55 protein-coding genes (2 of these 55 only partly in view) are annotated in these 57,671 nt (G+C 62.7%); 29 read left to right on the top strand and 26 right to left on the bottom strand.

Annotated features, from left to right (window positions below; all coding sequences use genetic code 11):
- Positions 1-275, bottom strand: partial view of a hypothetical protein gene (locus tag AOT96_RS11275; RefSeq protein WP_030535862.1) — the 5' portion only. It extends 316 nt beyond the left edge of the window; the window shows 275 of its 591 coding nt (coding positions 1-275); it begins with the start codon at positions 273-275; its stop codon lies beyond the left edge, outside the window.
- A gap of 158 nt (positions 276-433) precedes the next feature.
- On the opposite strand from AOT96_RS11275, the gene AOT96_RS11270 reads away from it, so the two are divergent.
- Complete coding sequence (locus AOT96_RS11270) at positions 434-1,201, top strand: SDR family NAD(P)-dependent oxidoreductase (RefSeq protein WP_003944195.1); 768 nt, start codon at positions 434-436, stop codon at positions 1,199-1,201.
- A 55-nt stretch (positions 1,202-1,256) separates the two neighbouring features.
- Here the strand turns inward: AOT96_RS11270 and AOT96_RS11265 are convergent, their stop codons facing one another.
- Together AOT96_RS11265 and AOT96_RS11260 are read right to left on the bottom strand one after the other, a co-directional pair.
- Positions 1,257-3,584: a putative bifunctional diguanylate cyclase/phosphodiesterase gene (locus AOT96_RS11265; RefSeq protein WP_065351753.1), complete on the bottom strand. Its 2,328-nt coding sequence runs from the start codon at positions 3,582-3,584 to the stop codon at positions 1,257-1,259.
- Between the two features lie 138 nt (positions 3,585-3,722).
- Positions 3,723-5,279 carry a TM0106 family RecB-like putative nuclease gene (locus AOT96_RS11260; protein WP_065352824.1) on the bottom strand — a complete coding sequence of 519 codons (1,557 nt, stop codon included), beginning with the start codon at positions 5,277-5,279 and terminating at the stop codon, positions 3,723-3,725.
- A gap of 124 nt (positions 5,280-5,403) precedes the next feature.
- Here AOT96_RS11260 and AOT96_RS11255 point away from each other — a divergent pair, with 124 nt between their 5' ends.
- The 8 genes from AOT96_RS11255 to cysC all read left to right on the top strand — a co-directional run bounded on the left by AOT96_RS11255 (position 5,404) and on the right by cysC (position 12,501).
- Positions 5,404-6,057 carry a DUF6474 family protein gene (locus AOT96_RS11255; protein ID WP_003944178.1) on the top strand — a complete coding sequence of 218 codons (654 nt, stop codon included), beginning with the start codon at positions 5,404-5,406 and terminating at the stop codon, positions 6,055-6,057.
- 14 nt (positions 6,058-6,071) lie between these two features.
- Positions 6,072-6,587 carry a hypothetical protein gene (locus tag AOT96_RS11250; protein ID WP_047272730.1) on the top strand — a complete coding sequence of 172 codons (516 nt, stop codon included), beginning with the start codon at positions 6,072-6,074 and terminating at the stop codon, positions 6,585-6,587.
- 52 nt (positions 6,588-6,639) lie between these two features.
- On the top strand, positions 6,640-7,314 hold the full coding sequence (locus AOT96_RS11245) for a YcnI family copper-binding membrane protein (protein WP_003944147.1): 675 nt from the start codon (positions 6,640-6,642) through the stop codon (positions 7,312-7,314).
- A complete protein-coding gene (locus AOT96_RS11240) occupies positions 7,314-7,832 on the top strand; it encodes a copper resistance CopC family protein (protein ID WP_065351752.1) in 519 nt (172 codons plus the stop codon). Before AOT96_RS11245 ends, AOT96_RS11240 begins: the two co-directional genes overlap by 1 nt.
- A gap of 4 nt (positions 7,833-7,836) precedes the next feature.
- The gene (locus AOT96_RS11235; protein WP_003944164.1) at positions 7,837-8,778 is read left to right on the top strand and encodes a copper resistance D family protein; all 942 of its coding nucleotides are present in this window, start codon (positions 7,837-7,839) and stop codon (positions 8,776-8,778) included.
- A gap of 122 nt (positions 8,779-8,900) precedes the next feature.
- The gene (stf0, locus tag AOT96_RS11230; RefSeq protein WP_065351751.1) at positions 8,901-9,710 is read left to right on the top strand and encodes a trehalose 2-sulfotransferase; all 810 of its coding nucleotides are present in this window, start codon (positions 8,901-8,903) and stop codon (positions 9,708-9,710) included.
- Entirely contained in the window at positions 9,707-10,621 is a 915-nt protein-coding gene (cysD, locus tag AOT96_RS11225; protein ID WP_047272728.1) for a sulfate adenylyltransferase subunit CysD, read from the top strand. Before stf0 ends, cysD begins: the two co-directional genes overlap by 4 nt.
- Entirely contained in the window at positions 10,621-12,501 is a 1,881-nt protein-coding gene (gene cysC, locus AOT96_RS11220) for an adenylyl-sulfate kinase (protein WP_065351750.1), read from the top strand. Before cysD ends, cysC begins: the two co-directional genes overlap by 1 nt.
- Here cysC and AOT96_RS11215 read toward each other — a convergent pair.
- Genes AOT96_RS11215 through AOT96_RS11200 form a run of 4 tightly spaced genes read right to left on the bottom strand, consistent with a single transcriptional unit; the run spans position 12,498 to position 19,477 of the window.
- Complete coding sequence (locus AOT96_RS11215; protein ID WP_065351749.1) at positions 12,498-13,868, bottom strand: sulfatase family protein; 1,371 nt, start codon at positions 13,866-13,868, stop codon at positions 12,498-12,500. The two genes, cysC and AOT96_RS11215, sit on opposite strands and share 4 nt — an antisense overlap.
- Before the next feature lie 56 nt (positions 13,869-13,924).
- Positions 13,925-17,122, bottom strand: a complete 3,198-nt coding sequence (locus tag AOT96_RS11210) for a carboxyl transferase domain-containing protein (RefSeq protein WP_065351748.1) — start codon at positions 17,120-17,122, stop codon at positions 13,925-13,927.
- Positions 17,119-18,816, bottom strand: coding sequence for an AMP-binding protein (locus AOT96_RS11205; RefSeq protein ID WP_065351747.1), 1,698 nt, complete (start codon positions 18,814-18,816; stop codon positions 17,119-17,121). Before AOT96_RS11205 ends, AOT96_RS11210 begins: the two co-directional genes overlap by 4 nt.
- A 25-nt stretch (positions 18,817-18,841) precedes the next feature.
- Positions 18,842-19,477, bottom strand: coding sequence for a TetR/AcrR family transcriptional regulator (locus AOT96_RS11200; protein ID WP_065351746.1), 636 nt, complete (start codon positions 19,475-19,477; stop codon positions 18,842-18,844).
- Between the two features lie 150 nt (positions 19,478-19,627).
- Between AOT96_RS11200 and AOT96_RS11195 the strand changes: the two genes are divergently transcribed.
- Both AOT96_RS11195 and AOT96_RS11190 read left to right on the top strand, forming a co-directional pair.
- A complete protein-coding gene (locus AOT96_RS11195; protein WP_030535870.1) occupies positions 19,628-21,004 on the top strand; it encodes a M20/M25/M40 family metallo-hydrolase in 1,377 nt (458 codons plus the stop codon).
- On the top strand, positions 21,001-22,563 hold the full coding sequence (locus tag AOT96_RS11190; RefSeq protein WP_058038092.1) for a YfcC family protein: 1,563 nt from the start codon (positions 21,001-21,003) through the stop codon (positions 22,561-22,563). Before AOT96_RS11195 ends, AOT96_RS11190 begins: the two co-directional genes overlap by 4 nt.
- 1 nt (position 22,564) lies before the next feature.
- Here the strand turns inward: AOT96_RS11190 and AOT96_RS11185 are convergent, their stop codons facing one another.
- Positions 22,565-23,152: a DinB family protein gene (locus tag AOT96_RS11185; RefSeq protein WP_003944177.1), complete on the bottom strand. Its 588-nt coding sequence runs from the start codon at positions 23,150-23,152 to the stop codon at positions 22,565-22,567.
- An 18-nt stretch (positions 23,153-23,170) separates the two neighbouring features.
- On the opposite strand from AOT96_RS11185, the gene AOT96_RS11180 reads away from it, so the two are divergent.
- From AOT96_RS11180 to AOT96_RS11165, 4 genes are all read left to right on the top strand, one after another.
- Positions 23,171-24,418 carry a hypothetical protein gene (locus AOT96_RS11180; protein WP_058227365.1) on the top strand — a complete coding sequence of 416 codons (1,248 nt, stop codon included), beginning with the start codon at positions 23,171-23,173 and terminating at the stop codon, positions 24,416-24,418.
- A 68-nt stretch (positions 24,419-24,486) separates the two neighbouring features.
- On the top strand, positions 24,487-26,133 hold the full coding sequence (locus AOT96_RS11175; RefSeq protein WP_003943582.1) for an MFS transporter: 1,647 nt from the start codon (positions 24,487-24,489) through the stop codon (positions 26,131-26,133).
- A 3-nt stretch (positions 26,134-26,136) separates the two neighbouring features.
- The gene (locus tag AOT96_RS11170) at positions 26,137-26,589 is read left to right on the top strand and encodes a DUF6325 family protein (protein ID WP_064442936.1); all 453 of its coding nucleotides are present in this window, start codon (positions 26,137-26,139) and stop codon (positions 26,587-26,589) included.
- Positions 26,586-26,870, top strand: coding sequence for an SHOCT domain-containing protein (locus AOT96_RS11165; protein WP_007735909.1), 285 nt, complete (start codon positions 26,586-26,588; stop codon positions 26,868-26,870). Before AOT96_RS11170 ends, AOT96_RS11165 begins: the two co-directional genes overlap by 4 nt.
- 1 nt (position 26,871) lies before the next feature.
- Here AOT96_RS11165 and AOT96_RS11160 read toward each other — a convergent pair whose 3' ends face one another.
- The 5 genes from AOT96_RS11160 to AOT96_RS11140 form a co-directional block, all read right to left on the bottom strand.
- Positions 26,872-27,555 (bottom strand): SagB family peptide dehydrogenase, encoded by a 684-nt coding sequence (locus tag AOT96_RS11160; RefSeq protein ID WP_065351745.1) that lies wholly within the window; start codon positions 27,553-27,555, stop codon positions 26,872-26,874.
- Positions 27,552-28,532 carry an ABC transporter substrate-binding protein gene (locus AOT96_RS11155; RefSeq protein WP_064442933.1) on the bottom strand — a complete coding sequence of 327 codons (981 nt, stop codon included), beginning with the start codon at positions 28,530-28,532 and terminating at the stop codon, positions 27,552-27,554. The genes AOT96_RS11160 and AOT96_RS11155 overlap by 4 nt, the downstream gene beginning before the upstream one ends.
- Positions 28,529-29,323 carry an ABC transporter ATP-binding protein gene (locus AOT96_RS11150; RefSeq protein ID WP_042453274.1) on the bottom strand — a complete coding sequence of 265 codons (795 nt, stop codon included), beginning with the start codon at positions 29,321-29,323 and terminating at the stop codon, positions 28,529-28,531. Before AOT96_RS11150 ends, AOT96_RS11155 begins: the two co-directional genes overlap by 4 nt.
- The gene (locus tag AOT96_RS11145) at positions 29,320-30,387 is read right to left on the bottom strand and encodes a FecCD family ABC transporter permease (RefSeq protein ID WP_064442931.1); all 1,068 of its coding nucleotides are present in this window, start codon (positions 30,385-30,387) and stop codon (positions 29,320-29,322) included. The genes AOT96_RS11150 and AOT96_RS11145 overlap by 4 nt, the downstream gene beginning before the upstream one ends.
- Before the next feature lie 84 nt (positions 30,388-30,471).
- The gene (locus AOT96_RS11140) at positions 30,472-31,731 is read right to left on the bottom strand and encodes an MFS transporter (protein ID WP_065351744.1); all 1,260 of its coding nucleotides are present in this window, start codon (positions 31,729-31,731) and stop codon (positions 30,472-30,474) included.
- A 92-nt stretch (positions 31,732-31,823) separates the two neighbouring features.
- On the opposite strand from AOT96_RS11140, the gene AOT96_RS11135 reads away from it, so the two are divergent.
- From AOT96_RS11135 to AOT96_RS11115, 5 genes are all read left to right on the top strand, one after another.
- Positions 31,824-32,012: a streptamidine-related RiPP repeat protein gene (locus tag AOT96_RS11135; protein WP_003943543.1), complete on the top strand. Its 189-nt coding sequence runs from the start codon at positions 31,824-31,826 to the stop codon at positions 32,010-32,012.
- A gap of 94 nt (positions 32,013-32,106) precedes the next feature.
- Entirely contained in the window at positions 32,107-32,919 is an 813-nt protein-coding gene (locus tag AOT96_RS11130; RefSeq protein ID WP_065351743.1) for a hypothetical protein, read from the top strand.
- Positions 32,916-34,346, top strand: a complete 1,431-nt coding sequence (locus AOT96_RS11125; protein WP_065351742.1) for a CocE/NonD family hydrolase — start codon at positions 32,916-32,918, stop codon at positions 34,344-34,346. The genes AOT96_RS11130 and AOT96_RS11125 overlap by 4 nt, the downstream gene beginning before the upstream one ends.
- On the top strand, positions 34,339-35,679 hold the full coding sequence (locus tag AOT96_RS11120; protein ID WP_042453284.1) for a YcaO-like family protein: 1,341 nt from the start codon (positions 34,339-34,341) through the stop codon (positions 35,677-35,679). Before AOT96_RS11125 ends, AOT96_RS11120 begins: the two co-directional genes overlap by 8 nt.
- Complete coding sequence (locus AOT96_RS11115; RefSeq protein WP_065351741.1) at positions 35,676-36,968, top strand: YcaO-like family protein; 1,293 nt, start codon at positions 35,676-35,678, stop codon at positions 36,966-36,968. Before AOT96_RS11120 ends, AOT96_RS11115 begins: the two co-directional genes overlap by 4 nt.
- Here AOT96_RS11115 and AOT96_RS11110 read toward each other — a convergent pair.
- Complete coding sequence (locus AOT96_RS11110) at positions 36,915-37,886, bottom strand: sugar nucleotide-binding protein (protein ID WP_037126088.1); 972 nt, start codon at positions 37,884-37,886, stop codon at positions 36,915-36,917. The two genes, AOT96_RS11115 and AOT96_RS11110, sit on opposite strands and share 54 nt — an antisense overlap.
- A gap of 51 nt (positions 37,887-37,937) precedes the next feature.
- On the opposite strand from AOT96_RS11110, the gene AOT96_RS11105 reads away from it, so the two are divergent.
- Positions 37,938-38,564: a TetR/AcrR family transcriptional regulator gene (locus AOT96_RS11105; protein WP_065351740.1), complete on the top strand. Its 627-nt coding sequence runs from the start codon at positions 37,938-37,940 to the stop codon at positions 38,562-38,564.
- 6 nt (positions 38,565-38,570) lie between these two features.
- Here the strand turns inward: AOT96_RS11105 and AOT96_RS11100 are convergent, their stop codons facing one another.
- From AOT96_RS11100 to AOT96_RS11090, 3 genes are all read right to left on the bottom strand, one after another.
- The gene (locus tag AOT96_RS11100) at positions 38,571-39,011 is read right to left on the bottom strand and encodes a PAS domain S-box protein (protein ID WP_003943598.1); all 441 of its coding nucleotides are present in this window, start codon (positions 39,009-39,011) and stop codon (positions 38,571-38,573) included.
- A gap of 111 nt (positions 39,012-39,122) precedes the next feature.
- Positions 39,123-39,863: an ABC transporter ATP-binding protein gene (locus AOT96_RS11095; protein ID WP_003943539.1), complete on the bottom strand. Its 741-nt coding sequence runs from the start codon at positions 39,861-39,863 to the stop codon at positions 39,123-39,125.
- Entirely contained in the window at positions 39,860-40,906 is a 1,047-nt protein-coding gene (locus AOT96_RS11090) for an ABC transporter permease (RefSeq protein ID WP_039973533.1), read from the bottom strand. Before AOT96_RS11090 ends, AOT96_RS11095 begins: the two co-directional genes overlap by 4 nt.
- 114 nt (positions 40,907-41,020) lie before the next feature.
- Between AOT96_RS11090 and AOT96_RS11085 the strand changes: the two genes are divergently transcribed.
- The 4 genes from AOT96_RS11085 to AOT96_RS11070 all read left to right on the top strand — a co-directional run bounded on the left by AOT96_RS11085 (position 41,021) and on the right by AOT96_RS11070 (position 45,128).
- Entirely contained in the window at positions 41,021-42,223 is a 1,203-nt protein-coding gene (locus AOT96_RS11085) for a sensor histidine kinase (RefSeq protein WP_064073630.1), read from the top strand.
- Positions 42,220-42,837 (top strand): response regulator, encoded by a 618-nt coding sequence (locus AOT96_RS11080; RefSeq protein WP_003943536.1) that lies wholly within the window; start codon positions 42,220-42,222, stop codon positions 42,835-42,837. The genes AOT96_RS11085 and AOT96_RS11080 overlap by 4 nt, the downstream gene beginning before the upstream one ends.
- Positions 42,838-42,929: 92 nt before the next feature.
- The gene (locus AOT96_RS11075) at positions 42,930-44,168 is read left to right on the top strand and encodes an HNH endonuclease signature motif containing protein (protein ID WP_065351739.1); all 1,239 of its coding nucleotides are present in this window, start codon (positions 42,930-42,932) and stop codon (positions 44,166-44,168) included.
- A 144-nt stretch (positions 44,169-44,312) separates the two neighbouring features.
- Positions 44,313-45,128: a siderophore-interacting protein gene (locus AOT96_RS11070; protein WP_064073632.1), complete on the top strand. Its 816-nt coding sequence runs from the start codon at positions 44,313-44,315 to the stop codon at positions 45,126-45,128.
- A gap of 9 nt (positions 45,129-45,137) precedes the next feature.
- Here the strand turns inward: AOT96_RS11070 and AOT96_RS11065 are convergent, their stop codons facing one another.
- Together AOT96_RS11065 and AOT96_RS11060 are read right to left on the bottom strand one after the other, a co-directional pair.
- Entirely contained in the window at positions 45,138-45,317 is a 180-nt protein-coding gene (locus AOT96_RS11065) for a hypothetical protein (protein ID WP_019746296.1), read from the bottom strand.
- Positions 45,284-45,544 (bottom strand): hypothetical protein, encoded by a 261-nt coding sequence (locus tag AOT96_RS11060; protein ID WP_065351738.1) that lies wholly within the window; start codon positions 45,542-45,544, stop codon positions 45,284-45,286. The genes AOT96_RS11065 and AOT96_RS11060 overlap by 34 nt, the downstream gene beginning before the upstream one ends.
- A gap of 161 nt (positions 45,545-45,705) precedes the next feature.
- Here AOT96_RS11060 and AOT96_RS11055 point away from each other — a divergent pair, with 161 nt between their 5' ends.
- On the top strand, positions 45,706-46,686 hold the full coding sequence (locus AOT96_RS11055; RefSeq protein WP_065351737.1) for a proline dehydrogenase family protein: 981 nt from the start codon (positions 45,706-45,708) through the stop codon (positions 46,684-46,686).
- Here the strand turns inward: AOT96_RS11055 and AOT96_RS11050 are convergent.
- From AOT96_RS11050 to AOT96_RS11035, 4 genes are all read right to left on the bottom strand, one after another.
- Positions 46,643-47,152, bottom strand: a complete 510-nt coding sequence (locus tag AOT96_RS11050) for a VOC family protein (protein WP_065351736.1) — start codon at positions 47,150-47,152, stop codon at positions 46,643-46,645. The genes AOT96_RS11055 and AOT96_RS11050 overlap by 44 nt on opposite strands.
- Positions 47,153-47,203: 51 nt before the next feature.
- The gene (gene lpdA / locus AOT96_RS11045) at positions 47,204-48,604 is read right to left on the bottom strand and encodes a dihydrolipoyl dehydrogenase (RefSeq protein WP_065351735.1); all 1,401 of its coding nucleotides are present in this window, start codon (positions 48,602-48,604) and stop codon (positions 47,204-47,206) included.
- 32 nt (positions 48,605-48,636) lie between these two features.
- Positions 48,637-49,914: a dihydrolipoamide acetyltransferase family protein gene (locus AOT96_RS11040; protein WP_065351734.1), complete on the bottom strand. Its 1,278-nt coding sequence runs from the start codon at positions 49,912-49,914 to the stop codon at positions 48,637-48,639.
- A gap of 62 nt (positions 49,915-49,976) precedes the next feature.
- Entirely contained in the window at positions 49,977-52,157 is a 2,181-nt protein-coding gene (locus AOT96_RS11035; protein ID WP_007735872.1) for an alpha-ketoacid dehydrogenase subunit alpha/beta, read from the bottom strand.
- Between the two features lie 441 nt (positions 52,158-52,598).
- On the opposite strand from AOT96_RS11035, the gene AOT96_RS11030 reads away from it, so the two are divergent.
- Genes AOT96_RS11030 through AOT96_RS11020 form a run of 3 tightly spaced genes read left to right on the top strand, consistent with a single transcriptional unit; the run spans position 52,599 to position 55,487 of the window.
- Positions 52,599-53,312, top strand: a complete 714-nt coding sequence (locus tag AOT96_RS11030) for a GntR family transcriptional regulator (protein ID WP_003943535.1) — start codon at positions 52,599-52,601, stop codon at positions 53,310-53,312.
- A gap of 15 nt (positions 53,313-53,327) precedes the next feature.
- Positions 53,328-54,065: an SDR family NAD(P)-dependent oxidoreductase gene (locus AOT96_RS11025; protein ID WP_003943612.1), complete on the top strand. Its 738-nt coding sequence runs from the start codon at positions 53,328-53,330 to the stop codon at positions 54,063-54,065.
- 60 nt (positions 54,066-54,125) lie between these two features.
- The gene (locus AOT96_RS11020; protein WP_007735867.1) at positions 54,126-55,487 is read left to right on the top strand and encodes an MFS transporter; all 1,362 of its coding nucleotides are present in this window, start codon (positions 54,126-54,128) and stop codon (positions 55,485-55,487) included.
- A 55-nt stretch (positions 55,488-55,542) separates the two neighbouring features.
- On the opposite strand, the gene AOT96_RS11015 is transcribed toward AOT96_RS11020, so the two are convergent.
- From AOT96_RS11015 to AOT96_RS11005, 3 genes are all read right to left on the bottom strand, one after another.
- Positions 55,543-55,986 (bottom strand): SRPBCC family protein, encoded by a 444-nt coding sequence (locus tag AOT96_RS11015; protein ID WP_003943564.1) that lies wholly within the window; start codon positions 55,984-55,986, stop codon positions 55,543-55,545.
- Between the two features lie 3 nt (positions 55,987-55,989).
- Positions 55,990-57,543, bottom strand: a complete 1,554-nt coding sequence (locus AOT96_RS11010) for a succinic semialdehyde dehydrogenase (RefSeq protein ID WP_003943578.1) — start codon at positions 57,541-57,543, stop codon at positions 55,990-55,992.
- Between the two features lie 78 nt (positions 57,544-57,621).
- Positions 57,622-57,671, bottom strand: partial view of an MFS transporter gene (locus tag AOT96_RS11005; protein ID WP_030536659.1) — the end only. 1,267 nt of this gene lie beyond the right edge of the window; only the last 50 of its 1,317 coding nucleotides appear in the window; its start codon lies beyond the right edge, outside the window — the gene reads right to left on this strand; the stop codon is at positions 57,622-57,624.

Genomic DNA, 57,671 nt, shown 5'->3' with positions numbered 1-57,671 from the left:
TGCTCGATCGGCTTACCGCCGACCAGATGGCACTCGACGCTCAGAATCTCCATCGGACCGATATTGAGCGTGAACAAGCGATGGCGCTCCGCGGATCGGTTGGTCGACGGCAGGCAACTGATCGTCCACTGTTCGATCTCGACGGCGGCCGGAGCGTCGAACGCGTAGGAGAGAACCTCGGCAATCAGTTCGGCAAGATCTTCGAAGAGAGGGTCGCGCTGCAACCGCTCGAAATTCTCGACAGAAGCGGCGGGACGCACAGGCGCCTTGCTCACGCAGGTCCCCTCTCGTCCGGTGCTTTGCTCTCAGACCTCGCGTCCAAGGTACCCAGCCCTACGCGGGTCTCGCGCGTTCGCCCTCACATACACCCTCGCGTTATGGTTCTCGACACGTACCACCGCCTTACCGATCGCTAACTCGAGGAGCACACGAAGTGGAAATCAAGGGAACCGCAGCACTGGTCACCGGAGCGGCATCAGGCCTCGGCGCCGCAACAGCCAAGCGCCTCGCCGACGCCGGCGCTACCGTCTTCGGCCTGGATCTGCCCGCGTCGATCGAGCGCGCAGGCGACAACGTCCCCGCCGGCGTCACCCTCATCCCCACCGACGTGACCAGCGGCGAAGAGGTCGAAGCAGCGATCAACCAGATCGTCGAGTCGGGCTCCCCGCTGCGCATCGTCGTCAACTGTGCCGGTGTCGGTTGGGCCGGACGCATCCTGTCCAAGAAGGGTCCGCACGACCTCGAGCTGTTCCGCACGGTCATCACCGTCAACCTGCTCGGCACCTTCAACGTCATGCGCCTGGCCGCCGACGCCATCGCCAAGACCGAGGCCGTCGACGAGTCGGGCCAGCGCGGCGTTGTCATCAACACCGCTTCCGTTGCTGCCTTCGAAGGCCAGATCGGCCAGATCGCGTACTCCGCCTCCAAGGGCGGCGTGCACGGCATGACGGTTCCGGCTGCCCGTGACCTTGCGCAGTTCGGCATCCGCGTCAACACGATCGCTCCCGGCATCATCGACACCCCGATGCTCGCAGGCGTCACCGACGAGTACCGCAAGGGCCTCGAGGCCGGCGTTCCGTTCCCGTCGCGCCTGGGCCAGCCGTCCGAGTACGCGCAGCTCGCGCAGATGATCGTCGAGCACGACTACCTCAACGGCGAGACCATCCGCATGGACGGCGCACTGCGCATGGCGCCGCGCTAACCTCCCTGCTGTGCGCCTTTATTAACCGCCCGCGGTTAATAAAGGCGCACAGTTGTCAGAACGAATGAAAATACCCACCGTTGGAGTGGGCAGTTGCGCTGAGGTACTCGGCCACTTCCTTCGCCGGCATCGGTCGGCTGATGTAGTAACCCTGAACCAATTCGCAACCGGCGGTAAGCAAGAGCCTCAGCTGGTCGGCCGTCTCCACGCCTTCCGCCAATGACTGCATACCGAGCGCCTTCGCCACCTCGACCACCGAAGTGACAACTGCCGAATCACCCTCGCTCAGTTCGGTGATGAACGACCGGTCGATCTTGAGGATGTCCAACGGCAGTTTCTTCAAACTCTCGAAAGACGAATAGCCGGTTCCGAAGTCGTCCAAGGCAATCGCAATTCCGGTGGCACGCAGGCGATCCAACTCGGCGACGGCAAGCTCCTCCACTGCTCCCGTCTCTGTGATTTCCAGCTGAAGCCGTTTGCCGGACAGACCGCTTGCCTCCAGCGCATCGTTCACGGCCGATCCGAAGCCGGACGACATCAGTTGCACCGGAGAGACGTTCACCGTCACGTAAGTGTCGTCGGGCCACGTCGCGGCTTCGGCGCACGCCATGTTCAGTACCTGAAGCCCCAGAGGGACTATCAGGCCGGTCTCCTCCGCGACATCGATGAAAATGTGCGGTACAAGCACGCCCCGCACCGGGTGATTCCAGCGAAGCAGTGCCTCGAAACCCTCGACGCGGCCGGTGTCCGCACGAACCTGCGGTTGGTAGTACAGCTCGAACTGCCGAGACTCGATCGCAAGCCCAAGTTCTTGCAGGGCCGATGCTCGCTCCCTGGCCCGCGCCCGCAGCACCGGTGAGTATCTTCCTACCCGGTTCTTGCCGGCGGATTTTGCCGCATACAGCGCCAGGTCGGCGGACATGACAAGCGTGTCCGCGTCTTCGGAATCTGCGGGTGCGCCGGCATAGCCGATCGATGCACGAACCTCGATGCGATTCCCCCGCACGTAAAACGGCTCACGCAATGCATCCAGATAGCGAGCGAACACCTCTCCGCCGTCCCCTGTTCCCCGCAAGACGACGCCGAATTCGTCACCACCGATTCGCGCACACATGGCGCCGTCGACCACCCGATTGAGCCGTGCAGCAACGGAAATCAACAATTTGTCACCGACAGGGTGCCCTAACGTGTCGTTCACCGACTTGAAATTGTCCAGGTCGAGGATTCCGACAAGGACTTCCTCGCCGGTTCGGACGGTGCCGAGCGCGTCGGACAGCTCCGAGCCGAACGTCCGGCGATTCGGGAGCCCGGTCAGTCCGTCGGTTGCAGCAAGCCACAGAATTCGCCGCTCGTAGTTGTACTTCTCGGTGATGTCCGAGCCCACGCCTCGCCAACCCACGAACTCCGTGGCCTCGGATAGCCTGGGATGACCCGAAAGAGACCACCATCGGTCGACGCCGTCGACACGAACGGGAATGACGACCTCTCGAAACGGCATGAGGCGGTCGAGGTGATCTCCGATGACCTGGACCGCGGCTCGGCCACTCTTCGTCGAACCCACGTCGAGCCGATCCAACAATCCGCGCAGCGACAGGGTTCGCAAGTCGGAGACGGGAACTCCCGAGATCTGCGACAGCCGAGCGGAGGTGTGCGACAACGTCCCGGTGGTGTCGACTTCCCACAGCCAGTCGCGTGACCCACCCTCGAAATCGTCGAGAAGCAAACTGACCGTCTGGCGCTCGGCAGCAGCCTCGAACTCGGCAAGACAACGACTTCGGAACGACGCCCAGAGGTACACGACGCCGATAATCAGTGTCACCGAGTACACGACCAACTGGAACGAGAGGACAGCGTATTCCGTGGTTCTCTTGGGCAGGATAACGACGAGCAATCCGATGCTGTGCACCAGAATCCACGCTACCGCTATCGACCGAACCGTCGACAATGCTACGGCGCCGGCGCCCATGACTCCGGCGAATGTCGCTAGAAGCACAAGCTTTCGCGAGTTGTCCGTCACGGGAAGCATCGCGGCGGCGAGAACGACAAGCAGAAGCCCGAGCAGGATCACCTCGAGCATGAGCGCCCAGTAGTCGTACTTCGTCGTATGTTTGGGCGTGTACCGGCCCTTCAGGACGACTCGCGGTATCCAGACGCGCACCGAATTGAGGACGACCAAGAAGGCCGCAGAACCCCAGATCACCCGAAACTCGTTGTGACCGGGGGGTACGACATACACAAGCAAAGCGCACACGCTGAGTACATTGACCATGTTGGCCAGTGGCGCGACCGTCGTCACCTGCAGTATCTGGCGTGCGAAGAGGTCGCGCCGCTCGACGTCAGACAGTTCGGCGTCGCTCGCACTCGAAGTCAGCCTGCTCAGCATGCAACACCCTCCATCGTGGAGCCGACCAGATGAAGGTAGCGCGGATGCGGGTTCCGGACACACGATGACGAGAAACTACGAGTTGAAACATACTGTTAAATAGGATGTTTCAGACAATCGCGACAGAACGGATCAGCGCTACAACTCGGAAGCCAGCGGAATTTCCTTCTCCGCGCGGTCCGTCATCCACTCACGGAGGACCTTGGTGGCAATGACGTCGTCCTCGTTGTACTGCAGGATGCGTGTCCGCTGCGTCTCGTCCGGCTCACCGTCGTAGCCGACCGCCTCGCGGTACCACGCCATCGACGCTTCACCCCCGGCCTCGGCGTCACGCCAGTTGAAGCCGGCGACGGGCGCAATCTTCTTGAGCCCCTTTCCGTTCGGGCAGATGAACTGATCACTCACTGCTTGATAGATGTCGACCCACTGCGGACTGTCGATGAACTCGCGAATCTCGTCCTTACTCGGAATCCCGGGTTCACCGGCAAACCTGCGCGCCGAGTCCAACAACCACTTGTCCTCGGCCGAACGCGAATAACAGTATGCGGCAAAGGTTTTACCCGAAGCAGCGGCCGCGGCACGCTCCGCCATCAGCCAGCCCCAGAACTCTGCGAACGACCGCGCCTCGTCACGCGTCGGCAGCGGATCCCACGTCGCAAATCCTCGATACATCGAGAAGCCGCCGACATTGAGCAACGTCCCCCACAGGTACGCGCCGTGCTCCTGATAGCTCTCCATGTCGACGTCGATCTCGATGTCCGCCCGAGTCACCGAGATCTTCTCGAACCGCCGCACCAACGGAGCATCTGCCAACCACGCCTTGGCGATCACGACTGCGTCGTCGAAATTTCCGTGCGGCCAATCCTCGAGCGGCTCACCGTCCCAGGCGGCCAGCTGATCGATCGTGTTGCAGCCGACGTCGCGCAGAAGCTCGGCCCGCGATCCGACAGCCACCAGGCTGACGTCGCGGTTGCGAACCAACTCCTGCTTGCATTCGGTCCACCACGGGCACGACTTGCACTCGCTCACCTGTGACGGAGACGTCAGCACCTCACCGCGGGCCACAGCGATACGGTCGGCGAAACGCTCGTCGTAATCGTCGAGAATCGCGCTGAGGTCGTGGACGAGGATGCAGTCTCCGTTGTATCCGATCGCGCCTGCCGTCAGCGACGGGCTCGCCAGCCCACGACGCTCGAGCATCCGATAGACCTGCGCGACGCGCATCTGATCGCGGACCTGACTGCGGACCTTGCGTTTGGGATCGGCCGCGGGCTCCCATTCGAAGAGCCCCGAGGTGATCGCGCCCTGGCCGGGATCGGTCACCTTGTGATTGACGACAATGACGGGGATGTACCCGCCACCCTCGTCGTCACGGATCAGCATTTCGCAGCGGCCCTTGCGTCCGGTGTCGCGCTCGACCGGCAAGACCGCGCCCCAGATCCGGTCTGCGCCGGCCTCACAGGCAGTGAGAGTGTCACGAGCCTGAGCCGACGCCGATTGGTCGGGGTTGATCTTCACCCAACGCTCGGGAGCAGCACCGATCACGAGTTCGGCGATCTCCGCGCGCTTCGCGATCGCGGCATCCTGGCGCTGCTTGACGCCGGTGTCGACGGGTTCCGAAGCCGATTTCCCGGGAAACAACCCGTCCAGACGCACCCGATGACGGCATCGGGTCAACGCCCCCGAATCGATGATCGGGAGCTGGGGCGCGGGGTTGTTAACGGAACACACGATGACGAAGATTATGTGCTCCCCTAGGCTGAAGCCGAAGCGCAGGTACCTGGCAACACACAAACACCTGGAAACGGGGTCCTTTTCGATGGGGTTGTTCAAGAAGCGAAAGTCTCGTGCCACCCGCAAGGCGGAGGCAAAGGCTCTCAAGCACAAGGCTGAGGTCGAGGCGAAGCTCAACGCCAAGAGCCAGCGTAAGCGCGACAAGGTCGAGACCAAGTCGCTCAAGAAGCTGGAGAAAGCCGAGATCGAGTCACAGCACAAGATCGAAAAGGCGCAGATCGCGACCCTGAAGGCGCAGGAGAAGGCCGCTGCGAATCAGGGCCTGACCGTCGCCAAGGTGCGTAAGTACCTGGGAGTGGCACGTCTGCTTGCCCCCGTTCTCCTGCCGATCGCCTACCGCGCAGCCACGGCGGTGCGCGCCCAGCTCGACACCACGCGTGCACAGAAGATGGGCATCGCCGTCGACCAGCTCGGTGACTACACCGGTCACGGCGCGAAGTTGAGCGCTCGTATCGCCGGCGCCGAGAGCTCGGTCACCGAGATCCTCAGCCGCAAGCCCGACGACGCGGAGACGCAGCGTTTCGCCGCCGCCATCCGTGAGCGCCTCGGCGACCTCAGCACGGCAGTTCGCGCTGCCGAGCAGATGCCGCAGGCTCGCCGTAAAGCAGCTCACCAGGCGATTTCTTCCGAACTCGACGGCGTCGAAGCAGATCTGCTCGCACGTCTCGGCGTGCGCTAGACCTGAGAACGCCAGTGAGAGCAGCCGAGCAGACCTCGACCCTCCGGGGGACAGCTGTCGGTTCCGCTTCGGCTGCTCTCGCTGTCGCCGCGCACGGGATCGGCGGAGGCGAGCTGCCACAGTCGTCGTCGCTGACCCTGTTGCTCGCCGTCTGCGCAACCGTCGGTGCCGTGACGGCCACCCTTCCCGCCCTCTCACGGGGGCCCGCTGCCCTGATCGTTGCTCTGGGTCTGGGTCAGTTGGCCGCGCACACCACCATGACGCTCTCCGAGCACGCTCATTCGCCCGCTCCGGGATTGGTGATGCTCGGTGCTCACGCCGGTGCCACCGTCGCTTGTGCGGTGGCGGTCCTGGCCGCCGAGCGCCTCTACCGCGTTGTCACCCACGCTCTCCACGTCGTCCTGGCGTCTCTGGCTCCCGCCGCTGTCACTTCTCGCGGCCACACCGTCTCGACCGGAATCCATCACGGACCTGTCGACGCTCTACTTCGCGCCAGCATCTCGCGGCGCGGTCCTCCTGCCCTGGTCTGAAGATTCGTAGAACGCCCCACCCCTTCACCGGACCAAGAGGACACTTCCCGACATGAAGAACACCCTGATTTCGCGCGCGGTTGTCACGACCGTCGCTACCGGCAGCGCCGTGCTGCTGGCCGCCGGAATTGCTTCAGCACACGTCAGCGTCGTCGCACCAGGAGCTGCGCAGGGCGGATACTCCGTTCTCACGTTCCGCGTGCCCACCGAATCCGACACCGCTTCGACCACCAAGCTGACGGTGGCGCTCCCCGACCTCAAGTCGGCACGCACCGAACCGATGCCCGGCTGGACCGCCGTCGTGGAGAAGGACCCCACCTCGTTGGTCGCCAAGTCCGTGACGTGGACCGCCGACCCCGGCGTCGGAATCGCCCCCGGCCAGTTCCAGCAGTTCGTCCTTTCTGCCGGCCCGCTGCCGGAGCAGGACGAGGTCGAGTTCAAGGCCGTCCAGACGTACAGCGACGGCAACGTCGTCAACTGGGATCAGGAAGAGCTTGCCGACGGCAGCGAGCCGGACAAGCCCGCCCCGACGCTGACTCTCGCCGCGTCCACCGGCGATGCCCACGGAGCCCCCTCTGCCGATAACACTGCCGAGACGTCCGCCGCATCCGAAGCCTCTGACTCTTCGTCGGACAACACCGCCCGCTGGCTCGGCGGCGTCGGCCTGGTGCTCGGCGCGTTGGGCGCTGCACTCGGCCTCGGCGCACTGGTCAGGAGCAAGCGCTGATGAGTACCCGGATCAAGGTCATCGCCGTCGGCATGCTCGCGATGCTGGCCACGATGCTCGGAATGGGCACGGCCAGTGCACACTCCGCGGTCGTCGGCTCCAACCCGGAAAACGGTGCGTCCATTCAGGTTGCGCCTGACACGGTTTCGGTCACGTTCAACGAGGCTCTGCAGGCGCAGTTCGCGGCGCTGACCGTCACCGGTCCCGACGGCAACCTCTGGACCAAGAGCGATCCGTCCGTCGAAGGACCCATTGTCAGTGCAGACCTCGGCGATCTCGGGCCGACCGGCGTCTACACCATCGCGTACCGCGTCACCTCCGCTGACGGTCACCCCGTCAACGGAACCCTGACGTTCACCCTCACCGAGGCAGGGTCGGGCACTCCCGGCGCTGCCGCCGCGTCGAGTACGGGTGAGTCGGAGTCCGGCAGCATGCCGGTGTGGATCTTCATCGTCGCCGGCGTCGTCGTGTTCGGCGGTGCGCTGTTCTTCGTGCTCCGTAAGCCGAAGTCGAGCTGATCGCGTGACGGGTACGGCAAACAGGTGGTGGTTGCTGTTTGCCGTACCCACAGCTCTGCTGGGAGTCCTGATCGCCTGGGGCCTCGCCAGCCCGTCGGGACCCGAATCGTCGAGCACGGTCCGCGTTCTCGCGATCGGATGTGGTTCGTTGACCCTCGGCATCGCGACGCTCGCCTGGATGGGCCGCAGTGAACGCCGCCCGGCGACAACCCCCGCCGTCATGTGGACTCAGCTCACCGCGGTGGCAGCAGTGTGGCTCGTCGCCGAGATCACGCTCCTCGTGCTCAATGCCGCAGCGGCCGACGGCGCCCCGGTCACCTCGCTGACCATCGGGCACTTCGGCGCATTCGTCTCCGAGGTCAACGTCGGCCGCGTCGGCGTCGCGATCATCGCGTGCGCGTTTGCCGTCGTCTGTTACGGCATCTACGGATTCACCAATCCCGAGACGGTGCCCGTCGCACCGGCTTTGGTCGTCTCCGCGTTGGCGCTCGCTGCCCGCCCGATCACCGGGCACATGGCGCAGCAGAGCTTCGGATCGATCCTCGACGCCGTTCACGTCCTCGCTGCGGCCTTGTGGTTCGGCGTGCTCGCCGCACTCGCGCTTGCCGTACCGTCGCGCGGTGCCTGGGCGATCTGGTTGCCCAAGTACTCCGCTCTCGCCTGGCGATGCGTCCTCGCGCTGGTCGTCACCGGTATCGTCAACGCCGTCGTGCGACTCGACTCACTCTCCGCCTTCTACGACACCGCATACGGTCGGGTGATCCTCGCCAAGATCGTGGCGATCGGACTGCTCGTCGCCCTGGGATGGTGGTGGCGCCGGACATGGGTGGTCGCGAGCGCTGCACACCGCATGAGTTCGGACGGATCTCTGCGTCGCGCCATCGGTGAAGTTGTCTTCATGGCCATCGCATTCGGGCTTGCCGCGGCCCTTGCGACAACTGCGTAAGACGTGCCTCAGCGCGACATTTCGTGACCCGCACATTTAACGTTTCACGTCGAGATTTAACCTCTACGTGAGTTTATTTTCCCAGCTTGCGGCGGTTTCCGGCCCCCCTTAGCGTTGCTCGCATGACGGAGGCCCAACGCTCGTTTCTCGTCTGCGCTTCGCAGCGCAGCGGCAGTACTTTGCTGGTCGAATCCCTGCGAGCAACCGGGGTCGCGGGTGAGCCGGAAGAGTTCTTCCAGTACCTCCCCGAGACCTCGCGATCGCCGCAACCGAGGCAGTGGTTCGAAGACGTCACGGACGAGTCCGTCCTGGGTCTGCTCGCCCCGTTCCACCCGGGCACGCCGGACACTCGCACCTCCGAACAGTGGCGCACACAACTTCTCGAACTCGGCCGAACCCCCAACGGAGTCTGGGGTGGCAAGCTGATGTGGAACCAGACGCCGCTCCTACTCGATCGCGCGGCCGGATTGCCCTGGCGCAGTGGGACGGACCTACGTTCCGCACTCCACGACACCCTCGATCACGACCTGCAGTTCATCCACGTCTATCGAGAAGATGTCGTCGCTCAAGCTGTGTCGATGTGGCGCGCCGTGCAGACACAGGTTTGGCGCGACGACGCGACTCCACCGAATCTCTCGGACGGTGCGCAGTACAACGCAGTCGGAATCGCGCACCTGGTGACGATTCTCGGTGAGCAGGAACGCCAATGGAAGCGCTGGTTCGAGGAAGAGGACATCTCTCCCATCGAAGTCGGGTTCCGCGATCTCACCGAAGACCCGCAGTCCGTGGTCGCAAAAACCCTCATCTCCCTCGGCCTCGACGGACAACTGGCCCCGCCACCGCCGCTGCGTCGTCAGAGCGACGGACGATCCCGCGAATGGGTGCAGCGTTATCGCATCGACGCCGAACAGAACGGATATCCCGCCACATGAGCACCGTCACCGATGTCGTCGACGAACTCCGAGTTCTCGAATCCGAAGCGGTTCACATCATTCGAGAGGTGGTGGCAGAACTCGAGAGACCGGTACTGCTCTTCTCGGCCGGCAAGGACTCGATAGTCCTGCTTCGTCTGGCCGAGAAGGCGTTCCGGCCCTCCCCACTCCCTTTCCCGGTCCTGCACGTCGACACCGGTCACAATTTCGAGGAGGTCATCGAATTTCGCGACCGTCGAATCAAGGAGGGCGGGCACACACTTCTGGTTGCTTCCGTTCAGGATTCGATCGACCAGGGCAGAGTGCAGGAGTCGACCGAGACCAGCGGATCGCGAAACCGCCTGCAGACCAGAACCCTGCTCGACGCTCTCGAAGCTGGAAGGTTCGACGCCGCGTTCGGCGGCGCCCGCCGGGACGAGGAACGTGCGCGCGCCAAGGAAAGAGTCCTCAGCTTCCGTGACGAGTTCGGCCAGTGGGACCCGCGAGCGCAACGGGCCGAACCGTGGTCGCTCTACAACGGTCGGATCAGACGCGGCGAGTCCGTTCGTGTCTTTCCGCTGAGCAACTGGACCGAGCTCGACATCTGGCGCTACATAGCCCAGGAGGAACTGGAACTGCCGTCCATCTATTTCGCGCACCAGCGGAGGGTATTCGAGCGCGACGGAATGCTCCTCGCTGCTTCCGAATTCAGCACCGACGCCGAGAACGCCGCGGCAACGACCGAGTGGGTGCGATATCGAACCGTCGGCGATCTGACCATCACCGGCGCCGTTCGATCGCACGCCACCACTATCGACGACGTCGTCACCGAAATCTCGGCCGCGACGGTTTCCGAACGAGGCGAGACTCGCGCAGACGACCGAACGTCGGTCGCCGCGATGGAAGACCGAAAGCGTGAGGGCTACTTCTGATGACGACCACCATCACTCGCCAACTCCTGCGACTGGCCACGGCGGGTAGCGTCGACGACGGCAAGAGCACGCTGATCGGCCGACTGTTGCATGACACCGACAGTCTGCCAACCGATCACCTCGATTCCGTGACCGACGAGCACGGTGTCGCCGACCTGGCTGCACTCTCCGACGGACTACGTGCCGAGCGTGAACAGGGCATCACGATCGACGTCGCGTACCGATTCTTCTCCACCCCGACAAGAAGTTACGTACTCGCCGACACCCCGGGGCACGAACGCTACACGCGCAACATGTTCACCGGAGCATCCAACGCTCACGTAGCGGTCCTGCTGGTCGACGCGAGGACCGGCGTGCTGCGTCAGACCCGTCGGCACGCCAGAATCGCCGCACTGCTCGGTGTTCCGAACCTTGTAGCCGTGGTGAACAAGATCGATCTGGTGGACTTCGACGAAGCGAGATTCGCTCAGGTGCAGGAAGAATTGCGGGCCTTGGCACGGCAAGTCGGACGCGAGGACGTACTCGCCATACCGGTCTCCGCGAAAGCCGGCGACAATGTCGTGACGCGGTCCGAGAACACCGCGTGGTACGAGGGGCCGACGCTCCTCGAGTACCTCGAAGGCGTCGAACTCCATGCGCCCGCGACGCACATCGAGGAGCTTCGGCTTCCCGTGCAATGGGTTTCGCGCCCCGATCCGCAGAATCGTCGCCGGTACACCGGCCGGATCTCGGCAGGCACACTGAGCGTCGGAGACGAGGTAGTGGTCCTGCCGTCCGGATCGAAGAGCACCGTGATCAGTCTGGACACTCTCGACGACAACCGCAGTACTGCCGTTGCACCACTGTCGGTTTCGGTGGAACTGGCCGACGACATCGACGTCGGACGTGGCGACGTTCTGGTCAGTGGCGGTGCGCAGGCTCATTTGCCGGTTCTGGCCCGAGAACTCGAAGCCACCATCTGCTGGTTGTCCAACACACCGTTGCGCGCGGGCGATCGGATAGCGCTCAAACACACGTCCCGGACCGTGCGAGCGACCGTCCAAGAACTGCACACCCGTCTCGATCCTGAAACGCTCGACGAGCAGGACAGCCCAGTCGAATTGGGACTCAACGACATCGGAACGGTCACGCTCCGAACCAGTTCCGTGGTGGTCGCCGACACCTACGACCACAATCGGGACTCTGGCGCCTTCATCCTGATCGACGAGCAGAGCAACGACACCGTCGGCGCCGGCACCATTCTCGAACCACGCGTCGTCGTTCCCGGCGAGCAGACCCGCAACGACATCAAGTGGCATCCGTCCTCACTCGAACGTCAACGGCGATGGGCGTCTACCACCCAGAGGGGCGCGACGATCTGGTTGACCGGCCTACCTGCATCCGGAAAATCTACCGTCGCAGTCGCTGTCGAACGTGCGCTCGTCGACGCGGGACGCACCGCGTATCTGCTGGACGGTGACAACGTCCGCCACGGTATCTCCGACGATCTCGGGTTCTCGCCGGGAGACCGAGCCGAGAACATCCGACGCGTCGGGCATCTCACTCGACTGTTCGCCGACGCCGGCGTGGTGGCGATCGCGTCGATGGTCTCGCCACTACGTTCGGATCGAGCAATTGCGCGCGCGCTCAACGAAGCTGCCGGGCTCACCTTCCTCGAAATTGCCGTCACCACCCCCGTCGAAGAATGCGAACGCCGTGATCCCAAGGGCCTGTACGCACGTGCGCGGGCGGGTGAACTGAAGGGGCTCACCGGAATCGACGCGCCTTACGAGACGCCGGAGGACCCGGACCTGGCATTCGACACAACCGGCGCTGACATCAACGAGCTGGTCGAGCGGGTCATCGCATTGTTGGAAGAGCGCGAAGCCGCAAGGCTCTAGGGATTTTCGGTGTCCGACTCGAGGTAACCGCGGTCCGCACTGTAGGCGGACCGCACGTTGGGTCGGACACCGATCTTCTCGAGGTACGCCGCCATGCGGTGCACCGCCATCGCGCTTCCCAATGCCTCGTCCGGGAGACGATCGTCGGTTTCGGCGCGCCACGTGTGAAGCTGCGAGGACAATTCCGCCTGTATTGCCGAGACTTCCGGTCGATCGATCAGATTGATCTTCTCGTCCGGGTCGGCACGGAGGTCGTACAGCTCCCGGGGTGCGCGTACCGCAAGATGCTCGGTGCCGAGCGCTTTTCCGGAAAGACTGTCCTCGATGTCGAGCGGTAGATCCAGAGCCGGGCGGACGGCGTAGTTCTCGATGTAGCTGTAGTCCTTGGTGCGCACCGCACGAATGGGATCGAAGCTGTCGTGAAAGGTCTTCTCCGTGAACAGGGAAGTACGAACGGGTTCGGACGGTTCAGTTCCGCGGTCGACGAGGGCATCGGCGTGCGAGCGCCCTTCCACCTCGGTGGGGACGTCGATTCCGAGCAGATCGAGAATGGTCGGAACAAGATCCACACCACTGAACAGTGTCTCGTATTCCTTTCCGCCACTGCGATACCGCGCGGGAGGCCGAGCGATCAAGGCAATACCGGTACCCGGGGCGTAGAGCATCGACTTGGCACGCGGGAACGCCGCGCCGTGATCAGTGAGGAAGAAGACCCAGGTGTTCTCGTCGAGCCCCTCTTCCTCGAGGGTCGCGAGCAGTTCCCCCACCGCGGCGTCGGCCACCTCTACGCTGCCGTGGAATTCGGCCAGATCCTCGCGCACCTGTGGCACGTCCGGAAGGTATCCGGGGACCTCCAGGGCTGCGGTGTCCGCCGGGGTATAGCGATCGGCGGGGTACGGGCGATGCGTTTCGAAGAATCCCGTGGTGAGCAGGAACGGCTCGGGCGGGAAGCGTCGTAGCCAGTTCTGGGCACGCGGAACCACGTAGTCGCAGAACGAGTTGGTGACGTCGTACTCGTGGTAGCCCAGTCGCTTCGGATACGCAGTCTCGTGCTGCATGCCGAAGAGCGAGGTGTACCAACCGTTGTCGGAGAGGATCTGCGGGAGCGTCTGCACCTCAGCGTGGTACTCCCAGCCGTGGTGCGCCAACCCGATCAGACCGTTGTTGTGCGGATACCTACCCGAGAAGAGCGATCCGCGCGAAGGCGAGCACAGCGGCGCCGTCGCGTGTGCGTCGGTGAACCGGATGCCTTCTGCCGCCAGCCGGTCGAGATGGGGGCTGTTGACCCCGGCGACACCGTAACTCGCGAGGTGCCGCCCCAGGTCGTGCCAATGAATGATCAGGACGTTATCTCGCGCAGCCGACACGTGGGCAAGGCTAGTTGCCCCGCCCACGTGCGGCAACAGCTCGAATCAGCAGGATCTCAACTGTTTCTGCAGAGTTGTCTGATCCATCCGCGGGTATCGGCCGGATCGATGACGTCGTCCAGTTCGAACGTGGTCGCCGCCATCAGCGCCTTGCCCTGTGCGTAGGCCAGTTCCACGAACTGACCGAACAGCGTTTCCCGAGCCACCGGATCTTCGACGGACTCGAGTTCCTTGCGGAAACCGAGACGCACAGCACCTTCCAGACCCATCGGCCCGATCTCGCCCGTCGGCCACGCGACCGTGAACTCGGGGGCGTGGAAGGAACCACCGGCCATTGCCATGGCGCCCAACCCGTAACCCTTGCGCAGGATGATCGTTCCGAACGGCACGGTGAGGCGAGCACCGGCAACGAAGAACCTGCCGAACCTTCGAACCGTCGCCTCCTCCTCCGAATCCGGGCCCACCATGAATCCCGGTGTGTCGCACAGCGTCACCAGAGGGATGCGGTGCGCTTCGAGCAGTTCCAGGAAATCCGAAGCCTTGTCCGAGGCTTCCGCGTCGATCGCGCCGCCGAGATGCTCGCTGCTGTTCGCCAGCACACCGTACGGAACTCCTTCGACACGAACGAGTGCGGTTACTACACCGCGTCCGTAGTCTCGACGCAGTTCCAGGACGCTGTCGACGTCCGCGATTGCGTCGATCGCTCCACGAACGTCGTACGAGCGCAGGCGATTCTCCGGCACCACATGCCGCGAGAGCCGCGGATCCGGAGCGGTCCACTCTCCGCTCGCACCCTGGAAGTAGCCGAGGTACTGCTTGGCCAGCGCCACCGCATGAGCGTCGTCGTCAGCGACCAGGTGTACGACGCCGTTGCGGCGCTGCACGTCGATGGGGCCGATGTCCTCGGGGCGAAAGTTTCCGAGCCCGCCGCCCTCGACCATGGCAGGACCACCCATCCCGATGTTGGCGTCCGGTGTCGCGATCAGGACGTCGCACGCGCCGGCCAGGGCCGCGTTGCCTGCGAAACAGCGCCCGGACACGACGGCGACCATGGGCACCCGCCCGCTCAGCGCCGCCATGGCGCGGAAGGTTCCCAGCTCGAGGCCCGCCCCGGCGCCGGCGTCGGTGTCACCGGGGCGACCGCCGCCACCTTCCGCGAACAGCACCACCGGAACTCGCTTGCGATCGGCGATCTCGAGCAGGCGGTCGGTCTTGGCGTGATTGCGCATGCCCTGGGTACCGGCGAGCACCGAGTAGTCGTACGCGATCACGACGCTCTCGCCGCCGCTGATGGTCGCCACTCCGCCGATCAACCCGTCGGCAGGAGTGTTGGCGATCAGGTCTTCCTCGCTTCGCCGACTCCGCTGCGCCGCCAGCGCGAGAGCGCCGTACTCGACCAGGCTGTCGTCGTCGACCAGGTCGTAGACGTTCTCGCGAGCAGTCCGGCGTCCCAGCTTGTGACGCTTCGCCACGGCTGCGGGCCGGGCCGGGTCCAGGGTCACCTCGTGGCGAGCGATGATCTCCGCGAGATCGGGACGCACGTCGTCGAGGTCCACCTCGTCGACCTCGGCGAGCTTCGATCCCGCGCTTGCACTACAGACGACGAGCAACGGTTCGCCCGCACCCACCGACCTCCCCGGTGACGACAGGACCCGGACCACTTCGAGATCACCGGGCGCCGAGAGAACATGCTGCATCTTCATCGCCTCGAGGACGGCAACCTGGCCACCCGCATGGACGCCGTCACCGACTGCCGCGAGTTCGACGACGATGCCCGCCATCTGTGCACGGACCACATCCTCGTCCGGTGCCACGTCCACAGACGAGGAGGGCGTTTGTGGGCCAACGTCGGGGACGAGGTCCGCCAATCGAGAACCCAACCAGTCGACGTCGACCAGGCCGTCGCGGAAGTCCTTGTCCGACAGTATTGCCTGCAGGAACTCGATGTTGGTCGCTACGCCGTCGATGGCGAACTCACTCAAAGCGGCAATCGACTTGCGCACCGCGGCAGGGAAATCCGATCGACGCGTGTGGGTGATCACCTTTGCCAAGAGCGAATCGTAACGCGCACTCGGCGAGAGTCCGACCGTACCGAAGGTGTCCACTCGCACGCCGGGTCCGCCCGGAGGAGTGAAGTTGTCGAGCGTGCCGGAGGACGGCAGCGCATTGCCGTCCGGCGTCATGGTTTCCATATTGACGCGGGCCTGTATCGCAATCCCCGAAGCGTTTGCCACGGATCCGACTGTCTCCGAGGCCTTCTCGACAGCGGTGATCCCTGTTGGCAGGTCCAGGTTCTCGAACGGAACTCCGTCCGCGATCGCGAGCTGCACGGCGACGAGATCGATTCCGGTGACCTCTTCGGTCACCGTGTGCTCCACCTGAATTCGGGGATTGACTTCGAGGAAGACGAACCCGCGTTCCTCGACCAGGAACTCGACCGTCGCGATGCCTCGATAGCCGACCTCGGCGCACAGCCTCGCCGCCGCAGCGTGAAGACGCTCGCGCAGGGCCCCCGACAGCCCCTGCGCGGGCGCAACCTCGATCAACTTCTGATGGCGACGTTGGACGCTGCAATCGCGGTCACCCAGAGCGAGCGCGTGGGTTCCACCTTGCCCCGGTGCCGCCACGATCTGCACTTCGATGTGCCGAGCGTGCTCACTGAGTACCTCGGCGAACAGTGCCGAACTGCCGAATCCCGACTGGGCTTCGGCCGCACACACACGGTACGCGTCGTCGAGCGCTTTCGGGTCGCGCACCGCGCGCATGCCGCGGCCACCGCCGCCGCTGAGCGCCTTGATCATGATGCCGCGGGAGTTGCGCTCGAAGAATTCACGCACCTCGTCGAGGTCGGCGTTCGCCGATGTCGACGGCAGGACCGGCACTCCTGAGTCGACCGCCGCGGTGCGGGCACTGGCCTTGTCGCCGAAAGTCCGGAGAACCTGGGCGTCCGGGCCGACGAAGACGATGCCCGCCTCTGTGCACGCCTGCGCGAATTCGGCATTCTCACTGAGGAATCCGTAGCCCGGGTGCACGTGCGTGGCGCCCGTTTCGGCCGCGATCTTCAGCAGTGCGCTCTGATCCAGGTACGCGGATGCGCCCGACGCTCCGAGCGGCACCGACTCCGTGGCCGCCGCGACGTGCGGACTGGACGCGTCGTCCTCGGCGTACACCGACACCGTCTCGATCCCGAGTTCACGGGCAGTTCGAATGATCCGCAGCGCAATTTCGCCGCGGTTCGCAATCAGCAGTCTCACTTGTCCCCCTGAGTGCGCTCGAACAGATCGCCCTTGCGCACCTTTCCTGTCGCTGTCATCGGAAGCGCCTCGAGCACTTCCACTTCGGGCACCTTGTACGTGGCCATGTTCTCCTTCGCCCACGAGACGATCTCGTCGGCCACAGTGTCGGAACCCTCGACCATTTGGACAAACGCAAAAGCCACCTGCCCCTTGTCCGGGTCCGGTTTCGGCACCACCGCAGCCTTTTCGATCGCCGGGTGCAGCATGAGCAGCGCTTCCACCTCGGAGGGAAAGACACTCATGCCGTTGGTCTTGATCATTTCCTTGTTCCGCGCCAAATAGTGCAAACCGCCACGCTCACTGAACTTTCCGACGTCACCGGTCTGCAGCCAGCCGTCACGGATGGCGTCGGCGGTGGCCGCCTCGTTGCGGTAGTACGCGGAAAGGATGGATGGGCTGCGCACGATGATCTGCCCGTGCTCGCCGACGGGAACCGGCCTGCCGTCGTGATCGACGATCAGAACGTCGGTGCCGGGCACCGGAATTCCGCAGAACACCGGCTCGCTTTTCAGGTCGTAGTCGCCGTCCTGGAAGCCGAGGGTGATCGTGTCCGCGGTGTGGGTTTCGGTCATGCCGTAGCTCGCTTCGCGCAGAACGCCGCCTGTAGCCTCGCGCCACCGCTGGCGCGTGGCCGGATCGAGTTTGAGAACGAACGAAACTGCCATGACGTTCTGGAGTGTCGAGAGATTTCGCTCCGCGAATCCTGGCGTGTCCATCAGTTCGACGTAATTGTCGACAGTTCCGACCAGCGAGGTCACGCCGTACGCCTCGACAGCGTCGAGCGTGGTCTCCGCATCCCAACGATTCAGCAGGACCACGGTTCCGCCGTTGACGAGCGGAACCAGGATGCCGAAGTCCTCACCTGCGATCCAGAAGATCGGCAGAAACACCAGGGACACCGGCGGATTGGTACCCACCTGGGCACCGCCCGCAAGCGTCGCGGTGGCCGCGGTGTAAACCATGTGGCGCTGAGTGTGCTCACAGCCCTTGGGCATTCCCGTCGTTCCGCCCGTGTAGTTCAGGGCGGCGAGGGAATCGAGTTCGGTGGCGACAGGAGTCGCCCGCTCACTGGTGATGATCGACTGCCAGTCGCTCAGGCGCGGATCGTCGACCTCGAAGGGCAGTTCGACGGTCGGGATCGCCGTCAGCATGTCCGACACTGCAGTCTTCGCGACGTGTTCGAGTGGAGTCTGTGAGCGAACCTTCTTCACCAACTTCGAGAAGGTGTTCTGCGTCAGTAGGACCTTGACGCCGGCATCGTTGAGTTCGTGAATCAATTCATGTTCACGGAAGAGTGGATTGATCGGCACGTGAACCGCACCGACCTTGAGAATGCCGAGCATCGCGATATGGAACTGAGGGCAATTGACCAGGTGAACGCCGACGCGATCGCCGCGTTCGACTCCGAGTGAAAGCAGCCATCCGGCAAAACGATCCGAAAGCTCGTCGTATTCGGAATACGTGATGACCCGGCCGTAGAAGACGATGGCAGGAGTATCCGGCCGCTCGACCGCCCAATGCCGCAAGTAATCGACAAGTCCCCCACCTTCGAGCGGATACTCGACGGCGCGGGGAATGCCGGCGGGCCAATGCGCTTGTTGCAGCGCAGAGATCTCCGCCAGAGCCGCTTCGAGCACGTCTTGTTCTGCCACCGATCACTCCATTCGTAAAAGAAATCTATTTCGACTCTTCGAACCCGATCAACCGCTCGGACATCGTCGTCATATCTGCAATGAACTGGTTCTGCTCTTCGACACTCGCCTTACTCAGACGTGCTCCACCGGCCATCTGTGCGTCCGAGATCATCTGAACGAGCACCGGGGGCGAAACACAGGGATCTACGTCGTGAACCCGTCGAATCCGTTCGACAAAGCGGACGTAGCGGCTCACGAGCTTTTCGCGAACCGCCGACCAACTGCGCTCGACCTCGGAATCCACCCGCGCCCGATGCTCGATCACCGCGAGCAGGTCACCGTAGGTGTACACGGCCGTGATGAACGCCGACGTGGTCGTTCGGAGAACTTCGCGTAGGTCCTCGGCCGCCGGGCCCTCCATGTGCTGAGCGTCGAGGAAGCGTCGGCACATCATCTCGGCGACGGCGCGGAAGACCTCGTCCTTCGACGAGAAGTACGCGTAGAAGGTCGCCCGGGACACATCAGCCCTGGTCGTGATCGTCTCGACCGTCACGGCGTCGTATCCGAGTTCGCCGAAGCAGAGGGCAGCGGTGCTGAGCAGTCCGGCACGGCGTGGACCGTCGCCGAGTTTGCGGGCTGTCCGCGCTCGCTCCTGCGTTTCGCTGGTGGTCACCGTCACAGTGTGTGTTGACGTTGACGTCAATGTCAAGAATCGCGGGCCCGACGCCCCACTTCGGCTTTTTGTTCGGGTCACCCTTTCACACCCCGCATATCGGGTGTAAGACTCTGCCTCTAATGTTTTTCGCCTTTCCCAGAAGGAGTCAATTCCGTGCCGGAAGAATCCGCCTCGCCCTCCTATTCCACAATCAAGGAAACAGTTGCAGCTTTGATGCCGGCACTGGAGTCGGAACTCGTCGAACTTGTTCGTATTCCGTCGATAGCAACAGAAGGTTTCCCCAGCGAGCCCCTGTTCGAGGCTCACGACCTGATCGTTTCTCTATTGGAGAAGTCCGGAGTCACGAAGATAGAGAAACTCGAAATAACAGGTAAAACTGCGCCGGTCATCATTGCAACAGTTCCCGGTCCAGAGGGAGCCCCGACCGTATTGATGTATTCGCATTACGACGTCGTTCCCGCCGACGACGTCGAACTCTGGGATTCACCGCCTTTCGAACCGAGCAAGCGTGACGGCGCGATTTACGGCCGCGGTACGGCAGATTCGAAGGCAAACGTCATCGGCATGATCGGCGCGCTTCGCGTCTTCGACGGAAAGCCGCCGGTGACGGTCAAGCTCGTCATCGAAGGCCAGGAAGAATTCGGCAGCCCCTTCGACAACTATCCGCCGGAAGCCCCCGAATTGTTTGCGGCCGACGCAATGGTCATCGCCGACGTCGGGAGCGTTCGACCCGGATCACCGACCCTGACCGTCGCACTGCGCGGATCGGCCCAGGTGATCGTCGAACTCACCACTCTCGGAGCCGACAAGCACAACGGCCTCTACGGCGGCGCCGCACCGGACGCCCGCCTCGCGCTCATCCGCGCACTGGCGTCGCTGCACGACGACAACGGTGACGTGGCGATCGACGGCCTCCTGCGCGAACCGTGGACCGGCAGTTCATACACCGAGGACGAGTTCCGCACCCTCGCCGAGATCCAAGACGGGCTTCCGCTGCTCGGAACCGGCGGCATCGGCGAACGCATCTGGTCGGGCCCGGCCATCACCGTGACGGGAATCGACGCTCCCCCTGTGGACGGTGCGGTCAACGCCGTCGCAAGCACTGCCCGCGCCGTGATCAATCTGCGCGTACACCCGCGCCAACCTGCCATCGAGGCGCAGGCTGCTCTGGTCCGACACCTGGAAGCCCTGCGCCCCTTCGGTTTACAACTGACTGTCACCGCGGGAGAAACCGGCGACGGGTTTGCGGCAGCCGAAGGTGGACCGGCCTTCGACGCGGCATTGTCTGCATTATCGCAGTCGTGGGGTGAGCCGGCCGGGCTGATGGCAGGCGGCGGCTCGATCCCCCTCGTGATGGCCTTGGATACAGCAGTGCCCACCGCCGAGAAGCTGTTGTTCGGCGCCACCGACGGTTACGCGAACATCCACGGCCCCAACGAACGCGTCCTGCTCGACGAGCTCGAGAAGGCCGTCGTCGCCAAAGCACTGTTCTTCCAGGAGTACGCACACACCTTCGAGGGGAAGAAATGAGCACCGAGACCGACACGGGGTCCGCACCTACTCCGGCCAAGAAGAAGTTCGAGTTCCCCGGCGCGGTCACGATGCTCGCGATCGTCACCATTCTGGTCTGGGTTGCGGCACTGTTCATTCCGGCCGGACGCTTCGGCGTCGACGTGGACGGCTCACCCGTTCCCGGCAGCTTCGAGACCGTCACGTCTCCGCTCTCGTTCTGGGAACGAATCCAGCAACTGATCCTCTCCCCCGTGAACGGCCTCTACGGCGTCCAGGATTCGATCACCGGGTTCGTCGACACCGACAACATCGGACGGCTCTTCGGTTCGGTCGGCGTAGTCCTCTTCATCATGGCGCTCGGTGCGTTCATCTCGGTCAGCTTTGCCACCCGCAGCCTGGAAACCGCTGTCTCCCAACTCGCTACCAAGCTCAGCGACAAGGGCTGGTTGCTCATCACCGTCATCATGGTGCTGTTCTCGCTGCTCGGTTCGACAATGGGCTTCTCGGTCGAGACGTTCGGCTTCTACGCCCTGCTCATACCGCTGATGACGGCACTGGGCTACGACCGCATGGTCGCGGCCACCATGATCATCCTCGGCGCTCTGGTCGGAAACATGGCGTCGACCGTCAATCCGTTCTCGATCGGCGTCGCCTCCGGTGAGGCAGGCGTCTCCATCGGTGACGGCATCGTGCTGCGCGTGATCCTGTGGATCGTATTGACCGCTGTGGCAGTGGCATTCGTTCTCCGCTACGCCGCAAAGGTGAAGAAGGATCCGTCCAAGTCGCTTGTCGGTTTCGACATCGCGGACGACGAAGACGAAGAGCCGGCCGAGCCGGTGGACATCGACGGCAAGCTCACCGGAACTCAGAAGCTGGTACTGCTCATCACCGGACTCACCTTCGGACTGATGATCTTCTCCGTCATCCCGTGGTCGAGCATCTTCGGCGCCACCACCGGTCCGGCCGAGTACGACGCGTACCACGTCACGGCAACCGAGCCCTACTGGTTCGAGTTGAACTGGTGGTTCCCGCAATTGGCGATGCTGTTCATCCTCGCCGCCGTTCTCGTCGGCATAGTCGCGAAGATGGGTGAGAAGAAGATCGTCTCCCTGATCACGCGTGGAGCCGGCGACATGGTCGGACCGGCGATCGTCATCCTGCTCGCTCGCGGCGTCTCGGTGATCATGACCAACACCGAAACCCTCGACACCATCCTCAACGCGATGGAGCAATTGGTCAGCGGCGCTTCGGCGGGGGTCTTCGCGATCCTGGTGATGCTCGTCAACATCCCGCTGGCGTTCCTGATCCCGTCCAGTTCCGGTCACGCCACCCTGGCGATGCCGCTGCTCGCGCCGCTGGGCGACTTTGCCGGAGTCAGCCGAGCACTCGTCATCACCGCCTTCCAGATGGGCCACGGCCTGATGCTGATGGTTGCCCCGACCAACGTCGTCGTTGTCGGCGGGTTGGCCATGGCGAAGGTCGGCTACGACAAGTTCCTGCGCTTCGTCTGGCCACTGCTACTGATCAACTTCGTGATCGTTGTCGTGGTGATCGGCGCAGCAGCGGTATTCGAGTAGTTCAGGCGTGGTGGGCCTCGCGTGCCGCCGTCTCCAGACGGTCGGTGTACTCGGCCCACCACGCCTCATCACCGGGAGCCAGATTGTTGTCGCCCGCCTTCATCCCAGCGGCGCCGTCGATCAGCTCCCGCACGATGTCCGCGTGGCCGGCGTGCCGATGGATCTCGGTGACAACGTGAACGAGTATCCGGTGCAGTGTGACGTCGCGACGATCCTCCGGCCAGTGCTTCACGAAGCCGGGGGCGTCCAGATCGTGCTCCTCTATCGTGGCGTCGGCGAAAGCCCAGGTGCGGCGATAGGTTTCGACGATGTCGGCAGTGGACTCGTCGGCGCGGGCCCACATGTCGACGTTGAGTTCCTCCGAACGCAACCACGCGGGGAGATCGGGAACCCTACGGCCGAACGTCGGACCGAAATACCCGAGCTCGACGCCGATCATGTGTTTGACCAGTCCCAACAAGTTGGTCCCTGTCCGGGTCATCGGACGCCGAATGTCATACTCCGACAGCCCGTCGAGCTTCCAGACGAGCGCATCACGTGCTGCCTGCAGGTACCGCTGGAGATCTTCCTTTTCCGAGTTGGTGGTCATGAAACCAACCTAAACCGAGTGGAGCAGACATTGACAGCGGTCGAGGATCTGACCGAGGTTGCCTCCCGGGCCGTCGCCGCCGAGCGTGACGCCCGGTCGGTGCGCTGGCACAACCCGGCAGCCGTCCGCAAGGCTGCCGCGTCCGTCCGTGATTCGCTCGACGACGAACGATCAGCGCTGAGCCGACCGTCGTACAGCGGGTTGTCACCGTCGCCGCACATGGCGCGCCAACTCGAACTGATCACGACGTTGCAGCCGCCACTGCCCGCCGACGCCGGCATCGGCACCGCCGCGCAGGCCGAGGCCGACGCCGTCGCCGCGGTGACCACCGCACGGATAGCCTTGCGCGCCGCCCACCTTGCGGTTCTCGAAGCACGCGTCGCCGCGCTCGATGCCGGTGACACCGATACCGTCGCCGCCGCGATCCGTGGTTACGTCCCGCTGAACTCGGGCAACCCCGTCGTCCGGCACGTGCAGGATCTCGGCTCCCGGATCCGTGAGGAAGCCCGGCACGTGGTGAGTGGTAAGCCTCGGTCGATCGCTTTTCGGCTGGGGCTGAGCCTCGGAATGGGCTTGGCGTACCTGGCATTCATTCGCCTCTTCCAGTGGGACACCAAGGAAGATCGACTGCCTTACCTTGCGCTGTATGCACTCTCGGGTGTGGTCGGAAGCGTCGTGTGCACCAATGCGCTCAGCTTCGACGCCGGCCGCGTGCGCGCTGCGTTGTCCGGTGGAACGAGGCTCTGGCACGTGCTCGTCGCGAAAAACGCGGTGATGCTGCTCCTCGTCGGCAGCGCCGGGTTCCTGCTCAGCGCCGTCCTCGCGTGGCGCTCCGGAAGCAGTGCTGACCTGGTGAAGGCGTGCGGCCAGGTGCTGACCATGATCCTGCTCTGGTTGGGGGTCGCGAACGTGATGTCGGTGAGCTTGCCGCTGCGGGCAGAACCGATGACGGCGCGGCGCCACGACGGCACGTGGAAGCAGTTCCTGCTGTCCTTCGTCATCTCGTACGGTGTCGGACTGATCGTCAATCTGATGCTCTACTGGCGCGTCTGGGCAAAGACGACGCTGCTCGAGCAGATGGGCGGTCCGTGGATTCCGGTCCTGCTGCTCCTCGCGAGCGCGGCCGCGACGTGGCTGTTGCTGACCGTGCTGGCCGTACTCCTGGCCGAGCAACCGCGCTTCCGTCGCGCCTTGCACCGGGAGATGGTGGTCTACCGCGAAGAAACCAACCACTTGCAGGCGACCATTCAGCACAATTCCGGCTAATGTAGCCGTGCGTGGCTGATCCGGGCACGTCGCGAGTACACGCAGTGTCGAGGAAGGCGTGACCCATCATGTCCGTAAAGCCTGGCGCGGCCGCCACAACGGCCGCCGTGAGCACCGCCTCCTGGCTACCACTCATCGTGGTGGTCCTCACCCAGATTCAGGCGTCGTTCGCCGTCAACGCCCTGACCGTCTCGATGGCCGGCATCACCACCGATCTCGACACGCCCGCAACAAGTGTCGGCACCGCGATCACCGCGGGCACCTTCGCCATGGCTGCCTTCATTCTGTTGGGGGCCAAGATCGGCGCCCGTTACGGAACGCGTCTGGTCTTCCAGATTGCCGTCGCGATTCACGGCCTAGCAATGGCCGCGGTCGCCCTGAGTCAGAGCCCGGCAATGCTGTTCGTGGCGCAAGCTGCATCCGGCGCCGTGATCGCCCTCATCGCTCCCGCATTGACGGTCTTCATCGCCACGAACTTCAGTGGCGATCAGCAGGCAAAGGCCATCGGTTACCTGGCAGCAGCAATCCCGGCGGCCGGTGTGCTGGCGCTGCTCATCGCCGGTTCCTTCGCGACGACGATCGGGTGGCGATACTCGTTCGCCCTCGTCGTGGCTCTCGCGGTGGTCAACCTGATCCTGAGCTTCCGGGTCAAACCTGTTCCCCCGCAGAAGGACATCACCATCGACTGGGCCGGCGCCGCCATTGCTGCCGTTGCCGTCATCCTGCTCAGCTTCGGTTTCAGCGGCCTGAACTCGTGGGGCGTCATCCTGGCCACCGACGCTGCGCCGTTCTCGGTCATCGGTGTTTCACCCGCGGCCATCCTGATCGTCCTCGGCACCATCTGCGCGCAGGGATTCTTCCAGTGGACGCGAAGCCGCAAGGCGCAGAACAAGCCTCAGCTCTTCAACCTCGACGTCCTCAAGACCGGCGCCGAGCGCGCCACCACGATTTGCATGGCGACGATGATGTTCGTGGGAACCGCGGCCAACTTCCTCATTCCGCTGTACATGCAGATCATCCAGGGCCGCAGCAGCTTGCAGACGTCGTTCTCGATCATCCCGTACACACTTTCGATCTTCATCGCGAGCACCGTCGTCGCGCGTCTGTACAAGACGTACTCCCCGCGTCTGATCGCACGAGCCGGGTTCGTCGTCGTTGCCGCTGGACTCATCTTGTTGGCCTTCACCATTCGTGGCGACTGGCATCAGATCTTTGTCGTCATCGGACTGATCACCCTCGGCCTCGGGCAGGGCGCCATCGTTGCGCTGGTGTTCAACACCCTCCTCACCGCAGCCCCCAAGGAACTGGCCGGCGACGTCGGTGCCTGGCGGGGACTGGTACACAACATGTCCGGCAGCGTCGGCATCGCGGTGGCCAGCGTCTTCGCCGTCGGAATCCTCGGTTCCCTCGTCAGCTCGCAGCTGATCGACAACCCCACCATCCCGGCATCACTCAAGGTCGAGTCCGGGATCAATCTCGACCAGGTCAACTTCGTCCCCAACGATCAACTCGTCGTGACGCTCGAAAACACCTCGGCGACACAAGCACAGATCGACGAAGCCATCCGGATCAACACCGAAGCGCGCTTGCGCGCCCTGCGAACCTCGCTACTCGTCCTCGCCGGACTCTCCCTGCTCGCCATCATTCCGGCCGGCCGCATGCCCAACGAAGTACCTGCTCTGGAAGAACCGCAACCCACGAAGGGCAAGAAGTAACCGATGTCCAACCAAGACCAATTCGGTCCGATCGAATACGTTGCCGTCGAGTTTCCCGGCGGTGCACCGACCTCCGCGGGATTCGAGCAGCTGCTCGCTCTCGTCGACTCCGGAGTGATCCGCATCCTCGACCTCGAGTTCGTCACCAAAGCCGCCGACGGAACGGTATCCGTCGTACCCGCGTCCACCTTCGAACTCGCAGATTTCGATTTGGCGCAGTTCGACGGCGCTGCCTCCGGACTGCTCGACGCCGGCGACATCGCCGCCGTTGGTGACGAGTTGGCCACCGGTAGTGTTGCCGCCGTGCTCGTTTACGAGGAACTGGCCATACTGCCGGTGATCGACGCGTGGACCCGCAGCGGCGCAAAGATTGTCACCGAAGGCCACCTGAGCTTGGACGAACTTGCCACCGCACTCGACAACACCGCACCAGGCAATACGGAGAAGGACGCATGAGTTTCTTGAGGCGAGCCGGCCGAGTAGCCGTCGCAAGCTCCATTCACGGCAATGTTCAGCGCCGTCAGCGGACCCGTTGGGCCGCCGAAGATCAGGCTCGCGCAGCGCAGGCCCAGCCGGTGCCGCCGATTCCCGATCTACCACCCCTGCCACCGCAGGCAGCTCCGGCAGCATCGATGGACTTGAAGCTCGAACAGCTCACCAAGCTGGGCGAACTCAAGAATGCGGGAGTATTGACCGAGGCCGAGTTCGAGACCCAGAAGGCACGTATTCTCGCCTGACCTAGCTGCGCCTCCCGAGTGCAAAAGCCATGACGGGAAGCTGCGTAGTCGCGAGATTCAACAAAGATGCCACTCGCGCATCCGTGAATCCTGCGATGGCGCAGCCCGCAAGTCCCATCGCCTCGGTCATGAGGTACAGATTCTGAACCAGCACACCGGCATCCACGTGCATCGTGCGGTAGTGCCGCATCGCGTACTTCTCGAGCGGCGCTTCCACGTCGGCGACCACAAACAAAAGAACCGGGAACACGTCGACGAACTCGGGTTGGAGCAGGCTCGCTCGAAGGTGCTCTCGCACGTCGCCTGGCCGGACAGCTTCGGCACGGCCTCGGGCATATCGGTATACCCCGGCTCCGAGCTCGTCTCCGGGTCGGCTGAGAACAAACGACAGCGTCAGTTCGCGCATCCCGCCCGCCGTCGGGCTGCTGACAAGGCTGTGGTGCAACACGTTTGACAGCTCGCCTGCTCGGAGTGCCGTCTGTGCGGGGTCGTAGCGGCTCCGTCGTGCCTGCAAGACGTCCGCGAACCCGCAGGCCGGCAGTGGCGTCGCGGCCGGCAGTTCCACGGATTCACACGTCACCGGCGGCAGTGCGTGCTCGTCGAACGGTAGCTCCGACGGACTCACCGTCCGGTCCAACACTGCATGCAGCGATACGACGGCCTCGATTCGCTCGAGTGCGGTCACGAACCCGGGTGCAGCAGGCGAGACACCTCGCCGGCCCCGTCGATCGAGACCAACTCGCCGGCGAACCACGCCTCCGGAACGGCAAAGATCGCATTCGATGTCGCGGCGGGGGTTCCGGCAAATGCCGTCCGCGCAGCATCCAGGGTGGATTCCCGAGCCGACTCGGTGGAGTAGACGACGAGGACAGCCTTCGGCGACTTCGCGAGCACCGATTCCGTGGCTACCTGGCCGAAGTACTTTCCGTCGGGAAGGTCGTTCTCGAAAAGATTGCTTCCCCCGGCGGCCTCGAGCACACTGCTGTAGAGGCCCCTGGCCAGAGCATAGGACTGTCCCTCCGAAACCTGAACCATCACAGTGGGAACCGGCTCCTGCCCGGCGACAGATGCCTCGGTTGCTGCGAGGGACTTCTTGCCGTCGGCCAGGAGGGTTGCTGCCGCGTCACTAGTTCCGGTCAAGGCGCCGAGACCGTCGAGGTCGGACCAGACGTCGTCGATCCGCCCCTCGGTGACAGCCTTGTGGCAGTAGCCGCTGTTCACGAAGATCGGGATGCCGAGGTCACGCAATTCGTCCATGGTCTGCAATCGGTCACCGTCGAACCAGTATTCCCCGTCGGAGACGATCAGATCCGGACGGGCGTCGAGCAATGCTTCTTTCGCGGGAACTCCGGTGCTCAGTACCGGCACGGCCGCGAACTGATCAGCGAGTTCGGGGCTGGGAGGAGAGAGGTCGGTATTCGATTGTCCGACAATGCGGTCGGCGGCGCCGAGCTGAATGAGAAGTTCCGTCATCGACGGATACAGCGAGACAATCCGCTCCGCCGTCTTGGGCACCGTGACCTCGCGATCACAATTGGTGACGGTGATCTTCTCGGACGACGACGCCGCCGAATCCGCCGTGGAGTTTCCGCATGCGGTCAGTACTGCGGTGGCGGTAACGGCCGAGCACAACAGCGCGGCAGTACGTATCGAGGATTTCAAGACACTGCTTCTTTCGTGTGTAGGAGCGGAGGGGCGAACGAGAGCAGGGGGCGCCCGGTCAACGGATGAGTGCCGAGATGCACCTGAACCCCGAATACTTCGGACAGCAGGTCCTCAGTGAGGACCTCGGCCGTTGGTCCTGTCGCGACAACTACCCCGCCGGAGAGCAGACAGACGTAGTCGCAATACGCTGCGGCCAAGGCGAGTTCATGGATCGCGACAATCGTCGTGGTACCGAGTTCGGCGACCAATTCCATCAATTCGAGTTGAGCGCGGATGTCGAGGTGGTTGGTGGGCTCGTCCAGGACCAGCACCGACGGTTGTTGAGCGATCGCCCGGGCCAACATCACACGCTGCTTTTCTCCGCCGGACAGTTCGGCGAAGAGACGTGATCCAAAGCCCTGCATGCCGGTTCGCACCAGTGCTGCGCTGACGATGTCTCGGTCGATCTCACCGAGTCGAGAGAACGCGCTGTGATGCGGCGTCCGACCCGTTGCAACCACCTCGCGGACGCTGAACGAGAAATCGGATGAATGCTCTTGCCCCACAACACCGATGATGCGTGCTGCCGATCGAGGCGAGAGATCGTCCCAAACATTCACCTCGTCCACCTTCACGATTCCGCTTCGCGGCTTCATCGAGCGATACAACGCGCGAAGGAGGGAGGACTTTCCACTGCCGTTCGGTCCGACGAGTCCGACCACGCTTCCCTCGGGCGCTTCGAGGTCTACACCCGAAACCACGAGGCGTCCGCCCCGAACGACGTGAATTCCGCTGGCCGACAATCTCATGACTGCGCACCGCCGTCCCGTCGAAGCAACCAGAGAAAGAACGGGGCACCCAATCCGGCGGTGATGATCCCGAGTGGTAATTCGTTGGGCGCATCCAACATCCGAGCCGCAAGATCGACGATCACCAGGAAGGTGGCACCAACCAACGCGGTCGCGGGGAGCAGCTTGCCGTGATCGGAACCGACCAGAAGTCGTACGGCGTGCGGCACGAGCAGCCCCACGAAACCGATTCCCCCGGCAACGGATACAACAACCGCGGTCAGCAACGACGCGATCACCAGTAGTAGCAACCTGGTACGGTGCACGTCCACGCCGACCGATTGCGCGCTCTCGTCTCCCATGGCCAACGCGTTGAGTTGGCGCGATTGTGTCAACAGAATTGCCGCACAGACGGTGATCACCGCGGCGGGCACACCGAGATCCGACCAACTGGCCCCGCTCACCGAGCCCAGCAACCAGAAGAGCACTCCCGAAAGCTGACTCGGATCGGCGCGCAACTGCACAAAACTTGTTGCAGCCGAGAGCAGATAGCCGATGGCAACTCCGGCCAGGACCATGCGCAGCGGGACGAGCATTCCCTCTCGCCGACCCAGTACGAGAACCGCGATCAGGGAGACCATGGCCCCCAGGAAGGCTGCCACCGGAACACCGATCGACAGGCTGGTTCCGATGCCGGTCGTCATGATCAGTACTGCACCGAAGGATGCTCCGGAACCCACGCCCAGAATGTACGGATCGGCAATCGGGTTGCGCACCAACGCTTGCAGCACGGCGCCGGCCAACGACAATCCGGCGCCCGCCAATGCCGCAATCAGAATGCGCGGTACCCGCAATCCCCACACGATCCGATCGAGCAACGGGTCGACCGGCGGACCGCCGACGTGTGCGTACAACACCGCGAACACGTCGGCAAAGGACACCGACGCGGCACCCGACCACACCGCGACGGTGGAGACCGCGACAAGCACAACCGCCGTGGCCAACAGAAACGGGACGTACCCGCGCTCGCCGACGGGATGTGGACGCGACGGCACTCGTGGTGCTGCCTCGCTGGTCAGCGTCATCGCACTCCTGAGTCGGTGGGGTTCGCAGTCATGAACAGGTGGATCTAACCATAACGACAGTCGTTTTCATTAATAGTCACATGCTCATTTGTGCGGATAAGGGTCGGTCCGCAGCGCGCTCGCCCACGCGAAGAGCGCCCCGACCAGCGCAAAGATGCACGCAACGAGGTAGGCGGTGCCGATGTCCCAGCGTCCTGCGATTGCCCCGGCAATCAAGGCGCCGACCGGCGAACCACCCCAGGCGACCATCCTCGCCGTGGTGTTCACGCGCCCCTGCAGACGATCCGGAGTCAGGCGCTGACGTGCACCGATGCCATTGAGGATGGTGACGGTCGCACAGCCGGAGTAGACGACGAGCGCCGTGATCGCGGCGCCGGCGTTGCCGGTTGTCGCAACGACGAACAGCACCACCGGGGCGATGGTCAGCGCCCCGACAGTGATCGCCCCGACCGGCCACTGCGCCGGTAGGCGTGGAAGCACGAGCGCCCCGACCACTCCACCCACGGAGACGGCCGTCCACACGGCGCCGATCATCGGACTCGACGTCGAAATCCCAAGCCTCTCGGATGCGTACACCACCAGGAGCGCCGTAACCGCACCCTGCGTCAGGGAATTGACGAAGCCGACGCCGGTCAAGGCTCGCAGAAGCGGCGACCGCCAGAGGAAGCTGAGGCCCTCGCGTATGTCACGCGCAATTCCGGTTCCCGACTTCTTCGGCGCCGCAGGAGTAATCGAAAACGAGGCTCCGATCGAGGCCATGGCCAGCCCGGCCAGTACGTAAGCCAGTGCATCAGCACCCAATGCGTAGGCCGGGCCGATCGAGGCCACAAGCACGCCGGCTATCGCTGGAAAGACAACATCGATCAGCGTGCTGGACGTCCACAGCGCGCTGTTGGCCGCCGGTATCCTCTGCCGACCGACCAGAGCAGGCAGCGCTCCGAAAGCAGCGGCGTCGAACCACACGAAACACGTTCCGATGCACATCGATACGCCGACCGCATGCCACGCCGTCAATACGCCTAGTGCCTGCGCTGCCGGAATACTCGCCAAAGCAAGTGCAGCAACGGCCTGCGCACACAGGATGACCGTCCGCCGGTTGACTCGGTCTGCCACGGCGCCGGCGAACAAGCCGAACACGAGATACGGCAGAACCGTCCCCGCAGCCGCGAGCGAGGTGAGAAACGGAGACCGGCTGATGTCGAACACCAGGATCGGCATGGCCACTCCGGTGACCGCCGCACCGGCTACGGCAATCGTACGAGCCGTGAAGAACAATCGAAACGATCTGTCCCGAAAGACATGTGGTTGCGCTTCGACGGATCCCGTCGTCGGGGTCTCGCTCATGTATGCACTCTCTTGTACCTGTTGCTCTCCGTGGCGATCTTTCGTACGGTGGCATCGTAATGGAAATGGTTTCCATTACGGAAGGGATGACAATGAGCAACATTTCGTTCGACAGCGTCTCCAACTCGGCTCCGGCCAATGCACTCCAGGGCGTCGGCACCAACGCTCTCGTCGACAACCCGTTCACCTTCGAGCCGGTTGCCGAGGCAACGTCCGCACACGCCCTGCAGGGTGTGGGCACCAACGCCCTCGTCGACAACCCGTTCAGCTTCCAGAGCTGAAACCTCCCCTGATCCAGACTGTTTCGACAGTCTGATCTGCCGATGACCCCGCCCGCATCCGACTCGTCGGGTGCGGGCACCGACAAGGAGATCCGTGTACGCCCTCGCCGACGGACACCAGCTGTATCCGACCCCGGACGGCACTTGGCATTACCTGACACCGGACGAGAACGCGGTCACGATCGGCGCGCCGGCCGAAGACCTCGCGGAACTCGACAACTTTCTCAGGCGCTCTGGTTCGGTGCTCGGCCCGGGAGCTATCGAGATCGCCGACGCCCTCGTCTCTCGCGGCGTGCTGGTTGTTCCGGGTCAAGCGCCGGAGATTCCGCGCCCACAGCGTGTGCTGATGGACGGGATCGGGCCCGTTGCCGATGCTTGCATCGCCCTGCTCTCCAAGGCTCTTCCGCATCTCGAGGTCGTATCCACTACTGCGCCAATCGAAGACGACGTTGCGTCGTCGGACCTCGTACTGTCGGTTGCCGGGGCTCCTCCTCACGACGAGTGGTCGGAACTCGATACCTGGTGCCGCCGAAACCAAACACCGTGGCAAACCGTCCACGCGGAGCTGGGTGAGATCTGCATCGGACCCTTCTTCGACGGTATCGGCAGCGCAAGCTACCGGGACGTCTGCGGTCGACGGCTTGCCGCGTCGCGCGTCCCGGATCATCTGCAGGCACTGTGGAATCACCTCGCCGGCAGCGAACCTCGCCCGCTCGAACTTGAACCCACCGCAGCCGCAATGGCCAGTGCGCTTGCATGTTCGGACGTCGTGGCTGGTGTACATGGCGCACCGCCATCACACCTTCACCACCAGATCCGGATGAATCCGCGAACCCTCATGATGACTCGCCATCCCGTGCTACCACTGCCCGGCGGCGTTCTCGAACCCGCGCCGACGCTCCGGTGATCTCACTCGGCGTGAAGATCCCGGCAGCAGACGGTTCTTCGTTGGCTACGGATGTGCTTCTCCCACCGGATTCTTCACCGCGGGGACTGATCGTGATCCGCACCCCGTACGGGCGTGGATGGCATCTGGCGGAGGGGATCGAATGGCGATTGCGAGGAATTGCATTCATCTCGCAGGACGTACGCGGACGGCACGATTCCACCGGATCTTGGGAACCCTACGTCCACGAGCGCGAGGACAGCGCCGCCCTGGCCGAGTGGCTGCAGGATCAGCCGTGGACACCGGAGTGCGTCATCGCAAGCGGGGCTTCGTATGCGGCCGGAACCGCCTGGGCATTTGCTGCCGAGACCAACAGCGCCGATCGGTCATTTCGTGTAGACGGCGTCGTCTCCAAGGTGCCGACCATCGGAAGCGACCGCGTCAAACGTGATCCCTCGGGGATACTTCTCCTCGCCGAGCATCTGGCGTGGTGGGGCGAGCACGGAGATTCGTCTTCCTCTCGTGAGGGTTTCATCCCTGCCCTGATGCGCTCGGATTCGTCTTTGCTGGAACATCTCCCGGTGCAGTCGATGATCGAGGAGGTTGGTCTGACCTCCGATTCACCGGGCTGGTTGACGGCGATCCTTCGCGCTCGTAAACGCGAAGACTTCGGTGGCGATGATCTGGTGTCCGCGGACGAACTCTCCGAACTCGACATCGCCGGGCTGCACATCGGCGGTTGGGACGATGCGATGATTCGGGAGACACTGCGGCACTTCACGTCCGTTGGGCGCGGGCCGCAGAGTTTGATCGTGGGCCCCTGGGCGCACGACCTCCGCCCTGGAATGGTCGGCGAGACAAGTTTCGGCCGCCTTCAGGTCGAGTGGATGGAATCGATATTCTCGGCGCGGCCCGTGACCATCAATCGGGTATTCGACCGGGGTGCAGGCGATTGGTCGAGCGAACCGTATGTCACGGGTGCGAATCGCGTTCGTCTCGAACCAGATCGGAAGGATGCGGTCTACACCTTCCTGTATGACGCCTCAAGGGCCCGAAACGACTGTGTTTTCTGGACTTTCGATATCAAGCACGACTCCGTACTCTCCGGAACACCATCGGTGGAGCTGAAAGTGCACTCGCCCGAGGGCGAAGCCGATTGGATCGTCGAGCTGAGCGTCGTAGATGCCGCTGGAGTCACCAGGTCGATCGCACGGGGCGCGGGCGTCAGCGTGCAGCCGACGATGGTGACAATCGATCTGGATCCCGTGTTGCACACTGTGCGCGCGGGTGATGTCTTGACGCTGCGGATCGCCGGCTCGGACTTCCCACGACTCGCACGCAATCTCGGAGACGGTGATCGCTATCGAGGAACACGCAGTACCGCACTGCACCAATCATTTTCCGGGTCGTTGACCCTGCCGATACTCGGAGGAACTGCCGGTGGATGACTTGCTGGTCGACGCCCGGAGCGGCGTGCTGACCTCACTGGAACCACACATTCGCTCGGACATGCCGACAGGCTGGGTCGGTTGGGCCGCGAGGGTGGCCGACACCAGAAACTTCGGCGGCAGCGGTTCACTGTTTCGCGCGGACCCTTACGGATTCGGGGCTTCGATACGCGACGATGCAGCAGCTCGCGGGGCGGCGACCGGTGAGGCCGTCGAAAGATATTGCGGCAACGTGGTCCCCGAAGATCTGGTCCGCAGCAGTGCATCAGCGCTGGAACTGGCCGGCTCACGGGTCGTCGATCCCGCTGAATTTGCGTTGTACAGCGAGGATCAGTACCGCCTTCCCGGATTCCCCTTTGTTCCCTTCACCTCTGATCTGAACATTCGCTGGGCATTGGGTCACACCATGGACGAAAAGGTGCCCACCTACGTGCCTGCGGCCCTGACTTATCTCGGGTACTACACAGGCACCCGTCGCTGCGAGCCACCGATCGCGTCGTTGCAGTACGCCGGAATCGCAGCGGGACGCTCACGCGACGAGGCCGAGATGTCAGCTCTGCTGGAACTTCTCGAACGCGATGCCACCGCGCTGTGGTGGTGCGGGGACCGGTCACAGCCGGCGATCGAGCTTTCCGACTGGGAGCGGTTGCCTGCGCACCGCCAACTCGGGGATCTGGAGAGCCAGACCCGGAGCGTTCGAGTGCTGCTGCTTCCCTCCCCCTTCGGCATTCCCGTCGCCGCAGCGTGGATCCGCGATGACCGACGTGGACTGGTCGCGCTGGGCACAGCTTGTCGACCGACGGTGGAGGCGGCAGTCTCGAAGGCGCTTGTCGAGGCGTATGCCGTACTTGCCATCACGATCGACCTCGCCGACCCCGACGGGCCGACCTGGCGCAGCGTGGCGGACGGAACGCTGCCGGCGCACCTGTACAAACCCTTTCGGGCCGACCGTCGTTACCGGGACGAGTTCGATCCGCAATGGAAAGACATCGTCGATCTGCCGACCGTCGCCCAACTTTATCTCGATCCCGTGATGGCCCTGGCCGCAGAGGAACATCTCTTCGACTACACCGAAACACTCTCGGTATCAGAGATTCCCGACGAAGCGCCGTTGGATCTGGCTTCTCTCGTAGCGCTTCTGATGTCACGGGGACACCAGCCGATTTCCGTCGATCTCACCACCGGCGACATCTCGATTGCCGGGTTGCACGTCGTCCGCATCCTGACTCCGGGCCTGTACAACAACGCCCCGGCAGCCTTTCCCCTTCTTGGAGGTAGCAGATTGACCAGCGCATCGACCACCCATCTGCATCTGCCGGTCCCCCTCGCATGACATCTTCGCTCGTCGACCGCCGAACTGGGATCATTCGAGAGCTGGTCGACGCCGTTGTTCCCCAGCACTTTCCGCCCGAGTTCAAGCTGATTCACTCGTATGTCAGTGATTCAGCACGCTTTTCACCCTGGTCCAGTGACTCGGCCGGCGCCGGATATTGCTTCGATCTGGGTGACCGTGCGCGGCCTACCGCAGCTGCGATAGGCGAAGCGGTGGAACGATATTGCGGCAACATCGTCGCCAAACCGATCGTCCGCGGGTCGGCCGATGCCTTGATCGGAGCAAGCATCGACCTGTCACAACTCGCGCGTTTCGACGCCGCCCAGTGCGCGCGGCCACAGTTCCCGTTCGTCGAACCAACCGACGATCTGGAGATGGACTGGACTCGCGGAGCCGACCTGATCACGGGTTCGGATATCTGGGTACCGGCCGAACTCGTCTGGGGTTCGTATCCTCATTTCGTCGCCCGGACGGGTCCGGCGATCTCTCCGGTAGCTCAGGCGGGTCTCGCCGCCGGACCCTCGGTGAAGTTCGCAATCGACAATGCCTTGCGCGAGATAGTCGAACGAGACGCGATGACGCTGTCCTGGACCGGGCGGCGTGGTGTTCGGGTCGTCACCGGCATTCCCGAGGTGCTTCGGCGACTGGGGAATCACGGCACCCTCTCGACCAGGTGGTTGTCATTCGACAGCGATTTCGGGATCCCGGTGCTCGGCGCCCTCATCCACGACGGACTCACCGGATACTCGACCATCGGTACCGCCTGCCACGAAGACGCCCAGACCGCTGCGTTCAAGTCACTCGGCGAAGCGCTTCAGCTGCAGCTGCTTTCCGCCGACTACGACAACCCGCAGAGCGGCATCGGTCGAGCCGCGGCCTCCCCGACCAGTCCGCTTGCGCATTGGCGAGCTGACCGAAGCTATGCAGGCGCCTACCGATCGGATTTTGCCGACGTGATGGACTACGGATGCCACTTGCAACTTCACCTGGACCCGGAGATCCAAGCACGATTCGAGAGTGAGCTGGTCGGTGCCGTCGTCGGCGAGGTGGGACTCGACTCTCTGACATCAGCCGCCGGCACCGAAAGCGCTCTGACGGCAGCCGGTTTCCGGCCGGCATGGGTCGATCTCACCACAACTGATGTTCTCCACGCCGGCCTGCACGTCGTCCGCGTCGTCGTACCCGGTTGTCTCACCAATGCGGCCGCCGGATTGCCGTTTCTCGGCTCGCCCCGACTAGTGGACAGTCTTGCCGGACGATCGGCTCGCACCATCCCATTGCCGCACTGACAGTTCGGGAACCGCCGCTTGCAACGACTCGGTGGTTTCCACCGCGTGGAACCACGTCGGCTTCGAGATCGCGGCATCCCGAATCACCTGCACGGCGCGCGCGGCGATAGCTGCCGTCGCGACCGACTGGCTACGCCCCGAAACCCACAGCGCCGGGCCGGTATCCGCTCGGGCCATCGCTACCCAACGATCCGAGCCCCACAGCTTCTTCGGCACGACCTTCTGTAGCGCGGGTGCCCACGTCATGGCCGCAAGTCCGAGCGTCGCGGTGGACGTGTCCAATCGCAGGTACGTCCTGACCGGAACACCGAGGTCTCGCGTCAACGCATGCTGGTCCGAAAAATCGGCCCGCACAGCAGGACCGGTGCGGTAGCCGGTCGCATCGGCCGGTATTCGAAACGTCTTCATCCCGGTGTAGTTGCGAATCGATCGTCCGTCGGGATCAGGAAACCTCGTGCCCAACATTCCGTACGTCCACGCCGTCGCGGCCGGTCCGTGTAGTTCTCCGCCGCCGAGGCCGATCACGATGTCCACGGGTCCCCCGCCGAGTCGATGCGCCTCGGCGGCAAGGACACTGGTCAATCCCGGCGCCAATCCGACGCCCATCAGGACGGGTCCGTCGACCGCTTCCAGTTCTTCGCAGTAGTTCGAGGTCGCCGTGACGTCGACGAATGCCGCCCCACCGCGTACCGCTTCGTCGGCCAGGCGAACATCCTCGAAACCCGAGGCATTCACCACGACATCGAAGTCTCGAACCACAGTCGAATACGCGCCTGGTTCTTTAAGATCAACGACGACGTCCGCGCGGGCAGGGTCACGGCCGGCGGAGTACGCGGAGATTTCGGGGACCTTCGCGAGTTGTTTCATCAGGGGAATCCCGACGGCACCGTAGCCACCGAGTACAAGAACCTTCGTCATTACTTCGCCTCCCGAGTCGCTAGAGTTCGACTCTAGAGTTAGACTCTAATCATGACTGAGGTTCTTCGGGAAGACATGTCGGCGCGGCGCAAGATCATCGAGGCAGCGCGTGAGGTTTTTGTCGATCCCGGCTACGCGGCCGCCACGATCAAGCAGCTTGCCGCGGCGGCGGGCGTGTCGGTGCAGAGTGTCTATTTCGTGTTCGGCAACAAGCCGAGCGTGCTGTCAGCACTGCTCGACGTGGCCGTTGCGGGCGACGAGGAAAAGACGGCAACTCTCGACCGTCCGTGGGTGGCGGCAGCACTCGGCGCCCCACATCCACTCGGGCAACTCCGGATTCAGGTTCACCACGGACGGCTCATTCTGGAACGCACCGCAGACATCCTGCTGGCACTGCGGGCCGCCGCTTCCGCCGACGAGGACGCCGCCCGTCTGTGGCAAATCAACCGCACTCAGCGACGCACTGTGCAGGAACATCTGATGGTCGGCATCGTCGAAAAAGCGCCAACCGTCGACCTCGAAACAGCTGTGAACGTCGCACTCACGCTGCTCAGTCCCGAGACCTATACAGACCTCGTGGTCGGCGCGGGTTGGACCGGCCAACAGTACGAAGAATGGGTGGTCAACACCCTTGCCGCCACCCTCGGCCTGGACCGAACCGTCAAATCCCGGAAGTAGCTGGGATTACTTGGTGGGCTTGTCGTCGATGTGCCGTGGGTTGTTCCACAGGCGCTCCGTCAGATCGTGGAGGACGGCAAGGGTGATCGTGTCGTCGTCCCGTCGGAGCAGAGACTGGCTGACCGTCGCGCGCACCAACGTGGAGTCGGAGTGCACGAACTCCTTGACCGAGCCCGGCTCGGAACTCAGTTCACGATGGGCCTGCTCTGCACTGACGTCGTCGGCATCCTTGTCGTAGAGGATGTCCTGCAAACGCAACGCCGAGACGGCCTTCTTGGGATATCCCAGCATGTCAGCGAAAGACGGGTTGGCAAAAACGATGCTGCCATCGCGGTGAACGGCCATGACCGGCACCGGAAGCCTGTCGAGGAGAATCAGGGCAGGCATCTGCTCCAGATCCGCAATCGGCGATTGTGGCGGCTGCGCAACGTTGCGGCGGCGTTCCATAACACGTCCTCTCAAGTTGCCCGAGTCGACAACAGTCTAACTGCCCAGCAAATCGCGGGTTGACTTCCCGCCCGGATGCAGTGACGAATGCCCGAATCGTGCCCGCCTGAGTCACGCCGCGAGCGCCTCCTGATCCTCCGCCAAGGAACCGTCAACAACACGATAGACAGTATCCATCCGAGACAGGTGACTTCGGTCGTGTGTCACGAGAAGGGTTGCCGCCTCGCGTTCCCGCACCACCCCGATGATCAGATCCATGACAGCGGCACCGCGCTCCTGATCGAGCGCACTCGTGGGCTCGTCGACCACGAGAAGCTGCGGATCGTTCATCAATGCTCGCGCGAGATTGACGCGCTGTCGCTGCCCTCCCGACAGCTGGGACGGCCGTTTTCCGCTCTGATCCGCGAGCCCGACAGCGTCCAGCAAATCCATCGCTTTTGATTTCACGGCCTTGCGACGGGCCCGTGACGTGAACACGGACTGCCCCAGATGCGCCATCACCTCGAGCTGCTCCAGTGCAGTCAGCGAAGACACGAGGTTCGACTGTTGGAAGACGATGCCGATCGACGAGCGTCGCAGCTCCGACGCCGCCCGCCGACTCAGCGCAGCGATGTCGGTGCTGCCTTCCGGCGTCCGGAGATAGACGTGCCCGGAATCCGGACGGATCAGCGTCGACGCCACCGCCAACAGGCTGGACTTGCCCGAACCCGAGGGCCCGGTGATCGCGGCGATCTCGCCGCGGTGCAGTCGCAGAGACACGTCGTCCAGCGCCGTCACCCGCGATTGCCCATCGGGAAACGTCAGATCGACGTTCTGGATGTCGAGAACTGTGGTGCCGGTTGTCATGGTCATCGTGCGCTCCCCAATGCTGTGAGTGGATCGGTGGTCGAGAGGAATCGAAGTGCAAAGGCCGCGCCGAGCAGACCGAGCCCGATCAATGCCACGGCAGGTACGACGGTGGTGGATGCGTCCAGGACAAACGGCATGGCGTCACCGATCAGCGATCCGGCCACGGCCGTCAGCCCGATTCCGACGGTGACACCGGCAATCAGAACGATGAGCGCCTGACCCAGTGCGTCGCGCACCAGCGAACCGGTAGTCGCACCGAGCGCTTTCAGCGTCGCGATGTCCGGAGTTCGCTGGATCGTCCACACCGTGAAGAACGCACCGATCACCAGGGCTGAGATCGCGAACAACATGAGCGTCATCAACGTCAACGACCCGTTCTCCGACTTGTACGAACCGATCGCGTCGAGCGAACCGCTGACCGTCGTCGACGTCGTCGCAGCCGCCTTGTCCGTTGCGGAAGCGTCAGAGGCTCCGGTGACAGCCAGTACTGTCGCAACTCCGCCGCGCGGATTGGCCGCCTGCCAGTCGTCGAGCGTCATCCAGACGACGGGCGAATGGCTGTACCAGTCGTCACCGCGAACGGCGCTGACGGTGAACTGCTGCGTACCGACACTCACCTGATCGCCGGCGCCCGCCCCCAGATCGCGAGCGGCACCTTCGCTCAACACCACCGTGCCTGACGCCGACGGCGTCACGTCACCGAAACCGCCATCAGCGCCGAACAGGGCCACCGACTTCTGATTTCCGTCGGCCAATCCCGCTTTCCCGCGACCGATTCCGATGGGATCGACGTCCTTCGACGTGGAGGTCCAAGCGTTGACCTGGTCCTGCGTGAGCGCCGACTCGTCGAACGACGCCCCGGCTCCGGTGTCGGCGAACACCACCGTGTCGGCATTCATGGCCTCGATGGCTGACACGTTCTGATGGCGAAGTCCTGCAGTCAACCCGCTGAGAAAACTGACCAGAAGTGCAACCAACAGAACCACGACGGAGATCAGCGCGAAACGACCTCGCGCTGCCCGTAAGTCCCTCATTGCGACAAACACTGTGAATTCCTTTCCTGTGCTTGCCTCTACGCTCTCGCGGATGCAGACTCTTTCCATCGCACCTCGGATCGACATTCCAGCGCTCGAAAGAACCATCCCGGTTTACAACTTTTGATGGATGAACGAGGCCCGAACCTCGCTAAGCTGGGCGAGATGCACCGATCTCCGCTCACGCCTGTCTTCGCCGGCCTACAACTGGGCCTGCATGTCCTTGTCATGGCGCTGGCCGGTGTGGTGTTTCTTCGAGCGCTGCTCGACGAATCCGACCTGACCGCAACAATCATCGCGTTGGCCGTGATCTTTGTTGCCGTCTATCTTTTCGGGGTCGCCAAAAGGCTGCGCGGCAACGCTGCCCGCTGGTGGCTGGCCGTGCTGACCCTCGTCTGGATCGCGACGATGGCGGTATCCGCCGACGCCGCCTACCTCGCGTTCGGACTCTTCTTCCTCTATCTCCATATTCTGCGACGCCCCTGGAGTCTTCTCGCCGTCACCGCGGCAACGGCTGTCGCCGTGGTCGGCACCGGCCTGCATCGTGGATGGACGATTGCCGGCGCCGTCGGCCCGATCATCGGCGCTGCCGTAGCGGTTGCAATCGGCCTCGGATATCAAGCGCTGTACCGCGAGGCAGCCGAGCGCGGTCGTCTCATCGACGAGTTGATGAATACTCGTGAAGAATTGGCGTCGACGTCTCGCGACGCCGGAAAATTCGCGGAACGTGAAAGACTCGCCGCCGAGATTCACGACACCGTGGCCCAGGGACTTTCGAGCATCCAGATGCTCCTTCACGCTGCCGAACGCGCCGATCCGGACAGCCCGGCCATCCGTCAGATCAGCCTCGCACGGGAAACTGCCGCGGACAGTCTTGCCGAAACCCGCCAACTCATAGCCGAATTGACGCCCGCGGCCTTGGACGGTCAGTCGCTCGCCGACGCGCTTCGTCGAATCTGCGAACGCGCGAGCAGTCCTGAACTGGAAGCGCGCTCCGTGGTCGAAGGCGAGGCAGTGCGGCTGCCGATGCCCCTCGAAGCAACATTGGTACGCATCGCTCAGGGCGCGGTGTCCAATGTTCTCCGCCATGCCGATGCAACCAGAATGGCTGTGACACTGACCTATTCCGATGACACCGTCAGCCTCGACGTGGTCGACAACGGTCACGGTTTCGACGTGGCAGTTCTCGAACGTGGCCCGGCGGAATCTTTCGGCCTCAATGCAATTCGCCGGCGCGTCGAACTGCAGGGCGGGACTTTCTCCATCGAGTCCGAGCCGGGACACACGGCCGTCGCAGTGACGTTTCCTCTCGAAGTCGGCGAACCGTGATCCGCCTGCTGCTCGCCGACGATCACGCGATCGTGCGCGCCGGGCTACGAGCGCTGCTCGAAAGCGAAGCCGACATCGAGGTAGTCGGCGAAGCGGGCACCGCCGAGGAAGCCATAGCCTTCTGCGCCACCACGCCGGTCGACCTCGTGCTCATGGACCTGCGATTCGGCCCCGGGAAGACGGGCGTCGACGCCACCCGCGCGGTGTGCGCGCTGCCGAATCCGCCGCACGTACTCGTCGTGACCAACTACGACACGGATGCAGACATCTTGAGCGCTGTCGAGGCCGGGGCCAGCGGGTACCTACTCAAGGACACACCACCGGTCGAGTTGCTGTCAGCCGTCCGCGCCGCTGCGAGCGGGGACAGCGTTCTCTCCCCCGCCATCGCGTCGAAGCTCATGACTCGGGTACGCAAACCCGAAACCAGCCTCAGCCCAAGGGAAATCGAAGTTCTGAAGTTGGTGGCGGCGGGTCGCTCCAACCGAGAGATCGGCAAAGAACTGTTCCTGAGTGAGACCACGGTCAAGTCGCACCTGGTTCACATCTTCGGCAAGTTGGGAGTGAAGTCGCGGACGTCGGCGGTAGCTCGTGCGCGCGAGTTGGGTTCAATCTGACATTTGCCCGAATTGTCGAAAGTAGCTGGACAGCAGCAATTTTCGCCTGCGATTCTCTTGTGTTCGAAACTTTGTTCGATTAGACTTTTAGCATGGACAGTCGGGAAGCGTGGCAACTGGATGGCGAGGACCTCAAGAGTGAGGTTCTCGATCTGGTGCGTGTCCGGCACGAGTTGCAGTCGCGGATGGTGTTGCTGATCGTGGAGATGTTTTCCCGGGACGTTCTCGGTGGGAAGGGTTTTCGGGCGATCGCGCAGTGGTTGCACGGGTCGACGAATTTGGAGATCGGTGAGTGCAGTCTGCTGGTCGGGTTGGCGCGGTTGTTGATGCTCGAACCTGTTGTGGCGGATGCGTTTCACCGCGGTGATGTGGATGCGTTGAAAGCCCGTCAGGTGGCGTCGTTTTGTCAGCATCCACCCAAGAACATGACCCTGGCAGATGTGGACAAGGCTCGCGGGATTCTGTTGGGGTTGGCGTCGAAGAACATCGCTGATTGTGATGCGGTGCGGGCGGCGATCCGGCGGATCGAGAAGCAGTACGGCAAACGCGAAGACGGTGTTCCGGTGGGTGAGGATTCGGAGCGCAACGAGTTCTATGCCTCGAAAGGTTTGTACGGGCGTGTGTCGGTGAAGGGTGATCTGGATGCGGTGAACGGGGCGCGTCTGATCACGTTGTTGTCGAGTCTGTCTGCGCCGACGCCGGAGAAGGACGGCGTCAAGGACACCCGTACGCCGGCGCTACGGCGGGCGGACGGGTTCTGCGAACTACTGCGGCGGTACGAGCGGGCGGGGTTGGGTCCGATCGAAGGCGGGGTGAAACCGCACATCACGGTCACCGCGTCCGCGAAAGACATGACGGATCTGCAGGCTTTGAAAGACCTCCTGCCGTCGACGGAGGAACTCGGGTTCGCGTGGGCGGATTGGGTGGGCCCGATCAGCATCGACACCGCACGGATGTTGGCCTGCGACTGCACCGTGACGCGGATTTTGTTGGATGAGAACGGGGTTCCGCTCGACTGCGGCAAAGAAGCAAGGACCGCGACGGTACCCCAACGGCGGGCGTTGGCGGTTCGTGATGGTGGGTGCGCGTTTCCGGGGTGCGGAACGCCGTCGGGGTGGTGCGATGCCCATCATATTGTTCACTGGAACGATGGCGGCCCAACAGATCTCGACAATCTGATCTTGTTGTGCGGTCATCACCACCGGACGCTGCACCACACGGAGTGGCGGGTGGAGATCGGGCCGGATCGGAAATCGGTGTTCTATCCACCGATGTCGATCGATCCGTATCAACAGCCGATCGGTGGGAACAGCCCACCGACAGCGGCGTGAACCGACATAACTGAAAAGGCCAGCGTGTACACCAGGGAAGAATCATGCCCCGGGGCATACGCTGGCCTTTTCGGCTGCGCTCGATGTCCGTCTTGCGACAGCATCTGTCTCCACTTCGACACGCCGGACCCATAGGGTCGAGGCATGTCTTTCTGCGAACCCGCCCGCGTTGTCACCGTCACGTCCCTGACCCCGCACATGCGGCGAATCAGCATCGAGGCAGAAGGCGACTGGCACTGGCCGACCGGCGGACAAGGCGACGAGCGCATCGACCTCGCGTTCCCGAAACCCGGTGAAACAGAAGCAGAATACGACTACTTCAACAATCCCGACTACGGCAAGGCCGATCTCGGAACCGAGCCACCGTGGCGGCACTACACCGTGCGCAAGGTGCACGACGGCGGCCGACGTCTGGAAATCGACTTCGTCGTGCACCCTGGCGGTATTGCAGCGGATTGGGCCCTGCGGGCCGAACCAGGTCACCTACTAGGCGTCTTCTGGTCGGACAGTTCGCGGTCCCACTACCAAGCACCGGCGGGTCCTCGCTGGCAGCTGCTGGTCGCAGACGCCACGGGTCTCCCCGGACTGGGCAGGATTGTCGAAGAACTTCGTGAAGGCGATGTCGCACAGGCGATCATCGAGGTCGAAACCGAAGAGGATCGACAGGAATTTGTCACTCGCGGCGACGTCACGTACACGTGGCTCGTGGGGAGTGGCCTCGGAAAGGCGCCGAGCGCGCTGTTCGAAGCTGTGGAGAAGGTCGAGTTTCCCGAATCCGAAACGGCCGACGTCTACGCGTGGGTGGCGTGCGAAAGCGCAACCAGCCGTCGTATTCGCAAGCACCTGAGGGAAGTTCGAGGAATTGCTCGCGACAAGCACAATGTTGTCGGGTACTGGCGAGAGGGCGCCGACGGCCACGTTTCCGGCATGAACAGCGAGGAAGTCACCGTCGGCGCCTGAGCGCCGTGATCACTCTGCCGGCAGTGTGTCGGTAGATTCTGCGTGAGCCTGCTGCACGTCAGCCGGCTTTTCCGCCAGCATCTCGAACAGTGCACGGCGCGCCTCGGCAAGAATTGCCTCTGCCTTGGCGACCTGCTCAGCGGTCCCACCTGCGGCTACCGCAACAGCGGCACCTCGGAGTAGACCCATCGCGGGACGGAGCGCTGCGCCGGCTTCACCAAAGCCCGGCCGACCGTGTCCACGCTGGTCGGGACGACCAAATCCGCGCTGGTCAGGACGACCAAATTCGCGCTGACCTTCGCGACCGCGTCGGCCTTCGGGGCGTCCTTCTGCTCGGTCTTCGAAGCGACCCTCGGGGCGCTCGCCCTCGAATCCTCGACGGAAACCGTGTCCACGATGCGGGCCTCGGCGGCCATGCTCGCGACGTTCTTGCATTTCTGGGTTGTTGTGTGGGGCGTACATGTTGTCCTCCTGGACTGTCTGTGTTTGTTTGACGTATCGACGATATATCGACAATAGATCGAACGCAAGGGTCTGGAGAATAATTCCCGCACCCTCGTCCGGATACGCTGAAGCCGTGAACACGGATCTACAAGCCCAGGCCGCAGACGTCCTACGCCGCCTCGCACTCGACGAATCCCTGAAAGAACGCACCATGGCGGACGCTGCGACTGCAGCACTCGCACGGAAAGTCGCCGCTCGCTACATCGGCGGCGAAACCATCGACGACGCTTTCGACCGCCTCCCCTCGATCTTCGCGCGAGGACACAAGGCGAGCATCGAATACACCGGGGAAAGCGTCCGGGATCCCGAGCTCGCGAACGCCGAAACCGATGTTTTCGTGGAACTCGCGGAACGAATCGGCACGTCGGGTGTCGAGAGCACCGTGTCGTTCGACCTCTCGCACATCGGCTTGGTGATCGATCCGGAGCAGTGCTTTCGCAATGTCGTGCGCCTGGCCGAGGCCACGGAACGCGCCGGTGCCGAGCTGATCATCTCCGCCGAAGCGTCCGACCGCACCGACCTGGTCCTCGACATGCACGCGCGACTGGCCGAGCGCTTCACTCACGTGGGGATCACCGTTCAGGCCCGACTGCACCGCACGGCAAAGGATCTCGCCGCTCTGCTGGACCGACCCGGCCGCATCCGTCTCGTGAAGGGCGCCTTCCTCGAAGCCGAGTCCGTCGCCTACCCACGCGGTAGTGCCGAACTGCGCAGCGCGTATCTCGACTACGCAGCCCGAATCGTCGAATCGGGTCACCAGGTCTCCATCGCGACACATGACCGCGACATCCTCGAAGCACTACGCGCCGAGCATGATTCGAAGCTCAGAGGCGAGCACGTCGAGTTCGAGATGCTGCTCGGCCTCGGTACCGAGCAACTGGACGCACTCCGAGGAGCGGGCTTCACCACACGCGAATACGTCATCTTCGGAACACAGTGGTGGCTGTACGTACTCAATCGCATCGCCGAAGAGCCGGAGCGTGTCTACACCGCGCTGATCGACGCGGCTTCTACAGAACCTCGGATGGTCGTCGGATCGATGGAACCTCGATGAGCTCGACAATCGCGCCGACCGAATCCTGAGTGTCGTAGTACGCAAAACCTCCGTCCCCGTTCGCCCCATAGCCGTACCCCGACTGAATCAAATCGAGGTCGTGTTCCGCCATTTCGATCATCGCGTCCTTGATCGACGGGACGACAAAACCCAGATGGTGCAATCCGAAACCGTGACTCGAATGCCATTCGTGGTACGAGCTGGGGCCTTCGAGGAGTTCGATCAGCTCGATTTGGGGACCGACACCGACAAAAGCCAAGCGCATGCCGAACCGTCCTTCCTCACCTCGGTAGCTCAACTCCGGAACGTTGTCGGGCCCATACGTGTAGATCGACCAATCGTCTCGGCCGAGAATGCCGCTCCACAGTGCAACGGCCGATTCCAGATCAGGCACAATCATGGCGATCTGTGCCACCGGGTTTCCCCGCAGGGGCTCAGGGAGCGAGTCTGCCTTGACGCCTATCACTTGCCACTCCTCGTTCGGTTCGGTTATCGGACCAATTCAACATCAGTCCGTTCACAGATTGATCATGTGTCCGGCAAGCCCGTGGAAAGCCTCCTGCAGCGCCTCACTCAGTGTCGGGTGAGCGTGAACGTTGCGTACGAGGTCTTCAACTGTCAGTTCGAATTTCTGAGCGAGCGTCAACTCTGGCAACAACTCGGTCACTTCCGGTCCGATCAGATGTCCACCGAGCAACTCACCGTACGTATCGTCGCTGATCAGCTTCACGAACCCGACAGCGTCCCCTAGACCATGCGCCTTGCCGTTGGCACTGAACGGAAAGGTAGCCACCTTGACATCCCAGCCCATGGTGCCGGCCTTGTCCCTCGCTTGCTGCTCCGTCCATCCGAAGCTGGCAACTTGGGGTTGGCAGAAAGTTGCGCGGGGAATCATCGGGTAGTCGACAGGGACGGTGTCTACGCAGGCAATCGTCTCAGCCGCGACCACGCCCTGGGCCTCTGCGACGTGAGCGAGCATCAACTGTGCGGTGACGTCGCCGATTGCGAAGATTCCGGGCACTGAAGTACGCATGTACTCGTCGACCATCACGGCTCCTCGCTCGGTCAGTTCGACGCCTGTCGTCTCGAGGCCGTAGCCGTCGGTCCGCGGAACAAATCCGATCGCTTGGATCACCTTGTCCGTGAGCAGCGTTCGCGCCTCGCCACCCTGCCTCACTACTACCTTGACCTGTCCACCCGAATCGACGATCTCCTCCACCGAAGTGGAAACCAGAATCGTGATCCCGGATTTCTTGTATCGCTTCGACAGTTCGGCAGATACATCCGCATCTTCCAGCGGAAGGATCCGCTCTGCGTACTCGACCAGCGTGACGTCAACTCCGAAACTGTTCAGGACATAGGCGAATTCCACACCGATCGCTCCTGCACCGGCGATGACCACGCTCTTCGGCAGCTCGCGAGTGAGAATCTGCTCCTCATACGTGACTACATTGTCGCTGCGAGTCGTGCCTGGAAGTAGCCGTGGCTCTGCTCCACTGGCGATAATCACGTTGTCGAAAGTTATCGTCGCGGAATCGCCACCCGATACCTCGAGGGTATTCGGTCCACGAAATACGCCGCGACCGTTGTACTGCCGAATACCGTTCTTCTTCATCAGGTAATTGACGCCCTTGATTCGGCCGTCCGCAACAGATCGACTGCGGTCGAACGCAACCCCGAAGTCAACCGAAGTGACACCTTCGATTCCGAACATCGAGGCTCCGTCGGTCACCAGGTGCGCAATCTCCGCGTGCCGTAGCAGTGCCTTCGACGGAATGCATCCGACGTTCAGACATACGCCACCCCAGTACTTTTCCTCGACCACAGCAGTGGAGAGCCCCAGGTGCGCGGCCCTGATGGCCGCAACGTAGCCACCGGGCCCAGCTCCGAGTACGACCACGTCGTAGTGTGAATTCATACCTGTGCCTCCCACTTTCTCGCGATGTCTGCTCAGCCGAAGATCTGGATCGGGTTCTCGAGAACTGTGGTGAAATGCTTCATCCACTTCGCGGCGATCGCCCCGTCGATCGGACGATGATCAACCGAGAGAATCACTCGCAGGACCGTCCCGACCTCCAGCCGTCCCGCCACGACAACGGGCTGCTCGGTCGCTGCTCCAATTGCAAGAATCGACGATTGAGGAGGGTTGATTATGGCCGAAAATTCCTCGACCTCGAACATCCCGAGGTTCGAGATCGTCGTCGACCCACCTTCGAGTTCGTCCTGCCGAATCTTCCCTGCACCTGCTCTCGCTACTAAATCTTTTGTAGCGCTGGCAATTTCGGAAATGGACATGGCGTCGACCCCGCGCAGAACGGGAGTAAGCAACCCGCGATCGGAATCTATCGCGATCGAAATATCCACCTCGGCAAAGGTTCTCACTGCGTCTTCGACCCAGATCGAGTTCATCTCCGGCACCAGCGTATGCGCCTTCGCCATCGCTTTGATCAACAGATCGTTGACCGACACCTTGGAAGCGCTGACTTCGTTGAGCTGCCTGCGCGCCTCCAGCAACGCATCGACCCGCGCAGAACCAGAGATGTAGAAATGGGGCTGTGTCTGCTTACTCGATGTCAGCCGAGCAGCAATTGCACGACGAAGTCTGGTGTGCGGTGTGTCCGTGAAGGCAGAGCCATGGCCTTTGACACCAGCGCCCTTCACACCAGCATCTTTCACTGCGACGGCCTGTGCCGAAGCGGTCTTTGCTGCTATTGCGGCATCGACATCGTTACGTACGACGCGTCCGTTCGGGCCCGATCCCACGATGTCACCGAGGTTCAGCCCTGCCGATTCCGCTAGGCGTCGCGCCAAGGGACTCGCGAAAATTCGCGGCGCCCCCTCATCGGCCACTTTCTCGCCCAGCACGGTCGGAGACGACGAACCGTCGGGTTCGTCTACAGCAGTGGATGTTTCAGGCTTGGCAGAGCGCCCATGGGCATCACGGACCCCGAACTCGGCCAGCAATGCCGCAATATCCTTCACGACTTCGCCCCGATCAGCGAGGACGGCGATCGGTGCACCGACCTCGACGGATGTCCCTGGTTCGACGAATGTGTGTACAAGTACACCCGCGGACTCGGCCTCGATCTCAACCGTCGCTTTGTCCGTTTCGAGAACGGCCAACGGTTCGTCGACATCGAATTCCGAATCGACAGCAAGCGGCCACTCGGAGAGGATTACGGTGGTAGCTCCGGCTGCCACCTCTGGCATGCGCAGTAATGTCGCCATGGCGGTTGATTGCTCCTAGAGAATTTCTGCCGATGAGGGTGAGTGGGTTCGGTTCGGTCGCTTCACGATCGAGTGATCCTCTTCAACGCTTCGACCACTTCATCCGTCTGTGCAATTGCCGCACGTTCGAGCACTTTGCTGATGCTCGGCGATGCCTCAGACCCCGTCACTCGCTGGATGGGCTGATCAAGCCAATCGAAGAATCGGCGCTGGATTTCATCACTGAGCCAGCCGCCGTACGACGTTCCGTATGCTCCTTGCTCAGCGATGACCACGTTGTTGGTCTTTCTGATGCTTTCGCCAATGGTGTCCCAGTCGATACTCGCTTGGTCGAGCCAACGGAGATCGATGACCTCGGCATCGACTGTCCCGATTTCATCCACTGCCTCGAGGCAATGCCCCACCATCGACAGGTAGGAAATGATCGTGAGATCGCTTCCGCGCCGACGCACTGCGGCCTTCCCGACCGGCAGGAAGTAGTCGTAGTCATCGGTCGGCGCCTGGCCGCTCGTGCCATATAGGTCTACGTGCTCGATGACCACCACCGGGTCGTTGCATTGCAAAGCGCTGTTCATCAAGCCGATGTAGTCGTACGGCGTGGACGGTGCGACGATGCGCCATCCCGGGGCAGTTGCAAACACGCCGGCAGGGTCCATGGAATGTTGCGAGCCGTAGCCGGTCCCCATAGCGACCTTGCTGCGCAATACGAAGGGCACGTTGCTGTCCCCTCCGAACATATGTCGCGCCTTGCCGATCTGATTGAAGATCTGGTCGGCTGCCACCCACATGAAATCGGCGTACATGAATTCGACGACTGGTTTGTACCGTCCGTCCAATGCGATTCCGCCACCGAGGCCTGCGAACGCATTCTCACTGATCGGAGTGCCGAGCACTCTGCCCGGGTATCGATCAGCCAATCCTTTTGTAGCGCCGTTCGTTCCGCCCTTCAAGCGATGGATGTCCTCACCCATCACGACGATGGAGCTGTCGGCGTCCATGCGACGGTCCATCACCTCCGCCACGACGTCGATGAACTTCCGATCGGCCATCTCGCCGCCGAACTCCTCTGGCTCGACGAATCGGACACCCTCGAACTCACTGAGATCACCACGTATCCCGACATCGACGAAGTTCACGTCCGGCCATTCCGATGTCTTGATTCTGACCTCGCCAGGCTTGCCCCCTGGCACTGTTTCCAGCAGCTCGCCACCGATCTCCTGCATTACTCGGGAGGCTTGCGCGACCGCCTCGGCTACGTCGGCTTCCGTCAGCAGCTTCCGACGGACCACTTGATCGGTGAGCAGGCGAAGCGGATCGCGCTTTTTCCAGGCCTTTTCTTCGTCCTTCGTGCGATAGCCGAAAGCGCTGCCCGGGAATGGGCCGTTCTGGTGAAAGAAGCGATAGACATCCGCTTCGATGATCGTGGGGCCCTTACCCGAACGCATGTGGGTGAGGGCCTCCTGCATCGCGAGGTGGACCGCAAGCGGGTCCATACCGTCAACCTTCCAACTAGGAATGTTGAACCCGAGCCCGCGTGCCGACAATCGCGGTTCACCGGTCGCTTCCGCGACATGCGTGGAGACCGCATATTGGTTGTTCTCGATGAAGAAGCAGATCGGAAGATCCCATGCTGCTGCCAGATTGAACGATTCGAGTACCGAACCGATGTTGACCGCGCCATCACCGAAGTAGGTAACTGCGACCGCATCGGTTCCAGCCTGACGGTGCGCCCAGGCGAAACCTGCAGCTTGCGGTACCCCGCCTCCGACGATCGCATTCGTACCCATCGCGCCGGCTTCTTTCCACTGCAGGTGCATGGACCCGCCACGACCACGGCAGTAGCCGCGCGACAGACCACAGATCTCTGCGAGGCTGCGGGTCAATACGGTTCGGACCTCTGGCGAAAGTGCAGCGGTCGGATCCAAACCGTCGACAGCCACGTGGGCCAGCGCCTTGGCAAGGAACTGATGATGTCCGCGATGGGAACCGTTGATGGAGTCAGCGGATGTGAGGCCGACGATCGACCCCACAGCCCCACCCTCTTGTCCGATGCTGGAGTGGGCTGGACCGTGAATCAGTCCCTTCCCCGCCAACTCCAGGACGTATTCCTCGAAGGATCGGATCAAGATTGTCTGAGCCAGCATCGTGGCAAGAAGCGACGGGGTGGCGGCATCCCAGTCCTTGTTCGATGTTGCCAGTTCCACCCATGGTGATGCTGCGGTGAGTTTCTTGTGCGTGGTCATAGTCAGTCTCCGGATCAGGCCTTTGGACGGCCAAGCTTTGGCAGCACGTCTGGACAGCGCGGAGGGACTCGCGCAGGGCGGTCCACTTTCCGTGTTGGGCCTCACATTGCCATCGAATGGATCCATTCGCAAACCTGCCCAAGTCTCGATCGACCACAAATGTGGCTTGTCCCACTTGACGAACAGGGCCAACACCCCGCAACATACGTGCTGAGACTTTTGTCCGGCATGAAAAATAGAGTGATTGGATCCAAAACGGTGAAGCATTCAGGCCAGATCGCAACCGCGGTCAACCATGCGAACAGGCACAATTGGATCCAATTCGCGACACGGATCATCCCGAGCACCGTCACGCATGTCCACAGTGAACAATGAACTCCGGCACCCGCTCGATCCGTGGCCGAGCTGAACTGCGCCCGTCCCCCACCTCGAGGAGCACCGTTGTCCGAAGCCGATTCTGCGAACGGCCCCACCACGGTCGCGAGCCACCGCATCGCTGCCCATATCCGCGAAGACATACTTTCCGGACGCCTACTCCCTGGAGTTCGAATCCGCCAGGAAGAGATAGCCGAACGACTCGGCGCGAGTCGACTACCGGTGCGAGAAGCGCTGCGCATGCTCGAATCCGAAGGCCTGGTCGAATTGAAGGCGAACAGTGGCGCGTGGGTGTCCTCGATGGATATGCAGGAATGCGATTTCGTATATCGCATTCGCGAACGTATCGAGCCCATGGCGCTGGCGGAGAGCATCCCGCATCTGAACAGCAGCGTGCATGATCGACTCTGGAGTATCCAGGACGAGATCGAAGCCAACGAGGACGTAGACCGATTCCTGGTACTGGACCGGGAGTTGCATCTACTCACTTACAGCGGTTGCGAGATTCCTCAGTTGATAACTATGGTGACGCGGTTTTGGAATACGACTCAGCATTACCGTCGGGCATATGCCCGTCTGACGGGTCCCGATCGAACCTGGGTCATCAACTACGAACATCGCTTACTGATCGAAGCCATCGTGCGCAAAGACGAGATCGATGCCGAACGGTGCCTGACCGGCCACATACGAAGAACCAGAACCGAATTAACAAAGCACCCCGAACTTTTCGACAGCACCAATCCTGATTCTTCGCGGGGAGGTTCGTCGAAAGTGCGCTGATCAAAGGAAAGCGACTTGTACGACTTCACCGATCGCACCATTGCAATATCCGGAGCCGCAGGCGGAATCGCCAGGCAGGTATCGGAGCAGATGTACGCAGCAGGGGCGAATCTGGTACTCGGCGACCTGGATACACAAGCACTCTCCGCGATCAGAGCTTCCCTGGATCCAGACGGAAATCGTATAGCAACAACCGAACTCGATGCTGCTTCACCTGAAAGCAATGATCACTTCATTGCGGTTGCGCAAAGGCATTTCGGGGGGATCGACCACCTGATCGTCGCTGCGGGGATCTATCCCGAACAGTCGGTGGAGTTGATGACCGACCAGCAATGGCGGACGGTCATGTCCATCAACCTCGACGGGGCAATGTATTTGACACGCGCCGCCATTCCGGTGATGCGTGACGGCGGCTCGATCGTCAATCTGACGTCCATGGCAGGCCATCGCGGCAGTCGAAATCACGCTCACTACGCGGCGTCAAAAGGCGGACTACTCGCTTTCACTCGCAGTCTCGCTTGGGAACTGGGCGGATCGATCCGAGTCAATGCAGTATCGCCCGGCATCATCGAAACACCGATGACTGCAAATTTGGTCAACAGCCAAAACGACCACCTCATCCGTTCGACGCCGATGGGTCGATTCGGCCGCGCCGCCGAGGTTGCTTCCGTGGTCGGATTCTTGTGCAGTCCAGCCGCGAGTTTCGTGCACGGCGAAGTGATTCATGTGAACGGCGGACTCCATATGGGCTGAACGCCCATATCCAGCGAACTTGTTGAACGACAAACATACTGACATCTCGAGAAGGCTCACATGAACAGCTCTGCACCTCCTGAACAAACCCCCGAACTAGATCGCGCCCGTTCGCTCCGGGCAGCCGTGTCCGGAAACATCCTCGAATGGTTCGATTGGACTCTGTACGCAATCTTCTCGACATACCTGGCGTCGAACTTCTTCGATGACAGCGATCCCACTTCTGCCCTGCTGTCGACACTGGCGGTGTTCGCAGTCGGATTCGTGGCGCGGCCGTTCGGTGGCCTTGTCTTCGGGCGCCTGGCGGACCGCAAGGGTCGAAAATTCACTATGGTGCTCACGATGTGCCTGATGGCCGTGGCAAGCCTGGCAATTGCATTGATCCCGAGCTACGAGAGCATTGGGGTGTGGGCGTCGTTCGCGCTCTTGATTGCACGACTGACGCAGGGCCTCGCCCATGGAGGGGAGGCCGGCGTGTCCTACACCTACGTCGGTGAGATCTCGCCTCGAGATCGCCGAGGGCTCTGGGGCAGTTCGGTATTCACAGCTGTCACCTTCGGAGTAATGCTGGCGACTCTCGTCGCAGCGTTGCTGACGGGGATCCTCGGAAAAGACGACATGAGCAGATACGGATGGCGAATTGCTTTCGCCATCGGGGCCGTACTCGGCTTGTACGCATTGTTCTTGCGTCGTGCGGCATCGGAATCGCCTCACTTCGAGGAGAATTCGGATTCTGCAGCTTCGGCACCTCCGATCGCACGAAAGGACATTGTCAAGATCGGCGTGCTGATCCTCATGTTGTCTGCTGGGCAGAACGCGGCCTACTACACTTGGGCCACCTTCGCGTCAGCGTACGCAATTTCAGCCAAGGGAATGGATCCCAACGGAGCCTTCATTGCAAGCTTGCTTGCCCAACTCGTTGTGCTGGCACTGCTTCCACTCTCGGGCCATCTCTCGGACAAGTACGGTCGGCGTACCATGGCGGCAGCCTTCGGCATTTCCGGCGCCGTGCTCGTACTACCGATCGCGGCTATCCTGACCGCCCAGCCGTGGACCTTGTTCGTGACGCAGGCGATGGGATTGGCGGTGTGGTGCTGCGCGTCCGCGATGTATCCGGCGCTCATGTCCGAACTCGTCCCGACCCGTGCACGTGCGATGGGAGTCGGCTTCGCCACCTCGCTGTCCGTTGCGATCTTCGGCGGTACGGCGCCATACCTGAACACCTGGTTGACCTCGCGAGATCTCGGATGGGTGTTCTCGGTATACGTAGGAGCGCTGTGCCTGCTCTCCCTCGTTGCCGCACTGATCATGAAGGAGACCAAGGGAATCGACCTCAGTACGGTCGGCATGCCTTTCCGCAATGCCGGCAAGAGCGAGAATCGGGTGTCGACTTCCGACATCGGCGAGCTGTCGAACCGATAGAGACAAAGAAGTGGGGCTGCACTCGAATCGAGTGCAGCCCCACTTGTGTAAGTTTCTAGCTCTCCAGAAACGCCTTGATGCGCGCCAGAGTAGTTTCCATTCCGGTCTGCATCAGCTGATCTCGACCCCGACCGAGTAGGCCGCTACCCGACATCATGCGCACGTAAAGCGCAGGCGTCGCATAGATCTCACGAGTCTCGGTAAGCACGGTGCCCGTTCCCGAAGGCTCGAGCACAAAGGTCCACCGCGCTTTCGGCTCGTCCGATTCGAAGGAGAACCTCCGGCAGTCGACCACGTCGACCACCGTGCAGTGCGTGCTCCACCGAATCAGACCATGCTTGTTGGTGCCCTTGAACTTTGCACCCACAGTGCCCGGAGTTCCGGAAGTCCATGTTCCACCGGTGTTTTCAGGACTGAAGCGACCCATACCTTCGATGTCGCTGACAACCTTCCACACCGATACCGGCGTTGCCTCGATGTACGCGCTGGCGGTTTCCACCCGTTACCGGCCCGGAACCCAGGACATGATCTTGATGGCGTGAGGCATGAGCTTTGCCCACACCTTGGCCGGAAGTCCGCGCGGTCCACCGAGATTCATGACGCGAGTGGTGGCAACGGTCTGCGGTTCGGTGTACTTGATCAGACCCTCCGCGCCGTGACGACGACCGACGCCCGAGACACCCATGCCACCCATCGGTGCTGCGGTGCTGCCCCAGGTGGGTGCGTAACCCTCGTCGACGTTGACGGTGCCGGCGTGGATGCGCGCTGCGATGGCTTCACCGGCAGCCTTGCTTCCCGCCCACACACTGGCATTGAGGCCGTACTCGGTGTCGTTGGCCGCAGCGATGGCCTCTTCGACGTCCTTGACGGGGTAGATCGAGACGAGCGGCCCGAAGGTCTCGTCGCGGTAGCACTCGGCGTCTTCGGGAACCCCGGTGAGCAGGGTGGGCTCGTAGAACAGCGGTCCGATGTCCGGCCGAGCCTTGCCACCGGCAATGACGGTGGCGCCCTTGACCACTGCGTCATCGACATGAGCGGAGATTGCTTTGACCTGCGCCTCGGAGACGAGGCTGCCCATCTCGATTCCGAATTCGTATCCGGCGGCGAGGTTCATCTTCTTGACGCGGTCACCGAACATGCGGATGAACTCGGGTGCGATGGACTCTTCGACGTAGATGCGCTCGATGGAGATGCACAGCTGACCGGAGTTGGAGAAGCACGCACGCACAGCGGCGTCGGTGACCTCGCGCAGGTCTGCGCCGGCCGCGACGATCATCGGGTTCTTGCCACCGAGTTCGGCGGAGAAGCCGATCAGTCGACGGCCGGCCTGCTCGGCGAGGAGCTGACCGGTCGCGGTGGAACCGGTGAACATGAGGTAATCGGTGTTCTCGACCAGGGCGGTGCCGACGACGGAGCCCGGCCCGGGAACCACGGCGAAGAGGTCGCGAGGCAGACCCGCCTTGTAGAGCAGTTCGACGCAGGCGAGCGCGCAGTACGGTGTCTGGCTGTCCGGCTTGAGGACAACGGCGTTACCGGCGAGCAGCGCGGCGATGGCGTCGGACACGGCCAGCGTCATCGGGTAGTTCCACGGCGAGATGACGCCGACTACACCCTTGGGCTGGTAGCGGACGACGGTCTTCGTCAGACCCGGGAGCATGCCGGAGACGCGACGCGGGCGCAGCAGCTTCGGCGCCACACGTGCGTAGTGACGCGACGTCATCGAGATGTCGAGGACTTCTTCCTGAGCTGCGGTACGCGACTTTCCGGTCTCGGCCTGAGCCATGTCCATGAGGGCGTCGCGGTTCTCGAGGATGAGATCGCGGTAGCGGTGGAAGACGGCAGCGCGGTCGAGGACGGAGCGCTTGGCCCATTCCTTCTGGGCGACGCGGGCACGGGCGATGGCCGCAAGTGCGTCGTCGGCGGTGCCGACGGGGATGGTCGCCAGCTCCTTGCCGGTGAACACCTCGGTGATGGACTTCGTCGGGCGATCGGCAACATTGTCGATGGCGATCAGATCGGCGAGCCGCGAGAAGGTCGCAGCGGACGGAGCAGGCATTTCAGTACCCCTACTGGTGAGTAGTTCTTGGAGTTACACACAACTTACCCCGTCGGTGGTACCGATCACAGTGCCGAATCAGACAGAGTCAACCAATACTGCCTCTTTCGGACGTTTTGCGATCAACA

Source organism: Rhodococcus sp. 008, assembly GCF_001682295.1.
GTDB classification, from domain to species: domain Bacteria; phylum Actinomycetota; class Actinomycetes; order Mycobacteriales; family Mycobacteriaceae; genus Rhodococcus_F; species Rhodococcus_F qingshengii.
The sequence above is the reverse complement of the archived record's forward strand: the minus strand, read 5'-3'. Positions and strand labels throughout refer to the sequence as shown.

Coding starts and splice junctions, on each gene's coding strand:
- cysC (WP_065351750.1), top strand. CDS start 10,621: ATGACGACCACCATCACTCGCCAACTCCTGCGACTGGCCACGGCGGGT.
- AOT96_RS11140 (WP_065351744.1), bottom strand. CDS start 31,731: ATGAGCGAGACCCCGACGACGGGATCCGTCGAAGCGCAACCACATGTC.
- AOT96_RS11135 (WP_003943543.1), top strand. CDS start 31,824: ATGAGCAACATTTCGTTCGACAGCGTCTCCAACTCGGCTCCGGCCAAT.
- AOT96_RS11085 (WP_064073630.1), top strand. CDS start 41,021: ATGGATGAACGAGGCCCGAACCTCGCTAAGCTGGGCGAGATGCACCGA.
- AOT96_RS11145 (WP_064442931.1), bottom strand. CDS start 30,387: ATGACGCTGACCAGCGAGGCAGCACCACGAGTGCCGTCGCGTCCACAT.
- AOT96_RS11150 (WP_042453274.1), bottom strand. CDS start 29,323: ATGAGATTGTCGGCCAGCGGAATTCACGTCGTTCGGGGCGGACGCCTC.
- AOT96_RS11115 (WP_065351741.1), top strand. CDS start 35,676: ATGACATCTTCGCTCGTCGACCGCCGAACTGGGATCATTCGAGAGCTG.
- AOT96_RS11110 (WP_037126088.1), bottom strand. CDS start 37,886: ATGACGAAGGTTCTTGTACTCGGTGGCTACGGTGCCGTCGGGATTCCC.
- AOT96_RS11075 (WP_065351739.1), top strand. CDS start 42,930: ATGGACAGTCGGGAAGCGTGGCAACTGGATGGCGAGGACCTCAAGAGT.
- AOT96_RS11010 (WP_003943578.1), bottom strand. CDS start 57,543: ATGCCTGCTCCGTCCGCTGCGACCTTCTCGCGGCTCGCCGATCTGATC.
- stf0 (WP_065351751.1), top strand. CDS start 8,901: ATGACGGAGGCCCAACGCTCGTTTCTCGTCTGCGCTTCGCAGCGCAGC.
- AOT96_RS11165 (WP_007735909.1), top strand. CDS start 26,586: ATGAGTTTCTTGAGGCGAGCCGGCCGAGTAGCCGTCGCAAGCTCCATT.
- lpdA (WP_065351735.1), bottom strand. CDS start 48,604: ATGAATTCACACTACGACGTGGTCGTACTCGGAGCTGGGCCCGGTGGC.
- cysD (WP_047272728.1), top strand. CDS start 9,707: ATGAGCACCGTCACCGATGTCGTCGACGAACTCCGAGTTCTCGAATCC.
- AOT96_RS11105 (WP_065351740.1), top strand. CDS start 37,938: ATGACTGAGGTTCTTCGGGAAGACATGTCGGCGCGGCGCAAGATCATC.
- AOT96_RS11040 (WP_065351734.1), bottom strand. CDS start 49,914: ATGGCGACATTACTGCGCATGCCAGAGGTGGCAGCCGGAGCTACCACC.
- AOT96_RS11060 (WP_065351738.1), bottom strand. CDS start 45,544: ATGGCCGCCGAGGCCCGCATCGTGGACACGGTTTCCGTCGAGGATTCG.
- AOT96_RS11070 (WP_064073632.1), top strand. CDS start 44,313: ATGTCTTTCTGCGAACCCGCCCGCGTTGTCACCGTCACGTCCCTGACC.
- AOT96_RS11035 (WP_007735872.1), bottom strand. CDS start 52,157: ATGACCACGCACAAGAAACTCACCGCAGCATCACCATGGGTGGAACTG.
- AOT96_RS11020 (WP_007735867.1), top strand. CDS start 54,126: ATGAACAGCTCTGCACCTCCTGAACAAACCCCCGAACTAGATCGCGCC.
- AOT96_RS11245 (WP_003944147.1), top strand. CDS start 6,640: ATGAAGAACACCCTGATTTCGCGCGCGGTTGTCACGACCGTCGCTACC.
- AOT96_RS11190 (WP_058038092.1), top strand. CDS start 21,001: ATGAGCACCGAGACCGACACGGGGTCCGCACCTACTCCGGCCAAGAAG.
- AOT96_RS11185 (WP_003944177.1), bottom strand. CDS start 23,152: ATGACCACCAACTCGGAAAAGGAAGATCTCCAGCGGTACCTGCAGGCA.
- AOT96_RS11240 (WP_065351752.1), top strand. CDS start 7,314: ATGAGTACCCGGATCAAGGTCATCGCCGTCGGCATGCTCGCGATGCTG.
- AOT96_RS11065 (WP_019746296.1), bottom strand. CDS start 45,317: ATGGGTCTACTCCGAGGTGCCGCTGTTGCGGTAGCCGCAGGTGGGACC.
- AOT96_RS11095 (WP_003943539.1), bottom strand. CDS start 39,863: ATGACCATGACAACCGGCACCACAGTTCTCGACATCCAGAACGTCGAT.
- AOT96_RS11100 (WP_003943598.1), bottom strand. CDS start 39,011: ATGGAACGCCGCCGCAACGTTGCGCAGCCGCCACAATCGCCGATTGCG.
- AOT96_RS11265 (WP_065351753.1), bottom strand. CDS start 3,584: ATGCTGAGCAGGCTGACTTCGAGTGCGAGCGACGCCGAACTGTCTGAC.
- AOT96_RS11255 (WP_003944178.1), top strand. CDS start 5,404: ATGGGGTTGTTCAAGAAGCGAAAGTCTCGTGCCACCCGCAAGGCGGAG.
- AOT96_RS11175 (WP_003943582.1), top strand. CDS start 24,487: ATGTCCGTAAAGCCTGGCGCGGCCGCCACAACGGCCGCCGTGAGCACC.
- AOT96_RS11170 (WP_064442936.1), top strand. CDS start 26,137: ATGTCCAACCAAGACCAATTCGGTCCGATCGAATACGTTGCCGTCGAG.